The organism is Priestia iocasae, assembly GCF_016909075.1.
Taxonomy (GTDB): Bacteria; Bacillota; Bacilli; order Bacillales; family Bacillaceae_H; genus Priestia; species Priestia iocasae.
The window spans coordinates 461371-517668 of the sequence record NZ_JAFBFC010000001.1; the positions used below are offsets into that span (position 1 = coordinate 461371).

Here is a 56298-nt window from a genome sequence, read left to right on the forward strand (position 1 = left end):
GAAGTGACTACACTTATACCACATGCTTCACCTACAAAAGAAAAAGAAATACTCCATCTTCTAAATCAAATCGATACAAACGGAGAACAAACCTCTATAGGGCTACAACGCGTTCAAGTGTTAAATCAAGACTACGCTGAGCTATATTTACTGTGTCATGAACGATATTTAACAGAACTAGAACTTCTAGCATTAGATCGAACAGCAACCGCATTAGCACAACACTTTTTAAGAGATTTATATGTAGAAGAAAGAAGAAGGATAGCAGAAACAGAGTGGATGACAAAATGGCTAACAGGTGAACTATCGCATGAGAAGCTTATGCATTATCTTGAAGAAAGTATTCATCCAACGGCAATCGATGGTGGGGTTGTGGCAGTATGTAAATGGAGTTCAGATAGTGAACAACCTTCCTTTGATTTAACTTATTTTAAATTATTCATACGAAATTTATTTGAACAAGAAGGTTTTCACCTTTTTACAATTGAGAAACACAATTATATCGTACTGTTGTTGCTTAATAAAAGGTCCTATAAGACATGGAAAAAGAGAATAACAGATGGTATTTCAAGGTTAATGGATACAGATTATCAAAAGAAACGCAACTTTCCTATTCAATTAATAGGAATAGGCTCTTATTATCAAGATTTACGAGACATAGGTAAAAGTTATGAAAAAGCAATTGATACGATAAAAATTCAAGAAAAAATAGAGTCCAGCACAACCATTCATTTTTATGATGATCTTCATATGTTTAGGGTTATTTCTCTCGTTCAACAGCATAAAGATCTTCGTGATGTTGTCATGGAGTATTTAGAGCCAGTTATCAATTATGATAAAAAGTACAATGCGAAATTAATGGAAACCTTAAAAACGTACCTTGCATGTCAGGGTTCAAAGCAAGAAACGGCGAAAAAATTATTTATTGTTCGTCAAACGCTCTATCATCGCATTGAAAAACTAGAGAAGCTGCTAGGTTCAGACTTCATGCAACCAGAAAAGCGCATGGCGATTGAGTTTATGTTAATGACTTATGAATACTTGTTCACCGTTAACTCAACCAGTAAACTATCATATAAATTATAACGTTCAAGGGGATGAATGAAGAGTTCTTTAAAGACTTTGTTCATCCCCTTATGCATTATGTGGAATAATTCCTAATCGTTCTTTTACACAATGTCTAATGAAACAGATGCAGAAATACTAGATAATAAGATACAAAGAATCCAATTATTCTAAGGGGGTATCGTACATGTCAGTGGTAAATAAAGATACGTTATTATTAAAAAACTATATTAACGGGGAATGGGTAGATTCAAAAGGTAGTGAAAAGTTAGATGTGATTAATCCAGCTACAAAAGAGGTAATTGCAACTGTACCTGTTTCAACGAAAGAAGATGTTAATCAAGCGGTTCAAGCAGCTCAACAAGCATTTAATACGTGGAAGGATGTTCCGTCTCCAAAACGAGCAAGAGTTTTATTTAAATATCATTCATTATTAGTCGATCAGCATGAAGAATTAGCAAAACTTGTTGTGCAAGAAAATGGAAAAGCTTACAAAGAAGCCTATGGTGAAGTACAAAGAGGAATCGAATGTGTTGAATTTGCCTCAGGTGCCCCAACGTTACTAATGGGGGAAACCCTCGGTAATATTGCAGAAGAAATTGATTCTGAAATGTATCGATATCCACTAGGTGTTGTGGGAGGAATTACCCCGTTTAACTTTCCGATGATGGTTCCGCTTTGGATGTTTCCACTTGCGATTGTATGTGGGAATACATTTGTATTAAAGCCTTCAGAAAGAACGCCTTTATTAGCGAATCGCTTAGTAGAGTTATTTACACAAGCTGGAGCGCCAAAAGGTGTGTTGAATATTGTACATGGGGCCCATGATGTTGTAAATGGTTTAATTGAACATGATGATGTACGTGCTATTTCATTTGTTGGCTCTCAACCGGTTGCCAAATATGTATATGAACGCTCTGCTGTACAAGGCAAAAGAGTGCAAGCATTATCTGGTGCTAAAAATCACCATATTGTGATGCCTGATTGCGATGTAGAGAAAGCGGTTCAACATATTATTAGCTCAGCTTACGGAAGTGCAGGGCAACGTTGTATGGCTTGTAGCGCTGTTGTATTAGTAGGAGATAATGCTGATCAAGTGGCTTCTAAACTAAGGGAAAAAGCAGATGAGCTTATAATGGGCAATGGTTTAGATGATGAAGTGTTATTAACACCTGTTATTCGTCAGCAGCATCGTGATACAGTGCTTGGTTATATTCAGAAAGGCTTAGCAGAAGGAGCTAACCTTATTCGAGATGGGCGTAAGGAAATGGATGAGATGCCAGAGGGGAATTTTTTAGGTCCTACTATTTTTGATTATGTGACACCAACTATGACCATTGCAAAAGAAGAGATTTTCGCTCCAGTTTTAAGTTTGCTTCGTGCAGAAGATTTAGATGAAGCGTTAGAATACATTCGAAAATCAAGATTTGGAAATGGAGCAACGATTTATACAAAAGACGCTAAAGCAATTCGTCAATTCCGTGAAGAAGCCGATGCAGGCATGTTAGGTGTAAATGTTGGGGTTCCTGCAACGATGGCATTTTTCCCGTTTTCTGGTTGGAAAGATTCATTTTATGGTGATTTACATGTGAACGGAAAAGACGGACTGAATTTTTATACTCGTAAAAAAATGATTACATCTCGCTTTGATTTTTAACATATGTATCATACAAAAGCAAAGTTTGAATAAGGTAAATGATGAGTTTGTAGGAACGAGAAATGGAAAAGTCAACAATCCATGCTCGTTCCTTTCTTTGAAATACAAGTAGCAATTAACACATCTCTGTTGTCTTCTTCAATGATTGTGGTGAAGGTATGAGTAAGACACGATTGAAGTAATAGGAAGGGGATTGGATGGAATGGTACAAGTAGGAAAAAATCAAGAAGAGTTGCTACAAAAAGATGAGAAGTATGTGTGGCATTCAATGAAGCCATATACTCCACATGCGACAATGGTTGTTCAAGAAGCAAAAGGAGCTTGGATAACAGATCAAGAAGGAAATCGTTTCTTAGATGGAATGGCGGGGCTTTGGTGCGTGAATGTAGGATATGGGCGCGAAGAATTAGCGGAGGCAGCTTACGAACAATTGAAAAAGCTTGCTTATTTTCCTTTAACTCAAAGTCATACACCTGCTATTCAACTAGCAGAAAAGCTAAATCAAATGTTAGGCGATGACTATGTTATTTTCTTTTCCAATAGTGGATCAGAAGCGAATGAAGCGGCATTTAAAATTGCAAGGCAGTATCATCAACAAAAAGGGGACACACATCGCTATAAATTTATTTCACGTTATCGTGGATATCATGGAAACTCGATGGGCGCACTTTCAGCAACTGGCCAAGCGCAACGAAAATATAAATATGAGCCGTTAGCTCCAGGTTTTATCCATGTCTCCCCACCAGACTCATATCGTGCAACTGATGCGCCAAATTGTCCGCCGTCAGAACTTCACGCCGTTAAAGAAATAGATCGCACCATGACGTGGGAGCTGAGTGAAACCATTGCGGGAGTTATTATGGAGCCTATTATTACAGGTGGAGGAATTCTAATGCCACCTGATGGGTATATGAAAGCTGTGAAAGAGGTATGTGAGAAACATGGTGCCCTTTTAATAGTCGATGAAGTCATTTGTGGGTTTGGTCGTACAGGGGAGCCATTTGGATTTATGAATTATGGCGTTAAGCCAGATATCATTACAATGGCAAAAGGAATTACAAGTGCTTACTTACCTCTTTCTGCTACAGCGGTAAGAAGAGAAATTTATGAAGCGTTTAAAGGAACGAATGAATATGACTATCTACGTCATGTAAACACATTTGGAGGTAGTCCAGCTGCATGTGCCTTAGCTTTAAAGAATATTGAGATTATGGAGCAAGAACAATTATTTAAGCGTTCAAAAGAACTTGGTGCATACTTGCTTGGAGAGTTACAGCATCTGTTAAAGGATCATTCCCATGTAGGTGATATTCGTGGAAAAGGGTTGCTTATAGGAATTGAACTTGTGCAGGATAAGCAAACAAAAGAACCAATCGATGTTCAATATGTCAATAAAATCATTGCTGAATGTAAGAAAGAAGGACTAATTATTGGGAAAAACGGTGCAACAGTTGCGGGTTATAATAACGTATTAACTCTTTCACCGCCACTCACAATCGAAGAAGCTGACATTGACTTTATGATTAAGACACTGACAAATGCGTTAGCTTACGTAAAATAAGAGTCTTTGTGAATATGAAAAAAGCCTGTATAATGACTTATACAGGCTTTTTGTACGGAAAGAATAGGGAGGTTTTTCTTTGGAGTTACTATTTCTAGGAACTGGCGCGGGTATTCCTGCTAAACATCGAAACGTATCGTCCATTGCGATACAATTATTACAAGAGCGAGGAACAACGTGGCTAGTTGATTGTGGAGAAGCGACGCAACACCAAATTTTACATACATCTATTAAGCCTCGCCGAATTGAAAAGATTTTTATTACACATCTTCATGGTGACCACATTTACGGATTGCCTGGTTTACTTGGAAGTCGGTCGTTTCAAGATGGACAATCAGCTTTAACCGTATATGGACCAAGTGGTATCAAGGAGTTTATCTCTGTTACCTTATCGGTTAGTCAAACGCATGTACGTTACCCTTTAAAAATAGTTGAGGTAGAAGAAGGCATTATTTTTGAAGATGATACATTTAAAGTGGAGTGTCAATTACTAGAGCATGGTATTCCTTCTTATGGGTATCGAATCACGGAAAAGAGCTTACCCGGTATTCTATTAGTAGATAAGTTAAAAGAAGTTGGGATTAAGCCAGGCCCAATCTATCAGAAAATTAAACAAGGTGAACAAGTTGAATTAGAGAATGGAACAGTGATAAATGGAGCTGATTTTGTAGGCCCTCCCAAAAAAGGAAAAGTAATCGTTATTCTAGGAGATACACGAATATGTAAAAAGAGTATCGAACTTGCCTCCCATGCAGATGTGCTTGTTCATGAAGCGACATTTGCTGGTAATGATGAGCAGTTGGCTTATGATTATTTTCATTCGACAGCGAAGCAAGCAGCTGAAGTGGCTAAACGAGCGAACGTTAAGCAGCTTATTCTGACACATATTAGCTCTCGTTATCAAGCGGACAGCATTCAGTTGCTTGTTCATGAAGCGAAGGAAATATTCGAACAAACAGAAGTAGCAGAAGATTTGAAAATGATTCCAATTCCAAACTAAAAAAGCGAAGGCGATCTCAAAAGAGATCGCCTTCGCTTTTTTTTACATTACCAGCCACGTTCGTATTGTACGGGTGCTTGAATGTCTGTTCGTAAGTCTTTTGCTGCCGCTCGAGCCCAATAAGGGTCACGTAATAATTCCCGGCCGATAAATATTAAATCAGCGCGTTCGTTACGTAAAATCTCCTCGGCTTGTAGCCCACTTGTAATAAGTCCGACCGCTCCCGTCGCAATGTCTGCTTGCTGCTTAATCGTTTCAGCAAATTTAACTTGGTAGCCAGGATAGACGGGGATTTTAGCTGGAGCAACAGCTCCTGAACTAACATCAATTAAGTCCACACCATCTTGTTTCATCCAACGAGCAAATGTGACGTGGTCTTCCACATCTAACCCTTCTGGTAAATAATCAGAAGCTGATACACGAACAAGTAAAGGACCATCCCATACTTGCTTCACTTCTGTAATAATCTCGTGCAAGAAACGGTAGCGGTTTTCAGCCGAACCACCATATTCATCAGTACGCTTATTACTTACAGGAGAGAGAAACTCATTTATTAAGTAACCATGAGCACCATGAAGTTCGATTATGTCAAAGCCTGCTTTTTTAGCTCGACTTGCACCTTCTTTAAAGGCAACAATGGTTTCTTTAATTTCGTCAATTGACATTTCTTTTGGACGCTTCATGTTCTCGTCGAATGCAATGGCAGAAGGAGCAAAGATTTCTCCATCAACAGTTGCTTTTCGTCCAGCATGTGCGAGTTGGATAGCTGTTGTCGCACCATGTTCTTTTATTTGAGATACTAGAGCTTGTAACCCTTCAATATGACGATCATCCCAAATTCCTAAGTCGCGAGATGAAATACGCCCTTGAGGATGGACCGCTGTTGCTTCGAGCATGATCATTCCTACTTGGCCGACAGCACGGCTGACGTAATGAGTAAAATGCCAATTTTGTACATGGCCGTCTTCATTGTGAGAAGAATACATACACATTGGTGACATAACGATGCGGTTTTTAATCGTTATATTTTTAATTGTATAAGGTGAAAACAATTGAGTAGACAAGGTTATACAGCCTCCAATTATTTCGATTTTCTAAACAAATGAATTATAGCACTTTCTTTTCCTATATTTCATCTTTAAAGCTTAGGAGACATTGTTGTCTGGTTAATCGATTCCCCAAGTTCTTTCGATCGTTCAGTAGCTTGCTTAATACATTCAATCATTGCTTCTTGATAACGGTAGGCTGATAATGTTTTTAAACCAGCCTCGGTTGTACCACCTGGACTTGTCACTTCTTTGCGAAGAGTAGCAGGTGATTTAGAGGAATGTTTGAGCATTTCCGCAGAGCCAATCAGAGTTTGAAGGATTAAGTCTTTTGCTGTTTCTTGATTTAATCCAATGGTATGTGCAGCAGCTTCCATCGCTTCAACTAGATAATACACATACGCAGGCCCACTTCCTGATAAGCCTGTTACAGCATGTAAATCATCCTCTTTTACGATTGTTACAGTTCCGATAGAGCTAAATAACTGTTTACTTTCTTTAATATGATAGGTAGTAGCAAACTCACCTTTTGCGATAGCGGTGGCAGATAATCCAATTGAAGCAGAAGTGTTAGGCATTGCGCGCACAACGGCTACTTCTTTTTCAATTAACGTTTGTATACTTTCTGTTGAGACACCAGCTAACACCGACACAATAAATTGTTTGTCTTTTATAAATGGCTTAATGGATTGTACGCCTTCTACAACATCTTTTGGTTTCATTGCTAACACAATTAAATCGCAGTTTGTGACGATTTCTTGTTTATCACGTGTAACATTTACACCATACGTACTTTTAAAGTAGTTTAAGCGAGCATCATTCGAATGATTTGTCACATATATGTTTTGTTTACGTAGTTGTTTCTTTTCTACAAGTCCTGCAACCATGGCTTCAGCCATAGAGCCTGCACCAATAAAACCGATACTTGAGATACCGTTCATTTTAGGGTAGCCTCCTGTTCTAAATAAAATAAACAACAAAAAGACCTTTCGTCGCAAAGGACGGAAAGGTCTTAGAATCCGCGGTACCACCTTCGTTAGTATAAAAAATATACTCAACTCATATCCCGTAACGTGGGTAGACGTTTAGGTTTCCCTAAAAGCTCATGGGTAGGTTCAATTATTAAGAGGATGACAAAGTTTCTCAGCCTATGAACTTTGCTCTCTATGCATCATTAATCATTTACTAATCCCAATCAACGCCGATTTTATTTCTTGTCATTATGCAATGAAATAACTAGTCCTGTCAATATTTAGATGAAATTAATTTGAATAGCTTGAATGAGAAGACAAATCGTGTACACTTAAAGAAAGCGACTATGTTAACTAAAGGAGAATGAATGAATGGTCACTCAAATTCATAAAATTGTGCTTCCTACACCATTTGATGTTGGGGATGTGAATGTCTATCTTTTAGAAGGAGATAGCCTCACATTGGTAGATGCGGGTGTTAAGACAGAAGAAGCATGGAAGAAATTTAATGAAGAGTTAGGTAGAATTGGTTTTGCTGTATCAGATATCGAACAAGTTGTCTTAACACATCATCACCCTGATCATGTGGGATTATTAGACTACCTAGATAAAGATATTAAAGTAATTGGTCATCAACATAATGAAGTTTGGATTACCCAAGATAACGATTTCTTAAAGCACTACGAGGCGTTTTTTCTAGAATTCTTTACACAATCAGGTATAGACCCAGTATTTTTATCGTTTTTACCCAAATTGAAAAGTACATTAAAGTATTCTTGTCATCGATCATTAACGAGTACGGTAAAAGAGGGAGATTTCATCCAAGGTTTAACAGGGTGGAAAGTGTTAGAGACACCAGGTCATGCTCAAAGTCATATTGCTTTGTATCATGAGCAACAACAGTTATTAATTGGAGGCGATGTTCTAATTAGCCATATTTCATCCAATCCGCTTATTGAACCACCACAATCTAAATATGAAGAGAGAGCAAAATCACAAATTCAATATAATGATACGTTAAGACGATTGCTGACGTTTCCAATTAAACGTGTTTATACGGGACATGGAGAAGAAGTAGAAAATGCACATGATTTGATCCAAGAACGTTTAAATAAACAGCATGAACGTGCATATAAAGTGTTAAAATTGATAAAAGAGCAGCCAAGAACCGCTTTTCAAATTTGTACGAAGCTGTTTCCAAAGGTGTACGAGAAGCAACTTGGCTTAACGATGTCCGAAACAATTGGACAATTAGACTATCTGGAAAATTTAGGTGAAGTGAAAATTGATAGTAGCCAACAACATTGGGTTTATTACGCTTAATGCTAGCCGTCTCAAAAGGAAGAAATACCTTATCTTTTGAGACGTTTCTTATTTAAAAGAAACGACACGAAAGAAGAGAAAAGATGTTACAACAAAGGAATAAGGTTATGATAAAGAGAAACGTAATAGGTTAAATGGTATGAGGTGGTCATAGTGAGTATTCAATCATTAAAAAACAAAAACGTAGTCATTACCGGAGCATCGGGAGGATTAGGTGAAAAAATAGCGTATGAAGTAGCAAAGCGTGGTGGAAACGTCGTGTTAATTGCACGTACAGAAGAGAAGCTACGTGTGGTTGCAGCAAAAATTCAGCGTCAGTATAAAACAAGCTGCTATACATATGAATTAGATGTGAGTCACATTGAAAATGTTCAACGTACGTTCACGCAAATTAAAAAAAAAATTGGTTCGATTGATGTGCTAGTTAACAATGCAGGTTTTGGTATTTTTGAGTCAGTCGAAGATGCCAAAATGGAAGATATTGAAGCCATGTTTCAAGTAAATGTGCTAGGGTTAATTGCGTGTACGAAGATGGTATTACCAGACATGGTGAAACGAAATAAAGGCCAAATAATAAACATCGCTTCTCAAGCAGGAAAATTAGCTACTCCCAAATCAAGTGGCTATGCGGCAACGAAGCATGCAGTTTTAGGTTTTACCAATAGCTTAAGAATGGAACTTTCTAAAACAAATGTGTATGTCACAGCTGTCAATCCAGGTCCTATTCAAACGGATTTTTTTACCATCGCTGATACATCGGGAAATTACACAAAAAGTGTGGAAAAATTTATGTTAAATCCGGATGTAGTGGCTAAAAAAGTTGTTGATGCTATGATTAAGAAAAAAAGAGAAATTAATTTACCAGGTTGGATGGGGATGGGTTCTACACTTTATCAGCTTGCCCCACGATTAGTAGAAAAACTAGCTGGAAATGCTTTTCATCGAAAGTAAGAGAACGGAATGAAAATACTTTTCCTAATTCAACATACAAAAGAAGCTGAGCAAAACAGAGGCGAGCCTGCCCCTTTTTGTCTCAGCCTTTTTATTTACTAATTTGTTATCTGAAATAAAACTGCTTTTCTTCACCATATACTTCCATTATCGGTTAAGTAATCGTACACGACATCGTTAATAATTTCGTATAGATCGTTACTTGACTCAAGTTGTTTTTTTTCGATGACTTTATCGTAAAGGTGATGATGTTCAGAAGTAGTTAACGAAATAGATTCATGACCATAATGAGACAAGCAATTTAAAAGCATTTTTTGAATTAGTAATCGATCCATACATTCACCTCATTAAGGACCATTATACATGAGATGATAAGAATAAAATACGGTTATAGACGGTGTGGTGTGTTATATGATTACTCATCTAACACTTGTTTAGCGCGTACACAGGAATCAAACTTTCCTTTATGATTACCATCACAAAAAGGCATTTTCGTTGAAAGACCACATCGGCAAAGAGAGAAGGTTTGTTTTGTTTCAAATACATTTCCATCTGCATCAATTAACTCTACATCCCCTGTTACACGAAAAGATCCGTTATCGTTTACTTTAATTTGAACTTTTGACATACATGTTCCTCCTAAGTGGAAAATAATAGAATGTACTATCTATATTACGCATAGTGCTCTGGATTTTCAACTTGTCTTAAATATTCGTAAGAAAAGAAAAACTATACTATACTGTAAGGGAAGTGGAAAGGAAGGGACAAAGATGAAGATTACATTTACAGAAAAAGCGATTGAAAAAATGGAACAACTATTTCCTCAAAATGAAAATGAGTTAGTGAAACTTAAATATGATACTGATGGATGTGGGTGCGTGGTGAGTGGGGTAACAGCCTTGTGGATTATCGATGAAGCAGATGAAGGCGACGTTAAAATTGAAACAAATTTCCGCCCTGTATTTGTTGAAAAAAACAAACAAGTGTTTTTAGATGATAACATGACGATTGACTATGTAGAGACTGCCAATACATTTATGCTCAAATGCCCTAGTCAAATTTTAAATCCTCGCATGTCACTCATTAATAAAATAAGCTGAACTCCTAGGAGTTCAGCTTATTTTGTTGCAAGAATGCATCAACTACGTTCTCATATTCTTCTGGATTGTCTGCATAGGAGCGGGCATGAGTACCAAGTGGTGCTAGAAATAATTGTTTAGGCTCTTCTTTTTTATCATAAAGTTCTTTTGTCATGCGAGGTAAAATGTATGAATCTTCTTCACTATGAATAAATAGAATAGGCTCTTTAATTTGATCAATGATTTGAATAGGAGAGACATCTCTGAACGAATACCCATCTCTTACCTTTAAGAATAGGTTGGCAATCGGCATAACCAGCTGTTTTGGTAAGCGAAAATCCTCTTTCAATCGGTATGATAATTGTTCTTCAAAGTCAGAAAAAGGACAATCAGCAATATAAAATGTTGCCCCGTCTTCTACTAAACCTGCGTATAACAAGGTTGTGACTGCACCCATCGATTCACCATGTATCCCAAGTGTAATATCTTGTCCAAATTGCTCTTTTGTCCAATTGACAATCGTTTGTAAATCAAATTTTTCATAATGGCCGTAACTCGTTGTTTTTCCTTCTGATAAGCCATGACGACGATGGTCATACAAAATGATATTCCATCCACGGTTTAAAAAGAGGTTCATATATTTTACAGAATTGATGGAGTGCACCGTAACTCCATGACAAAAAATAATAAATCGTTTATCATCATTTTGCTTAATAACTGTACCAGACAACTGATAGCCAAAAGAAGATGGAATGGTAAATGATTGTTTTGGGAGATTATGATAAAGCTGTTCTTGATAAAATCCTTCTGATGTCTCTCGTTCAATCAATTCGTCATCTGTTTTTTTCTTAATATACATCAGTCGGTTTGTAAAAAAGATACCAACGGTTAAAATATAGCCAATGATGACACCAATTAATAAGAACCATTTTTTCATTGTCTTAACTCCTTGTGAAAAACGTGACATAATATGTAAAGATACTCATATTGTAGCATTTTTACATAAAAGAAGGAACTAAGTGATCGGCATCATCTAATTGAAAAATTGCTTAAAAATAGTGTTCTATTGCAAAGAAACAGGCTTTAAGGCAAAGTGCTTGCTGTCAATTTTACGGGATACATACGGAGCAATAAATGACACAGCTTCTAATAGCTTAGATGAATCAATATTTGTTTCAATTCCCATCTCATGTAACATAAACACGACGTCCTCTGTTGCGACATTTCCAGTGGCACCTTTTGCAAAAGGACATCCTCCAAGTCCACCAGCAGATGAATCAAATCGCGAAGTCCCAGCTTGTAAAGCAGCGTAAATATTTGCGATAGCCATTCCTCTTGTATCATGAAAATGAGCTGTTAATAAGACCTCAGGAAATAACTGATTTAGTTTTAAAAATAGTGAATACACGTCTTTGGGGTTAGCCATTCCAATCGTATCAGCGACACTAAGTTCATCAACGCCAGCTTCTACAAATTGCTTACAAAGAGCAATCGTATCTTCTTCCTTCATTTTTCCTTCATATGGGCAGTAAAAGGAGGTTGAAATGCAAGCACGAACAAACGTGTTTTCTTCTTTAAGATTTTGAATGATTGGAACAAGTTCTTGCATACTCTCTTTAGTCGTTTTGTTAATATTCTTTTTGTTAAAAGTGTTACTTACACCGACAAATACTGCAACTGCTTGACAATGTAACTCTTTTGCTAGTTCAACGCCTTTTTGATTCGGAGCTAATACGATGTTTCTGAGCGAGTCAGAGCAAGCAGAAACGACTTCTTTCGCATCTTTCATTTGTGGCACCCATTTTGGTGAAACGAAAGACGTAACCTCCATTTCAGTAAATCCTGCTTGTTTTAACAAGTTAATAAACGTAATTTTCGCTTCAGTTGGTACAAACTGCTTTTCATTTTGCAGACCATCGCGTGGTCCAACTTCAATAATGGTGACAGCTTTAGGTAAAGTCATAAATTCATTTCCTCCTCAACAAAAATGATAACGCTTACTTAATAACTAGTTTAATTTATAATTTTAGGAATTCAATAAAAAATATAAATTTTGACAAAATAAGAGGAATTTCTGATAAGTCGTCGAATAGGTATACTGACAGTTATCAAACAGTAAGGAGTTGTTTTACGACATGAGTCAAACAGATGTAGTTATTGTAAGTGCTGTGCGAACTGCAATCGGCAGCTTTGGGGGAAGTTTACAAAATGTTTCTGCAACAACTTTAGGAGGCACTGTAATTAAAGAGGCTTTAAACAAAGTAGGTCTAACAGGTGCTGAGGTAGACGAAGTAATAATGGGAAATGTCTTACAAGCAGGCTTAGGACAAAATCCAGCTCGTCAAGCGGCTCTTGCTGCAGGTGTACCTGAGACGGTTTCTTCTTTAACAATTAATAAAGTGTGTGGATCAGGACTAAAGGCGGTTCACTTAGCGACACAAGCGATCCTTGCTGGAGATGCTGATGTAATTGTAGCTGGTGGAATGGAAAATATGAGTCAAGCACCTTATTTATTACAAGGTGCCCGAAATGGCTATAAAATGGGTGATCAAAAAGTCGTTGATAGCATGATTAAAGATGGGCTATGGTGTGCGTTTAACGATTATCATATGGGTGTTACAGCTGAAAATTTATGTGAAAAATATAACATTTCAAGAGAAGAGCAAGACGAATTTGCTGCTTTAAGTCAGCAAAAAGCAGAGGCTGCAATTGAATCTAATCGATTTACAGATGAAATTGTACCAGTAGAAGTTCCAGGACGTAAAGGGCAGGTTACAATCGTTGCAAAAGATGAATTTCCTCGTTATGGTACAACTGCTGAAGGCTTAGGGAAACTACGTCCTGCATTTAAAAAAGATGGTTCTGTAACAGCGGGTAACGCTTCTGGTATTAATGATGGAGCTGCTGCTGTTGTCGTTATGAGCCGTAAGAAAGCAGAAGAATTAGGATTACAACCACTTGTAACAATTAAAGCAAATGCAAGTGCTGGTGTTGACCCAAGTATTATGGGAATTGGGCCTGTAAGTGCAGTGAAAAAAGCATTAGAAAAAGCAGCTGTTCAACTAGCGGATATGGACTTAGTAGAAGCGAATGAAGCCTTTGCTGCTCAATCGATTGCTGTGGATCGTGAGTTGCATTTTGATAAAGAAAAGCTGAATGTGAACGGTGGCGCTATTGCTCTAGGACATCCAATTGGAGCAAGCGGTACACGTGTATTAGTAACACTTATCCATGAGATGCAAAAACGTGATGCAAAACTTGGTCTAGCAACATTATGTATTGGTGGCGGACAAGGTGTAGCAACAATTGTTGAAAAAGCATAATCAATCATTATAAAAAATGAATGGTAATCTTCTGTAAAAAGAAGGTTACCATTCATTTATGAATATAAAGTGGAATATTGTATCTTAACGAATACTTTTAATTCCTAAAAGAAAGCGTTTTCAAAAGGAGTGGGACGATGAAACAAGTACATACATCTTTTATAGAAGCAGTAAAGGATATTCATGATGGCGCCACGATTATGGTGGGTGGATTTGGTCTGTGTGGAATTCCAGAGAATTTAATTTTGGCTCTTGTTGAAACAGGGGTAAAAGATTTGACGGTTATTTCAAATAACTGTGGAGTAGATGATTGGGGACTAGGTTTATTACTAAAAAATAAGCAGATTAAAAAAATGGTCGGTTCTTACGTAGGTGAGAATAAAGAATTTGAGCGACAAGTGCTTTCGGGAGAAATTGAAGTAGAGTTGTTACCTCAAGGAACACTTGCAGAAAAAATTCGCGCAGGTGGTGCTGGTATCCCAGCATTTTATACACCAGCTGGAGTGGGTACACCAGTTGCAATGGGGAAAGAGACGCGTGTATTCGATGGAAAGGAATATGTTCTTGAAGAGGCGCTAGTTGCAGATTTTAGCTTAGTCAGAGCTTGGAAAGCAGATCACATGGGGAATTTAATTTATAACAAAACAGCTCGAAACTTTAGTCCAATGATCGCTGCAGCTGGAAAAGTAACCATTGCAGAGGTGGAAGAATTATATGAAACAGGAGCACTAGATCCAAATATGATTCATACGCCAAGTGTATATGTGCAATCACTTATTGTTGGAAAGCAAGAAAAGCGTATTGAGCGTTTAACAGTTCAACAGTAACGGAAAGGGGAAGGTACACGATGATTAAAGACGGTGTGAAAGTAAGAGAGAAGATTGCAAAGCGTGCTGAAAGAGAAATTGAAAATGGCTTTTATGTTAATTTAGGGATTGGTATTCCTACTTTAGTAGCAAATTATATTTCAGGCGATAAAACAGTCGTCCTACAATCTGAGAATGGATTATTAGGAATTGGTCCATATCCAAAAGAAGAAAATGTAGATCCAGACTTAATCAACGCAGGTAAAGAAACGGTGACAGCTATTCCAGGTGCCGCTTATTTTGATAGCGCAGAGTCCTTTGGCATGATTCGTGGGGGGCATATTAATCTAGCTATTCTTGGAGGAATGGAAGTAGCAGAGAACGGTGATTTAGCTAACTGGATGATTCCAGGGAAAATGATTAAAGGAATGGGCGGGGCAATGGACCTTGTTCATGGAGCAAAGCGTATTATTGTTATTATGGAACATGTAAATAGAAAAGGTGAGCCTAAGATTTTAAAAGAATGTACGCTTCCATTGACAGGACAAGGAGTTGTAAATCGTATTATTACAGACCGTGCTGTCATCGATGTGACCGCAGAGGGGTTAAAACTAATTGAAGTAGCAACAGGATATACGATTGAAGAAGTAATCGCTTCAACAGAACCTAAGCTAATCGTTGACGACACCGTAAAAGTAGACGCGTACTAATTGTTAATTTCTTTCTGATTTGTCGTGCCTTATGATATACTATCTTAAACATCAATGGTGTGAGTGAGGGGTTATCATGGCAAAGCAAAAGAAAACAGAAGACAGATTAAGTTTAAAAGATCAGCTAGATACAAGCTTGCTTGAACAGCTGAAGCAAAAAAAGCAAGCATTACAAGCAAAAGAAGTAAAAAAGCAAGAAGAAGAACAGAAAAAGCGTGAAGAAGCACGTAAGAAGGCTGAGAAGAATAAGACCTTTGAACAGCTTCTAAGTGAAAGCGACTTGAACTGGAAACAATATAAATAAACTAATTAAAACCCCCTGTCTCTATGATTTCATCAAATTGATGAATAGAGTGACAGGGGGTTTTGTTGAATTGCGTCTATTAGCGATGACTAGTATAGGTTAGTGATTTAGATAATACCTGAATGGCCTTGTATTCTTCGTCTGTTAGTGTTGACTGATTAATAGCCTCAACATTTTCTTTGAGTTGTTGCATGCTACTTGCTCCTGCTATTACAGAAGCAACGACTGGAGAATGTAAGCAATAATGTAAGGCAGTTGCATTTAGTGATTCGTGTGTATGAAGGCGTTGAAGTTCTGGAAGTAACTGTGACAACTCGTTGCTTGAGTAATCTAAATAACCTTTCTCGTTAAATGACTCCTTGAACTTCTTCATACCTTTATTTGTTAACAATCCTTTTCCAACAGGTCCACGTGCTACAATGCTTATTTTATTTTCTTGAAGAAGAGGCATTACAGTTTCTTCAGGTCGGCGATCTAAAATGCTATATTGCATCATAACGCTCACAATAGAGGATTTTTCTACATATTCACGAATGACATTTGGTCGAATGGAAGAGATTCCATAATAGCGAATGACGCCTTCTTTCTTTAAATCTTCAAATGCTTCAATTGTCTCATCAATGTTATCTTCAATTGTACCTCCATGAAGTTGATACAAATCGATATAGTCTGTTTGAAGTCGCTGTAAGCTATCTTTGACGGCTTTTTTTATGTATGACTTTGAAGGGTCCCAACTCCATCCGTCTTTGTCTTTATTCCATTTGTTTCCTACTTTTGTAGCTAAAATTAAGTCGTTTCTTTTCTCTTTTATCGCTTTTCCAACAAACTCTTCATTTAATCCAAAATCATATAAATCAGCTGTATCTAAATAGTTAATTCCTTGATCAACTGCAGCATCAATGATAGTAGTAGCTTGATGCTCATCTTTCCCTAGAGACATACATCCTAATCCTAACTTGCTTACATATAAATCTGACGTTCCAAGTTGGCGTTTCTCCACTTTTCTCACTCCTAAAGCAATGATTTGTTTCATCTCTTTTATTGTAGCTTGAAGTGAACGAGGAACTCAAATTTCAGCGTTTAGCTAAAAAGAAAAGAGCTAACAATAAGCTGTTAGCTCTTTTCTTTTTGGTGAATATGCTCAATCCATTCATCCATATATTCAAAGTGTTGGCTATATTCTTTTAGCTTTTGGCGAATTTCCCATGCTTTTCCTATTAAAATAATTTGCTTTTCTTGTACATAAACTTTCATTTGTTCTACCCCCTAAACGTCGTATGATAGAATATATGTAGCAATGAAAAAAATAGAACGAGGTGTATAAAATGAAACATTTAATAGAAAAAACACTATCATCTAAGAGGATTTTTCAAGGACGTGTGATTGATCTCTACCATGAAGAAGTCGAGTTACCTAATGGAAAAACGAGTAAGCGAGAAATTGTCAAACACCCTGGTGCAGTAGCGGTAATTGCCATGACGGATGATCATAAAATGGTGATGGTCAAGCAATATCGGAAAGCAATGGATCGTATTCTCGTTGAAATTCCTGCAGGTAAGCTTGAACAAGGAGAAGAACCAATTGAGACAGCTAAAAGAGAGTTAGAAGAAGAGACAGGTTATACGTGTGACTCGTTACGTCACATTATTTCTTTCTACACGTCTCCTGGATTTGCTGATGAACTTGTACACCTTTACCTTGCGGAAGAACTGAAAGTAATGGAAACAAAAGCAGAATTAGATGAAGATGAGTTTGTTGACGTTTTACACCTTTCATTAGAAGAAGCATTAACCTATATTCAAACACAACAAATTTACGATGCAAAAACAGCTTATGCCGTACAATACTTACAATTGAGAAGTGCGATAGGAGAGTAGAACAACGCTTTCTCTATCATAAATTTTTGTTGCGGACTCATATATAAAACCTTCTATCATATACTCTACTAAGAGATTAATAGGAGGATACCTATGAAGAAGAGACCGTTTCAAAGAGCGTCTATTTCCCATTTTCGTGAGAATAGTTCTATTTATTTATTTGTTTTGATTTTGTTTTTAATGGGTGTTATTTTTGGTGCCATTGTTGTCAATAGTTTAAGCTTAGAGCAAAAGCAGGATTTGTATTTCTATTTGAATCGTTTCTTTGGACAGGTGCTAGCAGGAGAAGTAGCAAGTAGTTCTGAAATGTTTCAGCAAAGCTTTTTTCATAACCTAAAGTATTTAGGCTTTATCTGGTTGTTAGGTATCTCAATTATTGGTTTACCAGTTGTGCTCGTATTGTTGTTTTTAAAAGGAATGGTCATTGGATTTACTGTTGGTTTTTTGGTAAACCAAATGGGGCTACAAGGGTTTGCCGTTTCGTTCGTGTCCATCATGCCTCAAAATATCTTTTTGATTCCTGCGTTTATTGTTCTATCAACTGTGTCGGTGGCTTTTTCGTTAAAGTTAATCAGACAGCAATTTTTTAAAGGGATAAACGAGCCTGTTTCTTCAGCTTTTTTGCGTTATAGTATGACAATGGTTGCTGTGGTCATTCTCATCGCTTGTGCATCAACGATTGAAGCATATGTATCGCCTTTATTGATGAAAACCGTCATGACAGGTATTCAAAAATAATAATAATTATTAAATAATAATATTTATTTTTGTTTAATTGTAATGATTTTATTTTGACACTTCCCTTACATTTGATATAATAGGTAGGTAGTGGCGAGGGAGGGAATGTTGATGGAAAGTAGAGTTGAAAGAATAAAGCAGCAGTTGCACTCAGCCAGTTATAAATTAACACCTCAACGTGAGGCGACTGTGAGAGTACTCCTTGAACATGAAGAGGACCATTTGAGTGCTGAAGATGTTTATCTCCTCGTCAAGGAAAAATCCCCAGAAATTGGGCTTGCAACTGTATATCGAACGTTAGAATTGCTTACAGAATTAAAAGTTGTAGATAAAATTAACTTTGGTGATGGGGTATCACGCTATGATCTTCGTAAAGAAGGAGCAGCACATTTTCATCATCACTTAGTGTGTATTGAGTGTGGTTCGGTCGATGAAATTCAAGAAGATTTACTTGAAGACGTAGAAGAGATTGTGGAAAAGCAATGGAAATTTAAAATTAAAGATCATCGCTTGACATTCCATGGTATCTGTTATCGTTGCCATGATGATGATGATCAAAATAATGACGATGCAAATTAAAGCAAAACCTTTTCCATTGAGGAGAAGGTTTTCTTCATTTTTACATAATAAATAGAAAGCATTGTTCCTATGCCTATCCTTTATAAGATAGAAGTATCGAAAAGACATCTGTTTTTCAATCTTTTCATCTTTAGATTACCTGTAATAGCATGTATAAAACCTGTCCATGTTGGCATATCTTCTAATAAGTAATGACAATGGAGGATATAACATGAAATCATGGATGGAATTATTATATAATACTTGTAAAGTGTTTGTTCTATTTACAGGATTTACGGTACTGTTTTATTATGGAATGATTTGGGTTCATAAAGAATACGAGAGCTATCAAAGATATGAAGAACCTAAAGGGGCGGCCATAAAAGTGATGAGCATGCAAATTGACGAGGAGAAAACATGGTTGCAGCGACTATTAATGTTTTATCAAAATGGGGAGTAGAGTACATTGAAGGATCAAATTCAAGATTTTATCCATTACTTAGTAGTAGAGAGAGGATTGGCTAAAAATACGATAGATTCATATGAGCGAGACTTGAAAAAGTATGTACAATTTTTACAGAGCGTAGAGCAACTTCAAACGGTTAACGAGGTATCTCGAACACATATTGTATCGTTTTTACGTTATTTAAAGGACCAACAAAAATCGTCTAAAACAATTGCTAGACACATTGCTTCTATTCGTTCGTTTCATCAGTTTTTATTGAGGGAAAAAGTAGCTGAACAAGATCCAACCGTTCATATTGAAACTCCTCAATTAGAACGAAAGTTACCTAAAGTCTTATCAACAGAAGAAGTGGATGCATTACTTTCATCTTCCAACACTCGTACACCTCTAGGGATAAGAGACAAAGCGATGCTTGAAGTGTTATATGCAACAGGAATTCGCGTATCTGAATTAGTTAATCTGAATATATCAGACGTACATCTCACAATGGGCTTTATTCGTTGTCTAGGAAAGGGTAACAAAGAGCGAATTGTACCGATTGGACGGATGGCTACAGAGATGATTAGTACGTATTTAAATCAAGCTCGCCCAGCATTAACAAAACAGCGAAGTGTAGATGAATCTTTGTTTGTAAATCATCATGGAAAGCGACTGACACGCCAAGGCTTTTGGAAGATTTTGAAAAAACTTGCAAGAGAAGCACGAATTGAAAAAGAGTTAACTCCTCACACATTACGTCATTCTTTTGCTACACATTTATTAGAAAACGGTGCAGATTTGAGGGCGGTTCAAGAAATGCTAGGACACGCCGATATTTCTACTACTCAAATTTATACTCATGTAACAAAAACTCGGTTAAAAGATGTGTATAATCAATTTCATCCGAGAGCGTAATGATCATTTAGCCTACTTTTTAACGATTTCGTAGAGGAAGCTTAGTTGTCAATAGGCTTCATAAAGGCGAATAAAAAGGTAGGCTTTATGTATTTTTTGTAACCGCTTTTAAAAAGATGTACAAATGAATTGAAAACATTTATACTTAGGTTGTCAGACTTCTGACGTGTTAGAGTTTTGATTAAATGAATATGAAGTGGGAAAGTTACAACTAAAAGGTTTAAATAATGGAGGGAACACATAGATGTCTACTCATACATATAAGCGTATTTTTTTAATTGTGATGGATTCAGTTGGAATCGGTGAAGCGCCTGACGCTGCAAAGTTTAACGATGAAGGTGCTGATACATTAGGCCACATTGCTGAACATAGAGGTGGCTTACATATGCCAAATATGGCGAAGTTAGGATTAAGTAACATTCGAGAAATTAAAGGGATTGAAAAGGCAGAACAACCTTTAGGTTACTATACAAAAATGCAGGAAGTATCTGCTGGAAAAGATACAATGACAGGTCATTGGGAAATTATGGGGTTGAGAATTGATACACCTTTCAATGTTTTCCCAGACGGGTTTCCACCAGAGCTTATTTCACAATTAGAAGAAAAAACGGGACGTAAAATTATCGGTAATAAGCCAGCTTCAGGAACAGAGATTTTAGATGAGCTAGGCGAAGAGCACATGAAAACAGGTGACTTAATTGTTTACACATCTGCAGACTCTGTTCTTCAAATTGCTGCTCATGAAGACATTGTACCAATTGATGAGCTTTATAAAATCTGTGAAATTGCTCGAGAGTTGACACTCGATGACCCTTACATGATTGGACGTGTAATTGCTCGCCCATTTTTAGGTGAACCAGGCAACTTCCAACGCACATCTAATCGTCATGATTATGCGCTAAAACCATTCGGTCGTACAGTCATGAATGAATTAAAAGATAATAATCTTGATGTTATCTCAATTGGTAAAATTGCCGATATTTATGATGGCGAAGGAGTTACACAATCTTTAAGAACAAAGTCTAATATGGATGGAATGGACAAGTTAGTAGATACATTAAACATGGACTTTACAGGATTAAGCTTTGTTAATCTTGTTGATTTTGATGCGCTATTTGGACACCGTCGCGATCCACAAGGATATGGAGATGCACTAGAAGAATACGATGAAAGACTAACAGGAGCTTTAGAGTTATTAAAAGAAGATGATTTATTGATCATTACAGCTGATCATGGAAATGACCCTATTCACCATGGAACAGATCATACGAGAGAATACGTTCCATTATTAGTGTATAGCCCAAGTATGAAAGTAGGAAAAGAGTTACCAATTCGCGAAACGTTCGCTGATATTGGTGCCACAATAGCCGAAAACTTTAACGTTACACTACCAAAGCACGGAAAAAGTTTTTTAAAAGAATTAAATTAATAATTGAGGGAGAGATATAAATGGATCGTCAATTAATTGCAAAGTCAGCTCAATTTATTCAAGAAAAATATGAAACAACACCCAAAGTTGGATTAATTCTAGGATCAGGATTAGGTGTCTTAGCAGATGAAATTCAAGACGCTGTGAAAATTCCTTATAATGAAATTCCAGAATTCCCGATTTCAACTGTAGAAGGACATGCAGGACAGCTTGTACTTGGGACGATTCATAATGTTCCAGTTGTAGCGATGCAAGGTCGTTTTCATTTCTATGAGGGATACGGATTAGACAAAGTAACATTCCCTGTACGTGTAATGAAAGAGCTAGGAGTTCAAACGTTAATCGTAACGAATGCAGCGGGTGGAGTAAATGAATCCTATGAGCCAGGAGATTTAATGATCATTAGTGACCATATTAATAATTTTGGTACAAATCCATTAATTGGACCAAACGATTCTACTTTAGGTGTACGCTTCCCAGATATGTCAGAGGCTTACTGCAAAAATCTTCGTGCATTAGCAAAAGATGTAGCGAGTAAATTAACGATTCATGTACAAGAAGGTGTATATGTAGGAAATACAGGTCCAACATACGAAACACCTGCTGAAGTACGTATGTTACGTACATTAGGAGGAGATGCAGTTGGAATGTCAACAGTACCAGAAGTAATTGTAGCTCGTCATGCAGGTATGAAGGTATTAGGTATTTCTTGTATCTCTAATATGGCAGCGGGTATTCTTGATCAACCATTACATCACGATGAGGTAATTGAGACAACAGAAAAAGTAAAGCAGCAATTCTTATCCCTTGTAAAAGAGTTAGTAAAAGAAATTCCAAATCATTAATTAAAAGAGAAGGGGTTATCAATCATGAGAATGGTGGATTTAATTCAGAAGAAGCGAGATGGACAAGAGTTATCTACAGAAGAAATTCAAATGATTATTAAAGGTTTTACCGATGGTTCAATTCCAGATTATCAAATGAGTGCATTTGCAATGGCTACTTATTTTCAAGGAATGTCTGAACAAGAACGCGCTGATTTAACAATGGCGATGGTTGAATCTGGAGATGTAATTGACCTTTCAGAAATTGAAGGAGTGAAAGTAGATAAACATAGTACAGGTGGTGTTGGTGATACAACAACATTAGTGCTTGCTCCTCTCGTGGCAGCAGTAGGGGTTCCAGTTGCTAAGATGTCAGGTCGTGGTCTAGGTCATACAGGTGGTACAATTGACAAATTAGAGGCTGTTCCTGGATTTCATGTAGAAATTGATAAACAACAGTTTATTGATTTAGTGAATAAAAATAAAGTGGCTGTTATTGGTCAAACAGGTAACTTAACACCTGCTGATAAAAAGCTATATGCATTGCGTGATGTAACGGCAACAGTAAATAGCATTCCTCTTATTGCAAGCTCTATTATGAGTAAGAAGATTGCAGCAGGAGCAGATGCGATTGTATTAGATGTAAAAACAGGTGCTGGTGCATTTATGAAAGATTTAGACGATGCAAAAGAACTGGCACAAGCAATGGTAAACATCGGAAACAACGTTGGACGTGAAACAATGGCTGTCATTTCTGATATGAGTCAGCCGCTTGGATTCGCTATTGGAAATGCATTAGAGATTCAAGAAGCGATTGATACGTTAAAGGGTGAAGGACCGAAAGATTTAGAGGAGCTTTGTTTAGCACTAGGAAGCTACATGGTCTATCTTGCTAAGAAAGCAGATAGCCTAGAGCAAGCTCGTGAAATGTTAGAAGAAGTAATCAAAAATGGTAAAGCGCTTGAAGCATTAAAAGTATTTTTAAGTGCTCAAGGTGGAGACGGCTCTGTTGTTGATGACCCTTCTAAATTACCACAAGCAGAATATGTGATTGATCTTGAAGCAAAAGAAGATGGTTATGTATCTGAGATTATTGCCGATTCAATTGGAACAGCCGCAATGCTCTTAGGAGCAGGACGTGCAACAAAAGAGTCTGAAATTGACTTGGCAGTAGGTTTGATGTTGAGAAAGAAAATTGGTGACGCAGTAAAAGCTGGAGATGCACTTGTTACCATTTATAGTAATCAAGATCAGATTGAAGATGTAAAAGAAAAAATTTACAACAGCATTAAAATCTCGAAAGACAAAGTGGAAGCACCACCGCTTGTTTATGGGACAATCGAGAAATAAATATAGAAAAAAGCGCAAAGAGCTTACAGCTCTTTGCGCTTTTTATTTGATAAAAAATGTTTTCTGCTCTCAAGCACACTAGCTGCTTTTGTGCAAAGTGAATAGAAAGAAAGAGAAGAGGCATTATTTCGTATTGTCACAAAATAATGATTGTATAAATAATGACTTCATTGGAAAAAATAGGAGGTATAAAGAATGGAGGTTTGTGGAGATGAGACGATTTTTAATGATAATGGTACTCACGACTTTTTTATTTCCACTTATATCGCAACCTGTTTTAGCTAATGAAAAGTCTACATCAGAGTTAGCCGATAAAGCGAAATCTGCAGTTTTAGTTGAGCGAGATACCGGAGAAATATTATACGACAAGAATAGCAATGAGCAACTTCCTCCTGCTAGTATGACTAAAATTATGACAATGATTTTAATCATGGAAGCACTTGATACTGGAAAAATAACGATGACAGAAAAAGTTCGCACAAGTGAGTATGCGGCATCAATGGGTGGATCGCAAATTTTCCTTGAACCAGGCGAAGAAATGACCGTCAATGAAATGCTAAAAGGAATTGCAATTGGATCAGGGAATGATGCATCTGTTGCAATGGCCGAGCATATTGCAGGCTCAGAAGAAGCATTTGTCAAAATGATGAATGATAAGGTACAGGAGTTAGGATTAAAGAATACAAAGTTTCAAAATCCAACTGGATTACCAACAAGTAACCATTATAGCACTTCGTATGATATGGCTATGATGGCAAAAGAGTTATTAAAGTATGAAGATATTACAAATTACACAGGTAAATACGAAGATTATTTAAGAGAAAAAACAGATAAGAAGTTTTGGCTTGTTAATACAAATCGACTGGTAAAGTTTTACGATGGTGTAGATGGTGTGAAAACAGGTTATACATCAGAAGCAAAATATTGTTTAACTGCTACAGCGAAAAAAGGCAACATGCGTGTTATTGCAGTTGTGTTCGGAGCAGACACACCGAAAGATCGAAACTCACAAATTACAAAAATGCTTGATTATGCATTTAGTCAATATGAAACATCACCTGTTCATGAAAGAGATGCTGTAATTGCAAAAGCACAAGTAAATAAGGGGCATAAAAAAGAAGTAAATGTTGTGACATCTGAACCTATCTCTGTTCTGTTGAAAAAAGGTGCTTCAGCAAAAGAGATTACAACAGAAGTGAAATTAAAGAAAACCATTCATGCTCCTATTCAAAAAGGCGATGAGATTGGGACTATTGTTATTAAAAAGAAAAATGATGTGCTCAGTACGTCTCCACTTGTGGCTGGTGAAGAAATTAAAGAAGCGTCATGGTGGCAGTTATTTAAACGAAGCTTCTCTATCTTTACGCAGTCTTCATAATAGAACTGCTAAAATTGCCGAAATTCTACTAGTTTTGTCATCTAGAAGGAATCCATCTTTTAAATAGCGAAAGACTGACTATACGATTGCGAGGAGGGTTTGTACAGTGAGTCTTTCTGTTGATTTAGAATTAAAGCAAGATGTGTTGCTCGTACGTTTAGGTGGGGAATTAGATCATCATACAGCTGATCACCTAAGACAAAAGATTACAGAGGTATTAGAGCAAGGAAGCGTTCATCATATTTTATTAAATTTAGAAAATCTCACTTTTATGGATAGCTCGGGATTAGGAGTTATTCTAGGGCGTTATAAGCAAATTCGAAACAATGGCGGAGAAATGGTTGTGTGCTCAATTTCTCCATCAATTGAACGTTTATTTGATATGTCTGGTTTGTTCAAGATTATTAAATTGGAACTAGATGAGCAAAATGCATTGCAAAAATTGGGGGTGGCATAATGAAAAACGAAATGCACCTTCAATTTTCTGCGTTAAGTCAGAATGAATCATTCGCTCGTGTAACAGTTGCGGCATTTGTCACACAGCTTGATCCAACAATGGATGAAATTACTGAAATTAAAACAGTTGTATCAGAAGCTGTTACAAACGCCATTATTCATGGGTATGAAAGCAAATCTACAGGAACGGTCTATATATCGGTTTTCTTGCATGATGAAGGAATGGTAGAAATTACGATTAAAGACGAAGGTATTGGCATTGATGACGTAGATGAAGCAAAACAACCACTTTTTACAACAAAGCCAGACTTAGAGAGATCAGGAATGGGCTTTACCATTATGGAAAACTTTATGGATGAAATTCATGTAGAATCAAGTGTGTTAAATGGAACAACGGTTTATTTAAAAAAGCATTTAGCAAAAAGCAAAGCGCTTTGTAATTAAGGGAGACTTGCCTATGGATGTGGAGGTCAAACAAGATAAGAGTGAAAGCTATTTAAAAGATAATGAAGTGAAAGAGTTGATTAAGCGTAGTCAACAAGGTGATCAACAAGCGAGAGATACGATTGTGCAAAAAAATATGAGGCTCGTTTGGTCTGTTGTTCAACGATTTATTAATCGTGGATATGAACCAGACGACCTTTTCCAAATAGGATCAATTGGCTTGTTGAAATCTGTTGATAAATTTGATTTGTCTTATGACGTTAAATTTTCAACCTATGCTGTTCCAATGATTATTGGTGAAATTCAACGCTTCATTCGTGATGATGGAACCGTAAAGGTTAGCCGTTCTTTAAAAGAAATGAGCAATAAAATTCGAAAAGCAAAAGATGAACTTTCTAAAAGCTTAGGACGGGTACCTACGGTTGTTGAAGTAGCAGAATTCTTAGATTTATCGCCAGAAGAAGTGGTATTAGCGCAAGAAGCAAATCGAGCTCCCTCTTCAATTCATGAAACAGTTTACGAAAATGATGGTGATCCTATTACACTACTTGATCAAATTGCCGATCACCAAGAAACAAGATGGTTTGATAAAATTGCTTTAAAAGAAGCAATTGAGGGACTAGATGATCGCGAGCGTCTAATTGTCTATTTACGATATTATAAAGATCAAACTCAATCAGAAGTTGCATCCAGGTTAGGCATCTCACAAGTACAAGTGTCGAGGCTTGAAAAGAAAATTCTTAAACAAATGAAAGCTCGAATGGAAGGTTAACGCCAATAGTTATGTAGCCTAAAGGTGTTGCGAAGAACTAAAAAGTTCTTTGCGACACCTTTTTTGTATTTATGGAAATTAATGGTTGTTAACCTGTTGTATTAGATAATGGAAGGAAATACATACTACACCTACAAGGGTGATAACGATTTTTGAGGTGTGATGCTGATGGAACAAACGGTTTACTTAAGAATGAGACATCGTGTGCAAGTACATCCAAATGAAACTGTTGTAGTAGGTCAGATTGCAATGATTGTGGCAGACGAAGAAATAAAACAGCGAATTGAAGGTACTGTCATTCGTCGAGTAAACATGAGTGATAAAAACATTGTCATCATTGACTTAATGAAAGTAATTAATGAGCTAAATAGTCAATTTAAAAACCTTTCAATTCAAACAGTCGGCCCTTCGCAAACCATTATAGAAGTAGTCTATCGAAAAAGAAACTATTCTTTTCCTCTCTTTATTGCTGTATGGCTTTTACTATTTATAGGTGCTTCATTGGCTATTATGAATTTTCATGAAGATGTGAGTATGCGAGCAGTTCATCAAAAAATCTTTTATATGCTAACAGGAATACGCGATGAAAAGCCATTACTGTTACAAATTCCGTATTCTATAGGTTTAGGCTTAGGGATGGTGTTGTTTTTTAATCATTTATTTAGAAAAAGAATTAATGAAGAGCCAAGTCCTCTTGAAGTAGAAATGTTTAATTATCAACAAGATTTAGATCAATACGTAATTATGAACGAAAACAAAGAAAGCATGAAGCATATCGATGATCGCTAGTATATTACTCACGGCTTTGATTGGATTTGCAGGAGGGCTTGCAGTAGGTGGTGGCTTTGTCGCTTTTTTAACCGTGTTGGGTGTCATTCCTAGACTTATGCAGTTGACGAAAACAATGAAATATATTCAGGCCTATGAGTGGGCAGTAATTAGTGGTGCAGTCCTAGGAGGATGGGCAGCTCTTCATGATTACACATGGCGATTTCCGACTATTGTCATTATAGTGGTTGGATTAGCGAGTGGTACATTTATTGGAATGCTGGCTGCCGCTCTTACAGAAGTGCTTAATGTATTACCTATTTTAGCGAAAAGAATTGGGATTGCAGATAAAATTGTTATTTTGTTAATGGCAATCGTATTTGGAAAAATATTTGGTTCATTATTTCATTGGGTCTATTTTGTAGATCAGTGATAAGGAGGGCATGATTTATGCCGAAGCAGAAAAAGTTAAAAGATAATTATAAAGAAAATATTAAGCCATTTCAGCCTAAGCCCCCGTACGTATCAAACTGTATTAAGGCTTTTATTGTAGGAGGAATCATTTGTACCATTGGAGAAGCCATTCAAAATTTTTATATAACCTTTTTTGATTTTAGTGAGAAGAATGCAGGAAACCCTACTGTTGCGACGCTTATCTTACTTTCAGCCCTTCTAACAGGGATAGGCATATATGACAAGATAGGACAGTTTGCGGGCGCTGGTTCTGCTGTTCCGGTTACAGGATTTGCTAACTCTATGACAAGTGCAGCATTAGAACATAAAAGTGAAGGAATTGTGTTAGGGGTAGCTACAAACATGTTCAAGTTAGCAGGGAATGTGATTGTATTTGGAGTCGTTGCAGCTTACGTAGTTGGAATTATACGTTACACATTACATTTACTTTGGTAGTGAAAGGAAGGGTATAAATGCGAAAGGTTGGAAAGCAAACATGGGTATATGAAAATAATATTTACATTGCTTCAACAGGAACAGCTGTAGGACCAAAAGAAGCAGATGGGCCACTTGGTCATACATACGATATTACACATAAGGAACTGCACTGTGATGCTGAGAATTGGGAGCTTGCAGAAAGAAAATTGATGAATGAATCCATTGATACTTGTTTGAAAAAAGTCAATTTAACGTATGAAGACATTGACCTCTTCCTAGCTGGTGATTTATTAAATCAAAATGTCACAGCTAATTTTGTAGCGCGTCATCATCAAATTCCATTTCTATGTATGTTTGGTGCATGCTCGACATCAATGGAAACGCTAGCAACAAGTGCAGCCCTTGTTGATGCGGGGTTTGCTAATCACGTTTTAGCATCTGCTAGTAGTCACAACGCAACAGCTGAAAGGCAGTTTCGATATCCAACCGAGTACGGAGGGCAAAAGCCAGATACTGCTACTTCTACAATTACGGGAGCAGGAACAGCTTTAGTTTCAAAAAATAAAGGATTAGTCAAATTAACAGCTGCAACGATTGGCAAAGTTGCTGATTATGGAATTAAAGATCCATTTGATATGGGTTCAGCCATGGCTCCTGCAGCAGCAGATACCATTCAACAACACTTTGTTGACTTGAATAGACAGCCTTCTGATTATGATTTAATTCTTACAGGGGATTTATCTGGTGTAGGAAGTCCAATTTTAAAGCAGTTATTAAAAGATGAAGGTTATGATGTCTCCAATAATCATAATGATTGTGGATTAATGGTGTATCGTCCAGACCAAAATGTATTTGCGGGTGGAAGTGGCTGTGGATGCTCTGCGGTTGTGACATATGGTCATATTTTAAACGAGTTAATAGAAGGAAAGTTAAAGCGAGTCTTTGTTGTAGCAACAGGTGCACTGTTAAGTCCAACAATGATTCAGCAAAAAGAGTCGATTCCAACAATTGCTCATGGTGTAGTAATGGAGCATATAGGGGGAGGAATGTAAATGGACTATGTAATTGCTTTTGTCGTAGGGGGAGCTATTTGCATTGTTGGTCAGTTACTTTTAGACTTTGCTAAATTAACACCAGCTCACGTTATGAGCTCGTTTGTTGTGGCAGGTGCAATCCTTGATGGATTTGGGATTTACGATAAGTTTATTGAATTTGCAGGTGCAGGCGCAACCGTTCCCATTACAAGCTTTGGTCATTCTCTTTTACACGGAGCCATGTCTCAATCAGAAGAACATGGATTCATTGGAATTGCGATGGGGATTTTTGAATTAACCTCTGCCGGGATTTCATCTGCTATCTTGTTTGCCTTTATGGTTGCACTTATTTTTAAGCCGAAAGGATAAGTGAATGTATATGGAAAAAAGACGGGTCATTATCGTAACAGATGGGGATGAATATGCAAGGAAAGCAATTGAATATGTTGCTAAAAAAGTTGGAGGACGCTGTATCTCAAGATCTCAAGGTAACCCTACGAGACTAACAGGGGAGCAAATCTTGAATTTTATTTTAGAAACCCCACATGACCCCGTTTTTGTAATGTTTGATGATAGTGGCTTTTTAGGAGAAGGCCCTGGTGAACAAGCATTGATGTATGTAGCAAAACATCCTCAAATCTTTGTGCTAGGTGTCATTGCTGTAGCATCAAAGACACATCAAAATGAATGGACAAAAGTGGATGTGAGTATAGACCGCTTCGGTGAGCTAACGGAGCATGGTGTAGATAAAAGTGGTATTCAAGAGCTAGAAATTGGAAGAATAAATGGTGACACCGTTTATTGTTTAGATGAATTGGATGTCCCTGTTATTGTAGGTGTAGGTGATATTGGGAAAATGGCTCGTAAAGATCATCCGAAATACGGTTGTCCTATTACCGAAAAAGCAGCCCAACTTATTTTAGAAAGGAGTGGATTTTATGACGACAAATGAAAAAAAGAAAACAAATATCTTTCCGAAAATTAAGCAAAACGATGATTGGTTTATTGAAAATGCTAGTATGATTACAAGCTTTGATGTTGGAGTTAGAAAATTACTTATTTTAGATCGAGAAGTACATATGTACTACGTAACGGGCCTTTGTGATAGCGCATATATTATTGAGATCGCAAAAGTACTTGTTCAAATTAATGATAATGAAGTTGAAAAAGCAAAGTTAAAAAGCATTGTTGAAAATCGTTTAATTCACCAGCAAGTAAAGCCGCTTAAAACGCTTGATGAGGGAATGGATACAATTTTATCCGGCCTTATTTTCGTGATTGTAGATGGAGAAGAAGAAGGATTTGAAGTGGATGTCCGTATGTATCCTGGAAGACAGCCACAGGAAGCGGATACAGAAAAAGTTATTCGTGGGGCCCGAGATGGATATACGGAAAATATTATTATCAATACAGCTTTAACTCGTCGTCGAATTCGTGATGGAAGACTACGTTTTGAAATTCATAAAGTAGGAGAGCGCTCAAAGATGGATGTTGCGATCGGGTACATTGATGGTATTGCAGATCCAGGTCTTGTTGAGCTAGTAACGAATGAAATTACGTCTATTAAAATTGATGGACTTCCTATGGCTGATAAATCAATAGAAGAGTTTATGGTAAAGCAAGGATTTAACCCCTTTCCATTAGTGAGATACACAGAGCGTCCTGATACTGCAGCAACACACCTATTAGAAGGTCATGTTATCATTATTACGGATACATCACCAAGTGTCATTATTACACCAACGACATTCTTTCACCATGTACAACATGCAGAAGAGTATAGGCAAGCACCATCTATCGGGACATTCATTAGATGGATTCGCTTCTTGGGAATTATGGCATCAGTATTTTTGCTACCATTATGGTTGCTGTTTGTTTTAGAGCCACAGCTATTGCCTTCAAACCTTCAGTTTATTGGGCCAAATGAACAAACAAACATTCCAACAGTTGTTCAAATTTTCTTGGCAGATATAGGGATTGAGTTTTTAAGGATGGCCGCCATTCATACGCCAACCCCATTAGCTACAGCAATGGGTCTTATCGCCGCCGCGTTAATTGGCCAAATTGCAATTGATGTAGGATTGTTTGTTCCTGAAGTTATTTTGTACGTAGCCATTGCCGCCATTGGTTCATTTGCAACCCCAAGTTATGAATTAGCAATTGCGCATAAAATGGTTCGATTAATCTTACTAATTGGAGTGGCACTTTTCCACACGCCAGGTTTTATCATCATTATTACACTATACATTCTATTCTTAGCAAGAATAAAGTCGTTAAATACACCATATTTATGGCCGTTTATTCCATTTAATCCTAAAGCAATGTGGCAAATTCTTATTCGTACATCTGTTCCGGGATCAGCTTCTCGTCCAAGTATTGTTCACCCACAAAATAAAGAACGTCAGCCTGCAAAACAATGATGTAAGAATGTGGTTGCAACGCCTTAAGAGTTGTGATAGATTTGTTTTAATTAAGTAAAGTGATAAATTCTAGACAGTTATCAGCGATGAGCTGCTAGCTGTCTTTTTTACACCATTAAATAAAGGGAACGAGGTAGAACAATGTTTTTACATGGAACGAGTAGAGTAAATGACAAAGGGCATCTCGAAATCGGCAATGTCGATACGGTAGATTTGGCAAATGAATTTGGTACGCCCTTATATGTCTACGACGTGGAGCTAATTCGTCAACGTGCACGTGAGTTTAAAGAAGTATTTGATAAGCAAAATGTTAAAGCTCAAGTTGCTTATGCAAGCAAAGCTTTTTCTACTATTGCAATGGTGCAGCTTGTTCAAGATGAAGGCTTGTCATTAGATGTTGTATCAGGTGGGGAACTTTATACAGCTCTTTCAGCAGGTTTTCCAGTTGAGCGTATTCATTTTCACGGAAATAATAAAAGCCGCCACGAGTTAGAAATGGCCATTGAAGCCAACATTGGCTGTATCGTGGTTGATAATTTCTATGAGCTTCACTTACTAAATGAAATTAGTGAGTCATATAAAAAGGAAACTCCCATTTTACTTCGTTTAACACCTGGTATCGAAGCACATACACACGATTATATTTTAACAGGACAAGAAGATTCAAAATTTGGATTTGATTTACAAAATGGTCAAGCGGATAAAGCGGTTCAACAGGCATTAGATTTCGCAGGTTTGAATCTATTAGGTATCCACTGTCATATTGGATCTCAAATCTTTGAAACTACAGGTTTTGTTATGGCTACCCAGAAGTTGTTTGCAAAAATGAGTGAATGGAAAAAAGCATTGAATTATACACCAGAGGTGCTAAATCTAGGTGGCGGGTTTGGAATTCGCTATACAAGTGAAGATACACCTATTCCTGTTGGTCAATATGTAGAAGTTATTATTGATGAAGTGAAAAAGCAAGTTGCAGAGCTTGATGTAGAAATGCCAGAGATTTGGATTGAGCCAGGTCGTTCATTAGTAGGGGATGCTGGTACAACGCTTTATTCAATTGGGTCTCGAAAACATGTTCCGAATATTCGTGAATATATAGCGATAGATGGTGGAATGAACGATAATATACGCCCAGCTTTATATCAAGCAAAATATGAAGCTGCTTTAGCTAACCGACTAAATGATCAAGCTGATGAAGTGGTATCCATTGCCGGAAAGTGTTGTGAATCAGGTGACATGTTGATTTGGGATTTATCGTTGCCAACAGCCAAACCAGGAGATTTATTAGCGGTTTTCTGTACAGGAGCTTATGGATATTCAATGGCTAGTCATTATAATCGTTTGACAAAGCCGGCGGTCGTATTTGTTGAAGATGGAGAAGCTCAGCTAGTAGTTAAACGTGAAACGTATGAAGACATTATTAAAAATGATTTGCGTTACCAAATCCCTGTGAAAAAATAATAGATTCTTTTAGAAATATTCAAAACCATTCTTTTTCTATTTGAAGTAAAGAGGACCGTCCATGAAAACGCTCTGTATGATTCGTTTTTCATAACGGTCCTCTTTACGAGAGTGCATCTTCAAAGAGCCGTCATGTTCTTTGAAGATGCATTTTTTATTATGAGCCAAAGATTGAGCGAATGGCATCAAGTAAGCTTTGAAGGAAGTCTTTCAATTTTTGAAGAAAGGACTGTCCTTCTTCAGATTGAAGATAGGTTGCTACTTTATCTTTTGTAATAGCTAATTGATCTTTTACTTGATTCCAATCAATATTCATCGATTTTAACTTATTAAAGAAGTCAACAAGTGCATCTAATTCAGCATCTGTTAACGTAATGCCTAATTCTTTTGCGATACGCTCAATCAGAGCTCGTAAATCTTCTTCAGTTTGTGGTTCATTTTTTGCTATTTCTTCTTTGACACGTGTCATCAGTTCTGCTGCTTTTTCAGCACCAACTTTATCGCTGAGTTTAGCGGTTTGAACCATTTCTTCATTGGCTACTTTTTTTACATCTTCTGGAATTACTTGGTCGGTCTGAATTTCGTATGCTTTAATAATTCCCGTTAAAGCTGCTGTTCCTGATACAGGAACAGGAGATGTAATCTCAATTGCAGCATCTTTTACACCAGCGGTCATTAAAGCATTAATATACATGTCATCTGTAACCCACTGGATGTTATTTGTTGATACACTAACACCAGAATCCTTCGCACCTAACGTTACACTCGATGATGAAATAGCTCGAGTACCAATTTGTGCTTTTGGGATATATTCTCCTAAATAATCATGTTCCTCTTTATTTGAAACGGTAATAATTTGTGCTTCCTTAGGAGCATTTAGTTCATTTAATACTTTCTCTCTTTGCTCCGCGGTTAAATTTTCTCCTAGCGTAATAATGACATCTCCTTCAGCCGCATCAGCTAGACTGATAGTTGGGGAGATAATAAGAGTCAATATACTTAGCGCTAGAATGATAGATTTAAACTTAAATTTCATTGATGAATCCTCCTTTTACATGGACATCAAACGTATTATAGTACAATATTCCCTTTTAGCATAGGTTCATGTTGTCCATATGTATTAGACGAATAAGTGTAAAAAAAGTTTCAATAAAATTGTCAGATTGAATTTACAGTATCAGTTATAGTAGAATAAATGAAGTATTTTGTAATTTAGTACATACATTGGAGGTTATATTTTATGAAAAAAGCAAGTATTTTAATGGAAAATGGCGAAAAGATCTTAATTGATTTATATCAGAGTGAAGCACCTGGAACGGTTGAGAACTTTGAAAAGTTAGCAAACGAAGGTTTCTACAATGGATTAACTTTTCATCGTGTTATTCCTGGATTTGTATCGCAAGGTGGTTGCCCAAATGGAATGGGAACAGGCGGACCTGGTTACACAATTAAATGTGAAACAGAAGGAAACCCTCACAAGCATGTGGCAGGTTCTCTATCAATGGCTCATGCTGGAAAAGATACGGGTGGTAGCCAATTCTTTATCGTTCACGAGCCTCAGCCACATTTGAATGGTGTTCATACTGTATTTGGTCAAGTAACTGAAGGTATGGAAACAGTATTAAAAATGAGAAATGGCGATGTAATGAAAGAAGTTAAAGTTTGGGAAGAGTAATTAACGTATAAAAAGAAACGAAAAAATGTTTTTTCATCTTTTTTAGTTTCTTAACTGATAAGGCCCTGCCATACGAATCCAGCAAGATAAAAGGAGGAAGTGGACGGGCCTTTCAGCAACGTTTGTTTCCTTTTCTTGCTTTTTATTGATGAGACATCTCCTTTTCTATTACAGAAGGAGTAGAGGGGTGTTACTCTTGCAAAAAAGTAATTGGATTTTATTTTTTATTTTGTTAGGATTAAGTTTTATTTGGGGCTTCATTTATTGGATGTTTATTGCTTGAGTAAAGAGATGTATAGCTTTTAGTACATATGTTGATATTAAGAAACAAATTTTGTATGATGAATGTATTAAAAGTTACGTTAAGTTACTTCATGAAAAATAGCCGAATATAAATCACTTGAATTGTGGGAAAGTTTGTATAACAAGGGAGAAATTTATGCTTATACGCTACAAAAGAAATTATGAAAAGATTGCCATGGGCCTTCTTTCATTTATGCCGGACGAAAAAGATTTAAAAAAGCTGCAACAAACGATTAAAGAATATGAGCAAAATGATCACTGGCAATTGTATTTGTGGAAGCATGAAGAAGATATTATAGGAATTATAGGGATTACAGCTGTTGATAAAGCATTGGTAGAAATTCAACATGTGAGTGTAAATCCTTCACACCGTCATCAAGGGATTGGAAAGCTTATGGTTAAAGCTATTCGAGACATGTATAAAAATGCTGAAGTGCGTCCGAGTGAACTAGTAGCACCATTCTTTGAAAAATGTGAAGAAGATGAGAAATAAACAACAGGCTTGATGCTAAATTTTTTAGCAAAGCCTGTTGTTTTGTTTTTCCACTAATTTCATTTGTCGCTCGGCAACCACATCACTGCGATCTCTAAGAGTATGACGGTTAATGATAAAGGTGTTTGTTAGGTCTGAATTCGACCACCAAAGGATGTTTTTTTGTTTACTGCGATGCATACAAGAAGTTAAAAGATGCTGATCAGAAATCGGTAAAAATAAGCTCTCATACGGTTGTTCCTTTTTTATTGAAGATAAACGCTCCTTTAAAAGAAGGAATAATGCATCAGTATCAAGACCAAGCTTCGATAAATCTTCATGCTCTTGTTCTAGAATGAAGATAGCACTTTTAAGCATGCGATAAGCACCACGGTTATTTTTACGACGTTGGTGATATAAACTAACGGCTATTTGAATCAGACCTACCCAGATGCGCTTTCGCTTTTTCGCTTCATCTTCTTTCCAATGCTCTTCAAGTATTTCATGGCATTCAAAATAATCACGGTCTCCATGAAAGTGAACAAGGTAATCAATATAGGCTTGAGGATACATGTTTATCGTTCCTTTCTAACCTTAATGTTATATGTAGTCTATCATAAATGAGAAAAGTGTTCAGGTGTAACTGAACACTTTTAGTTATTATTAGTATAAGCATGCGCAACCGACAATAATGAGTAAAATAAATAATACAACGATTAACGCAAATCCATTACCATATCCACAAGCTTTATCACCCATAAAAAATCCTCCTTCAGATTACGGTTGTTTTTAATTACATTCTCATACTATGTCATACACCCGCTTTTGTTTGGGCGAATGCCCTCTTTTTCATGTTTTTTCCCTTAAATTATTATTGGACATGGTTACATAATGCTCTATACTAATGAAAGATATATAAATCCATTTAGAAAATTTGGCTTTATTTTCAAATGAGAGTGCTGAAGTTTTTGTTTAATATGAACAACAATAAAAATTGGAATTGTAAAGTGTTGGTGAGATAAACGTGGAATATAGTGTAAAAGTTGATGCTTTTGAAGGGCCTTTGGATCTTTTGTTACATTTAATTAATCGATTTGAAATTGATATATATGATATTCCTGTTGCTCAAATTACAGAGCAATATATGATGTACATTCATGCCATGACAGACCTTCAATTAGATGTCGCAAGTGAATATTTGGTAGTAGCTGCTACACTACTACAAATAAAGAGTAAAATGCTTCTACCAAAATACGAAGAAGAAGTGGTAGATGAATTTGATGAATTGCAAGATGAAGAAGATCCTCGTGAAGAGCTTATGAAGCAATTAATTGAATATCGAAAATTTAAAGAAGCTGCTCAAGAGCTAAAGCAATTAGAGGAAAATAGAAATCATGTTTATACAAAGTCGCCTACTGTATTAACATCTTTACGAAAAGAAGAACAGGAAAGTAAACAAGACTTAGATGTGACATTTTATGATATGTTGAGTGCTTTCCAAAAGTTAATGAAGCGAAAGCAACTTCAAAAACCAGTTCGAGCAAAAGTGAATCGACAAGATATCCCCATTGAAAAGCGCATGGATGAAATTATCTCAGAATTAAAATGTAATAAGGGAAGAAAGAACTTCTTTCAGTTATTCCCATATCATGAACGAGATCATATTGTTGTGACCTTCCTGGCGGTTTTGGAGTTAATGAAGGGCGATAAAATTATAGTTGAACAAAAAAGTAATTTTGAAGATTTATATGTATCCTATCAAGAAGAGAGTGAGTTGTCATGAGTAAGCGCAATTGGAAAGCAGTTATTGAAGGCCTCTTGTTTGTCGCAGGAGACGAAGGGCTTTCGATAAAGCAACTGAAGGATACGCTTGAGATAGATGAAGAAGAGATTCAAGCGACCTTACGTGAATTGCAAAGCATGTATGAGAATGAAGACAGAGGAGTAAATATTTCAGAAATAGCAAATGTGTATCAACTAACAACAAAGAAGGAAATCTCTGATTACGTGAAGAAATTAATGGATGAGCCTATTAATCAGTCATTATCTCAAGCTGCGCTTGAAACCTTAGCCATCGTGGCTTATCGCCAACCTATTACGAGAGCAGAAATTGAGGAGATTAGAGGTGTAAAAACGGAGCGTCCATTACAAACATTAGTCGGTAAAGCATTAGTGAAAGAAGTAGGAAGAGCCGAAGGTGCAGGACGAGCCATTTTGTACGGTACAACAAAAGAATTTCTCAATCACTTTGGATTAAAGACTATTGACGATTTACCGCCACTACCACAAGACTTAGCAGTTGAAAATAATGAACAAGAAGCGGATTTGTTTTTTCAAAACTTTCAAGCGTAAAAAATGAACGAATAAAGTCGCATTATAAAGAACAAACATGCTGGGGGGAATAAAAATGGGAAATACGATGGTTAAATCACAGTTAGAGTTAGTTGAGCAAAAGCTTTTAATTTCAAAAGAATCGTTAAATGCATTCTTAAATAACACAACTATTACATCATTACAGCATGAGCAAAAAGAAGACTTAGAAACATATAAACTACTGTTATCGAGTTTAAGAAGACTTGCTGTTTTTTGTGAAGAAGGACTAGATGCATGCCATGTTATTACTCATACGGAACCATTTCGCAAAGCTGCAGCTGAAAAAACTCTTTATCGTATTTACCATCAATGTATAGAAGAATTTTTTAATCCAAAGCATGATTTATGGTTTGAAGACAGTCGCTCTGCTTATACAGGACGTAACTCCATTAAATATCGTTTTGTACCACCGACGTCTATCTCAAAATTGATGGTTTCTTTAGAAAGTGATTTTCAGTTAATGCGCGAAGAACTGCAGTTTTATGAAACAGACTATATTACGAAAATGAAACAATCTCAGTAAAAAGATACATTTCTAAATAAATAGTTTACATAGAAAGCTGACACTTATTGTAGTGTCAGCTTTTTTTAGATAAATAAAGGTTTATTTTTAAAAGAAAGAGGGTAAACTAAAAAATTTCTTGCTTTTATCTTTATTTTAACTTTAAAGTAAAAAACAGGTATGTAATAGTCTTTATTTCCTAGTAAAGGGATATTTTCTCGCTTGATAAAAGAGATTGAGATAGGGCCGATGACCATTTGACTATTATCTATAAAAAATCAATTCATAACCTGCACTGACAAGCATAAACTTGTACAAACAGGCAAAGGGACGGGGATGAGATGAAATGAAACGTATGTATAAAATAATGGTTTACATAATTTTACTTAGTATGTGTTTCCATATAGCTCCTTATCAACCATCTGCAGAAAATAGTGTAAGTGCTCATAATGCAGTTTTAATTGAGCAGCATTCAGGACGAATTCTGTATGAAAAAGCGCCGCATGAAAAGCAAAGGATTGCTAGCATCACGAAAATAATGACGGCTATTCTAGCAATTGAGTCTGGAAAGATTGATCAGGTTGTCAAAGTGAGTCCAAATGCAATTGGTGTTGAAGGGTCTTCATTATATTTAGTTGATGGTGAAAAAATTAAGTTAAAAGACCTTGTCTATGGACTTATGCTTCGTTCAGGAAATGACTCAGCTGTAGCCATTGCTGAAGAGGTAGGTGGTAGCCTAGAGGGGTTTGTATATTTGATGAATCAAAAAGCCGAAGAATTAGGCATGGTCAATACACACTTTGCAAACCCGCATGGTTTGGATGATCATGAAGATCATTATTCGACGGCATATGATATGGCATTATTAACTCGTTATGCGATGCAAAATGAAATATATAAAGAAATCTCTGGCACAAAACTCTATCGAATGCCTCATCCTGAAGAGAAATGGGATCGGGTATGGAAAAACAAAAATAAATTACTAACCAATCTTTATCCTTATACAACAGGCGGAAAAACAGGATATACAAAAAGAGCAAAGAGGACACTTGTGACCACTGCTTCAAAAGATGGTTTAGACTTAATCGCCGTTACGTTAAACGCTCCAAGTGACTGGAACGATCATATCTCCATGTATGAATCTGCTTTTTCGTCTTATAAACTGACTAAAGTGATAAAAGAAGGAGAGTTTGAAGGGAGTAACGATCCATATTATAAACATAAATTGTATGTAAAGCGAGATGTATTGTATCCGTTGCAGGAAGATGAAAAGTCTAGTATTAAATTGGAGGCGAAGCTCTTAAAGCCTAGTGAAAATTGGGGAGACCATGCCTCCACTCCGAATATAGTGGGAAGAATAAATGTGTATCATAACGGTGAAGTCATTGATCATGTTTCTGTTTATTATAAAAAGGGTGCCGATGAAGGTGGCAACGGATTTTGGAATAAGATAAAAGGAATGATATTTTCATTCTTAGGGGTAAGGTCAAATGGTTAATATCATTTGGATGATGCTAACGATTATAGGGTTAGTATTTGCAGTTATCAACGGCCGAGTAGAAGAGGTAAATAAAGCTATTTTTCAAGGAGCAGGAGAAGCAGTAACAATTAGCATAGGTTTGATTAGCATCCTTGTCTTTTGGTTAGGGATTATGAACATTGCACAGCAAGCAGGTTTACTTGATAAACTAGCAAGATTATTTCGGCCAATTATTGCAAAGTTATTTCCAGATGTACCAAACGATCATCCGGCAATAGGATATATCTTATCAAATATGATGGCAAACTTGTTTGGGCTAGGAAACGCTGCAACCCCTTTAGGAATTAAAGCGATGGAGCAGTTAAAGAAATTAAATCATGACAAAGACGAAGCCAGCCGTTCTATGATTACTCTGTTAGCTATTAATACATCTAGCTTAACAATTATTCCAACGACTGTTATTGCTCTTAGAATTACGTATGATTCGGCTAATCCAGCAGAGATTGTTGGAACTACACTGTTGGCTACTATTTGTTCTACGCTTGGTGCCATTCTTTTTGATCGTTACTTTCATTATCGAAGAATGCAAAAAGGAGGGAAGCGTAGATGAGTGTTATTAACCAACTATCATTATTGTTAATTCCGCTCATAATAGGGGTTATTTTATTGTATGGAACATATAAAAAAGTACCCACATACGAATCGTTTGTCGAAGGCGGCAAAGAAGGGATCCACATTGCGATCTCCATTATTCCTTATTTAGTAGGAATGTTAGTTGCTATTGCTATTTTTCGAGCATCAGGTGCGCTTGAATTTTTTCTATCATTAATGCGTCCGGCATTAGAAGCCATTGGGGTACCAGCAGAAATTGTTCCATTAGCTCTTATTCGTCCTATATCAGGAACAGCGGCTTTAGGTATTACAACAGATTTAATTTCTACGTATGGTCCAGATTCTTTTATTGGGCGATTGGCCTCGACTATGCAAGGAAGTACAGATACGACTTTTTATATTTTAACGGTTTATTTTGGAGCAATTGGAATTAAAAAAATGGGAGATGCAGTAAAGGTGGGGCTTTTAGCTGACTTTGTTGGAGTAGTCGCCTCAATTGTTATTGTTACTCTTATTTTTGGTACAATGTGAAATTTACGGTTGAAAATAATTGAATATTCAATTTAAAGCATTACCTAAAAAGGTAATGCTTTTTTCATTTATGAGACACTTGTGTAATCGATAGTAAAGAAGTAAGATGTTACAAGAGGTGAAGTACAAATGGAACGATTACAAAAAGTAATTGCACACGCAGGAGTGGCATCAAGAAGAAAAGCAGAAGAATTAATTATGCAAGGTCGAGTAAGAGTAAATGGAACAGTAACAAAGGAACTTGGAACAAAAGTAGGGAACCAAGATAAAATTGAAGTGGACGGTGTGCCTCTTGAGCGTGAAGAACCGGTCTATTTCTTATTATATAAACCACGTGGTGTTATTTCGGCAGCTAATGATGAAAAAGGACGAAAAACAGTTGTTGATTTCTTTCCTCATACACCAGAACGAATTTATCCAATTGGTCGATTAGATTATGATACATCTGGACTTATCCTACTAACCAATGATGGAGAATTCGCCAATTTAGTCATGCATCCAAAGTATCAAATTGAGAAAACGTATGTTGCAAAAGTAAAAGGTATTCCTTTACGTGAAAAAATTAAGCAGCTTCAAAAAGGAATTGTCCTTGAAGATGGTAAGACAGCGCCAGCAAAAGTAAAAGTTTTATCTATTGATAAACGCAAACAAACAGCAATTGTTGAGTTAGTGATTCACGAAGGAAAGAACCGTCAAATACGTCGTATGTTAGAAGCGATTGGTCATCCTGTTGTGAAGCTGAAGCGCGAACGTTATGCCTTCCTTGATTTACGAGGTCTTAATGCAGGTGAAGCGCGCGAGCTATCATCACATGAAGTGAAACAATTATATTCAATGGCACAAACTGGTAAATGATACATTACCAGTTTGTGTCACATAACCTTCATAATATTTTCAACATTTGTATAGTAAAAAAATGATATAATTGGTACGAAAAAATTTTGAGAACGTTTTAGCGAGGTTGAAAATATGAAAAATAAGCGTTTGCTCATGAGAAGCGTCATTTTATCCGTACTATTAGCAGCGCTCGGCTACACGCTGTACGTCAATTTCTTTACTGATAAACAAAAAGTAGCTGATGGAGATCAAGCTCCAGATTTTGTACTAACAGACCTACAGGGACAACAACATCAGCTATCTGACTATAAGGGAAAAGGGGTCTTTTTAAACTTTTGGGGAACGTGGTGTAAGCCATGTGAAAGAGAAATGCCCGTCATGGAACAGCAGTATCACCTTTATAAAGATCAAGGTGTTGAAATATTAGCTGTTAATGTTGATGAAACGAATGTAGCTGTGCAGCAATTTGCTGATCGATATAAGTTATCGTTTCCCATCGTTATTGACCGTGGGTCACAAGTGTTACATGCCTATGGGGTAGGTCCATTGCCGACAACCTTTTTAATCGATCCAGATGGAAAAGTAGTAGACGTATTTATCGGAGGACTAGATGAAAAGAAGATTAACGAGTATATGGAAATGATCAAACCGTAGGGAGTTTTGGCAATGAAACAGGTAAAATGTGAATGTGGTCATGTAAATCCACACGGTACCATTTTATGTGAGTCGTGTGGAAAGCCCGTAGAAGATGTGTCGTCTAAAAATTTGTTAGACATGCGATATGAAGGAAGTGCAAGACGATCACAAACGTATAATAAAACAATTATTGATAAGATATGGAATTTCTTTTCGTCCGTAAAGGTAGGTGTATGGCTCATTGTCATTACACTTATTGCATCAGCATTAGGGACGATTTATCCACAAGAAATGTACATACCTCCTACAGTGTCTGCAAGTGAACACTATGCCAATGAGTATGGATGGACAGGTCAGCTTTACTATGAATTAGGATTTCATGATTTATATGGTTCTTGGTGGTACATGATATTAATTGCATCCATTGGGATTTCGCTTGTTATTTGTAGCTTAGATCGAGTTATCCCTCTACACCGAGCATTGAAACAACAAAACCCTAAAAAGCACCCCAATTTCTTAAAACGTCAACGTCTTGTCAGTATTACGAAGGATTGGACAGAGGACGATTATAACAAGGTGAAGGCTGCACTAAAAAAGAGGCGTTATCACATCTTTGAAGAAAACGGTAACATTCTTGCGGAAAAAGGTCGGTTCTCTAGATGGGGCCCTTATGTGAATCACATTGGTCTTATTATCTTTTTAATTGGTGCGATGTTGCGTTTTGTACCTGGTTTGTATGTTGATGAAGTGCTATGGCTTCGAGAAGGAGAAACGAAAGTCGTACCAGGAACAGATGGTCAATACTATCTGAAGAATGATCGGTTTGCCGTAGAAATGTATAATAAGAATGAATCAAAAGATGTGTTTCAAGATGCGATTGACCGAGTAGGGGACGGCTCCGTTGTGAAAAATTACCAAGCTGACGTAACACTTTACGAGCGCAAGGGTGAAATTGTACATGGGGCGGAACCAGAACTTGAAAAAATAAAAGATTACGAGATTCGAGTCAATCAACCTCTTAAACACGAAAAATATGCGTTATATCAAGTAGATTATAAATTGAATGAGTTTAGTGCGATGTCTTTTAATTTAGTTAATAAAGAGTCAAACGAATCATTTGGAAGCTTAAAGGTAGATTTGCACAATCCTCAAAAAAATTATGACCTAGGAAATGGATATCGAGTTGAGCTAGCAAGCTATTTTCCAGATTTTTATTTTGATAGTGACGGTAATCCAAATACGAAAACGAGAATACCTAACAATCCTGCGTTTGTTTTTAAAATGGTAAGTCCAACGAAGCCAGAAGGAGAAGTTGCTTTTGTTGCTATTCGTGAGAATCTTGAGCCGCTTGGTGATAATGAGTATAAAATGGCATTCGCAGGTGTCGAAACGAAGAATGTAACGGGATTAACGGTACGAAAGGACCTAACATTATGGATTTTAGGTGTTGGTGGTGCAATCTTTATGATTGGTGTTATTCAAGGAATGTATTGGAACCATCGTCGCTTGTGGATTCAACGAATTGACAATGAAATTTGGTTAGCAGGTCATACAAATAAAAACTGGTATGGATTAAGAAATGAGCTTAATAAAGCGTTGTCTGATACATCGTTTGTTGAGTTAGAAGATCAAGTTCAGCAAGAAAAGGAACATGTTAAGGAGGTTTAGTTGTGAATCTAGCTAGTTTAAGTAGTAATCTATTATATACAGCATTTATTGCTTACTTATTGGCAACATTCTTCTTTGGAGGGTCGATTCGTGATAAAAGAAGTACAAAGAAGACAAGCAAATGGGCTACTATAGGTATTTCTGTAACGATTGTTGGCTTTGTTGCACAGCTTGGCTATTTTATTACGAGATGGGTAGCGGCAGGACATGCTCCTGTTAGTAACTTATTTGAATTTACAACATTCTTTGGGATGATGCTTGTTGGTGCATTTATCGGAATTTATTTTATTTATAAACTCAGTGCGCTTGGCTTATTTGCATTGCCAGTTGCGCTATTAATTATTGCTTATGCAAGTATGTTCCCAAGGGATATTTCACCACTTATTCCGGCTCTACAAACTCATTGGCTCTATATCCATGTTATTACAACAGCCACTGGACAAGCTATCTTAGCTGTTAGTTTTATTGCGGCTCTTATTTACCTGATTAAATCGATTGACCAAACGAAAAAAGGAAGAAAAACGTTTTGGCTAGAATTTATCATATACAGCTTAGTTAGTACGTTAGCGTTTATCTTAGTCACAATGACATTCAATGCAATGAACTATGAAACTCAATTTAATTGGATTGATAAAAATGAGCAGCAAGCTGAAATGACATATGAGTTGCCACCTTTAGTAGGTCCACATCAAGGGGACGCTTTAACAGAAGGAGCTATGAATCCACTTATAGAGGTACCTGCTATTATTAATGCGCAGAAACTAAATACACTAGTATGGTCACTATCAGCTGGTATTCTTCTATATGGGATTTTACGACTTATTTTACGTCGTCGAATTGGCGCGGCACTCCAACCGTTAGTTCAAAAGGCTAATTTAGACTTAGTAGATGAAATTAGCTATCGTTCTGTAGCAATTGGCTTTCCTGTGTTCACGTTAGGTGGATTAATTTTTGCAATGATTTGGGCTCAGATTGCGTGGACGCGATTTTGGGGTTGGGATCCTAAAGAAGTATGGGCTCTTATCACATGGCTTTTCTATGCAGCATTTTTACACTTGCGCTTATCAAAAGGATGGCATGGTGAACGCTCTGCATGGTTAGCGGTAATTGGTTTTGCTATTATTATGTTTAATCTTGTTGTTGTAAACTTAGTTATTGCAGGCCTGCATTCTTATGCGTAAAAGTAACGTATGTTGATACAAGTAATAAAAACCTGCCTTATTCAATCCAGTAAAAGCAATGGATAGATTGGCAGGTTTTTTACTAAAAAGAAACTTGTGTACAGGCTGTTTCCTTATGAGACATGCTCTTTTATTTTTATGAAAATATCTATAAAATGTTAATTAGAGGCGTACTATCGTTAGGAGGATATAAAGATGCAAAATGAATCCAAGCTTTTAATTGTCGATGATGAAGAAAGAATCAGAAGGTTACTAAAGATGTATCTCGAGAAGGAAGGCTATATCATTGAAGAAGCTGAAAATGGTGATGAAGCGTTAGATAAAGCCTTAAATAACGATTATGACTTAATTTTATTAGACATTATGATGCCAGGGAAAGATGGCATTGAAGTGTGTAAGTACATTCGTGAAAAGAAAGCAACTCCTATTATTATGCTAACTGCAAAAGGAGAAGAAGCAAACCGCGTTCAAGGATTTGAAGTAGGAACAGATGACTATATCGTCAAGCCATTCAGCCCAAGGGAAGTTATTTTACGTGTGAAAGCTTTGTTACGTCGTTCGTCACCTACTAGTTACTTAACAACAGATACAAGTGTGAAGAATTTAATTGTGTTTCCCCATTTAGTAATTGACAATGATGCTCATCGGGTAACGGCTGATGGTGAAGAGGTAAGTTTGACTCCAAAAGAATATGAGCTTCTTTGTTTCTTAGCAAAAACCCCTGATAAAGTATACGATCGTGAGCAACTATTACGTGAAGTATGGCATTATGATTTCTTCGGTGATTTAAGAACGGTTGATACACATGTAAAGCGACTTCGTGAAAAGTTAAATCGTGTATCGCCTGCAGCTGCAAAAATGATTGTTACTGTATGGGGAGTAGGCTATAAATTTGAGATTGGAACTGCATAATGTTTTGGCGTAGCGTAGTTGGGAAGCTATGGTTTACCATTTTACTACTTGTATCCTTTGTGTTGTTTGTATTAACGATATTGCTTATGCAATTTTTTGAAACCTTTTATTTACAGGAATCCGAGAACCATTTAACAAAAACAGCTTCGAAAATCGCGACCATTATTGAAGGTACGGAGGACGAACAGTTAGTCCTATCTATTGCTCGAGAACTTGTTGATACGAGCGATATGCTTATCATTAAGGGAGAGGATTCATACTGGCACTCACCAAAAAATCATTGGTATGAGAAAGATACCATGATGACGTTAGTTCAAAAGGATGAAGAACTAAACAAAGTGTTGACGCAAGGAGAAGTCGTTAAAAAGCGTAATGATTTAAGTAGTGATACAAGTAGTAAAGATTCAATTATCTATATTGTAGGTGTACCGTTTAACTCTAGTGAGGGTAGAGGAGCTGTGTATATTTATCAGCCTTTATCAGAAATAGAAGAGCCTGCAAAGCATACAACTAAATTTATTTTTTTAGCTGCTGGAATCGCAATTATTTTAACTACTATTTTTGCATTTTTTCTATCAACAAGAATTACAGCTCCTTTACGTAAAATGAAGCAAGCAGCTTTTGAAGTAGCGAAAGGGAACTTTGATACGAAGGTACCTATTTTAACACATGATGAAATTGGGCAATTAGCAATTGCTTTTAATCAAATGGGAAGACAGTTGAAATTTAACATTAATGCACTTAGTCAAGAAAAAGAACAGCTTTCAAGCATCTTAAGCAGTATGGCAGATGGAGTTATTACGTTTAATCGAGATGGAACCATGTTAATTACAAATCCTCCTGCCGATCATTTCTTAAGAGCTTGGTATTATGAACAAGGAATGGATAATAAAAATGTAACGGAACTTCCGTCTAAAGTCTCTCATCTTTTCCAAGAAGTCGTGAAAAGTGAAGAGGAACAAAGTGCGGAATTGACAATCCAAGGAAGAACGTGGGTTATTTTAATGTCACCTCTTTATAACCAAACAAAAATTCGTGGAGCGGTTGCCGTATTACGAGATATGTCTGAGGAGCGGAAATTAGACAAACTCCGAAAAGATTTTATTGCAAATGTCTCGCACGAGCTTCGTACCCCCATCGCTATGTTACAAGGGTATAGTGAAGCCATCATTGACGATATTGCAAGCACTGATGAAGAGAAAAAGGAAATTGCAAAAGTCATTCACGACGAGTCATTAAGGATGGGAAGACTTGTTAATGAATTACTTGATTTAGCTCGTATGGAGGCTGGACACGTGCAACTGCATGTCGAGCATATAGAAATTATTGAGTTTACAGAAAGAGTATTACGTAAATTTCAGGGACTAGCGAAAGACAAGAACATTCATCTTCACTTAAATAATTCTTTACAGTCAAAGCAAGACATTTTAGTAGATCCTGATCGGATTGAACAAGTGTTAACCAACTTGATTGACAATGCCATCCGTCATACGAATGAGGGTGGGAAAGTTACGTTAGAATTAGAAAGTACAGAGCAAGAACTTCGTTTTGCTGTGAAAGATACAGGAGTTGGTATTCCTCAAGAAGACTTACCGTTTGTGTTCGAACGATTTTATAAAGCAGATAAAGCACGAACGAGAGGAAAGTCAGGAACAGGTCTTGGATTAGCCATTGCAAAAAATATTGTAGAAGCTCATGATGGATTTATAACGGTTCATAGCATTGTTGAAGAGGGGACTACCTTTTTTATTACATTACCTCGAAAACAGAGTAATCTTGACGAATAATCTTGTTTCATACGAAACGTCTAAGAAATAAAAATTCGGTGGGTATCTTATTTCCACCGAATTTTTGCTTTGTTGTGGATCGATGGATGCGACGAATCGCATCTTTTTAAACAAATAAAAGATTGATATGATGAAAGAATAAAATAGAGGTTCATGTAACGTTTTTGTTGTTACATACGACTATATATAGGAGTGGAGGGGAGTTTTTTGAATCCAGCTTTTGATCACCTGTATGAAGAATATCATCAAGATGTTTTTCAGTTTCTGGTGTATATGGTGCGAGATCGAAGTCAAGCAGAGGATCTTGTCCAAGAAGTATATATACGTGTGTTTAAGTCGTATGACCGTTTTGAGGGGAAAAGTCATGAAAAAACGTGGTTATTTTCAATTGCTCGAAATGTAGCAATTGATTTTTTAAGAAAGCAAACGAGTTGGAAAAAAAGAGTGATGAATATGTTTGATTGGACATCAAATCAGCTTGCAGATTATAAGCCACTACCGGAGGAAATCGCCATCCAAAGTGAACAGGTTGCAATGATGTATCAATGTTTAGATACGTGCACAGTTGATCAACGTTCTGTTATTATTCTACGTTACATTCAGTCGCTATCTATTCATGAAACGGCTACCATTTTAGGATGGACTGAAAGTAAAGTGAAAACGACTCAGCACCGTGCAATTCATGCTTTACGCAAAGAGATGGAGAACCTATCAAAAAAGGAGGGGGACAATAATGAGCCAAGAAAAATGGAACGAAAAACAAATTGAAGAAATCTTATCACAGATGCCAACGATTCAAGATGATCGAACGCCTCAACAGATATATCGCCTAATTGAACAACAGGTGTCAAAGCCCCAGAAAAAACCTTGGGTAATACCAAGTATCGCTTCAGTTGCAGCCTTGTTCATTATTGTGATTTTCTCTATGTCATTTATACAGCAACAAAAGATTCAGCATCAGTCGAGTGAGAGTGGAACCCATGATTTACAGCAAAAAGATGATGGTACACCATATGCAAAAAGCGAAGAAAATACAGAAGAGCAGGCACAACTTTTTGAAAGTAAGGAAGCGGAGCCTGAACTTACTGTTCAACCATCGTTGCAAAATGAACAGAAAAAATTTGTGACTATTGGTGTTCCTGATCCAGAAGCTCAAATTGTTGTTCCTTTAACATATTTAATTGATAAAAAAGCAGATGTTACAGTTGAAGATATAAAAAGTGTTTCAACTACCATTGACGAAAAGAAATTAGGGCTGTCAGATAATTTAGTAGAACAAATGGAATTATCGCAAGAGGGAAAACAAGCGAAGGTAACGGTTCCTGAAGGATATACAGCCAATTTTGGTAGCACAGGAGAAACAATCTTTCAATTGTCATTAGAAGAAACGTTTCGTTGGCTGTCTTATGATAAGGTAGAGCTTTATACAGAAGATACAAAAGGAGTGGAATTAGGTAACTTAGGTTATTACGTTGAAATCTCACCAGATTCAGCTAAACAAAAAGGGTATGTTACCTATCAGCCAAGTGAGTCTCATCCTATTTATCTTGTACCAACACCTACTCCATTTGAAACGATACCATCTGCAATAGAAGCAATGAAACAAGATGATGGGCCTCGTAGTTTAAAGGCTTCCATCCCTAAAGAAGTAAATGCCCCAAAAGTATCGATTGAAGAAAATACGGTTGTATATGAGTTTGATTCAACCGTCAATATCGATGATGTTCAGTCATTACGTTATATGCTCTACGCCTTAATGTTCACAGCCAAAGATTTCGGTTATAAAATGGTTAAATTTAAAGGCATTAACATACCTGAAGTAGGGGAATTGAAGGTAAATGAAATACAGCAGGCGCCAACTGCTCCTAATGTAGTCGACCCCTCTTAAATAAGATAAGAAAAAAAGGTCTATAAAAAATGGAAATTGCGTACAGTATATGTATGTATGAAACATACATAGGAGGATGTACGTAAATGCTTGATTTAGCTAGAAGAATTTTAGTTGTATTGATTATGGGACTATGCATTGGATTACTGTTCGTAAGTGGAAAAATGGCGAAAGCGGAAGAAGAGCAAAGTTGGTATTGGCCTGTAGAAGGGGTCATGACTGATGTATTCGGCTCAAGGAATGAAAAGCATTATGGTATTGATATTGCTGCGTCAGTTGGAACACCTGTCTACGCTGTAAGTAGTGGACGGGTGACACGCTCTTACTATTCTGACACGTATGGGCATGTTGTATTTCTTGAACAAGAAAATGGCTATGAAACCGTTTATGCGCATCTGCATAAGCGGTTAGTAGCAGAAGGTGAACGTGTACAAGCTTCTCAACAAATTGGAGAAGTTGGAAATACAGGAAGATCATCAGGAGCGCACCTGCATTTTGAAGTACATAAGGGAAAATGGAATATAGAGAAAAGCAATGCCATTAACCCATTAATAGTGCTAGACCATACAAAGCTTCACGCTTATTTGACCGAGGCTGTAACAGAAGCTGTTTTTAAGCAAGTTCATCAAAAGCAGATGTCATACGTTGTGACAGTACGTAAAGGAGATACATTGTGGAGTATTTCAAAAAAACACAACGTAACGGTAGAGGAGTTGCAACAGTGGAATGATGTTCAACCAAACCAGTTATATATAGGACAAGCTTTAAAAGTGAATAATGATTCATAAAATGGCAAATAACAAAACTTTCTTATTCCCTTTTAATTCGAGATAACGTATAATAAACTCATAATTAAATGATGATCTATCTTCGGGGCAGGGTGAAATTCCCGACCGGCGGTGATAAACAGCGATGTTTTAAGCCCGCGAGCCTATTGTAACGTTCAGTGACAATAAGCAGGATTTGGTGTGATTCCAAAGCCGACAGTACAGTCTGGATGGGAGAGGATGGAGGTTCAAGCGTTCAAAAAACATAAGTAAATGAACGTCTATTGAGCATGCCAGAATACTCTCTCTCAGCTTTTTTAGTGAGGGAGTTTTTTATTTAATTCTGCATGTCTCTTTGAATCTTTCTTCTTTGCAAGAGGTGGATCGAGAAGGAGAGAGGATTTTATGGAACAAAGAAAGAAAACTCAAAAGCTTGTTACACTTGGAATGTTAAGTAGTATCTCGTATGTATTAATGATGTTTAATTTTCCACTACCAGGTATCCCACCATTTTTGAAAATTGACTTTAGTGAGTTACCAGCACTAATAGCAGCGATTATTTATGGTCCAATTGCTGGCATTATAGTAGAAGGAATTAAAAATCTTTTACATTATATGATTCAAGGAAGTATGACGGGAGTACCTGTTGGACAGGTTGCAAATTTTGTGGCAGGATTATTATTTATCTTACCAGTATCCTACATGTTTAGAAAATATCGTGATACAAAAGGTGTAACGATTGGATTGATTGTAGGAACGATGGCAATGGCCATTCTAATGAGCGTACTCAACTATTACGTCTTGTTGCCAGCTTATACTATATTCTTACAAGCACCAGCATTATCAAGTGATGAAGCAAGGCAATTAATTATAACAGGAATTTTACCATTTAATTTTATAAAAGGGATTGTGACTGGAGCTATCTTTGTGTTTTTATTTACAAAAATGAGAACATGGATTGTAAAGCAAGCTACAGTCTAATATAAAAAAGTCCCTCCTAGTTTATAAACTAGGAGGGACTTTTCTGCATAGACTATTCAAATTTAAGTGCGTCACCATTAAATGGTTCGTCTGCAACTTTAATTGAATCTGTTGGACAACCTTCTTGAGCATCCATCATATCGTCAAGTAATACGTCAGGAATTTCAACAATACCTTCATTATCATCTAAAGTTACGAAAGCAATACCTTCATCATCATAATCATAAATATCTGGTGCAGCAGCTCCACATGCACCACATGCAATACAAGTTTCTTTATCAACAATTGTGTACTTTGGCATAACAAGACCTCCCGAAAAGTAATGAACTCACATTATTATTTCTGCTCTTTACAAACAGTTAACATTCTCATTATTTATTGTAAGGCTGTTTCTAAAACTTTTCAATAGAAAAGTCATTGAGAATACTTATCAGACAAGGGTTTCACTACTATTCATTCCCTATATAATTAGAACTAAACGACGGAAAGAAATGGAAACTATTATAAGTGAATGAGTTTTTGTTAAAATGAAACAGAGGAAGGTGAATCAAGGTGAGCTATATTGCAACAGTCGTTTTATATTGTATTGGAAAATTTAAAGGTGAGCGTACAGCATTTGGAATTTATCATTTGCTAGCGGGGAAGAAATCTGCCCAAACCATTCAAGATGGTAAGTTGTATCGCTTAGCATTTTTATTTCAAGCTTTTCCTTATTTGAAAAAACAAACATTTTCCTCTGAAGTGAAAAAACTTTTGGAAAACGAATTGATACAAGAAGTAGACGATCAAAAGTATGTGATGACAAAAGCAGGACAACAGCATTTAAATGAACAGCTTCAAGCATTGCCGATTCCATCCTCTTTAAATGGATGGGAATATACAAATGCAACATCTCTATTCTTTGATCGATTGACGCTTCTCATCCAAACCTTGTCTAATCTTCAATACTTTAATCGTAAATTTGTACCAGTAACGAAAAACGAAGAGACGATTAAATGGATGAAAGACTACCTTGTTGAGAGGCGCAGTAATCGAGCGGAGCTTGCTACACAACTATTTGAGGAAATAAAATGTTGTTTGAAAGAATGTTCAAAGCAAGATGCTGATTTATTCGTGCTACAATTAACAGGTTATGAGAGAATTGGTTTAACAAAACATCAAGTTTCTTATATGTATGAACTTGATGAGCATTATGTTCATCTGCGCCGGTTAGGGGTTGTTCATCATATGGTTCATTTAATAAATCACGATGCTTCATCTTTTCCGGTGCTTTCTGCATTATTGAAAGACCTTAATGTAAATGTGCCCATTACAGCTTCAACATTGCGTACGTATAAATTATTAAAGCGTAACTATTCAATAGAAGAAATTGCATCGATTCGCCGATTAAAGGTTAGCACTATTGAAGATCATATTGCAGAATTAGCTTTGTGTGTGCCAACATTTTTAATTGATAAATATGTGTCCGTTGAGTATCAACATAAAATTAAGCAAGCTGTTCAATTGCTTCAAACGAATAAACTTAAAGAGATAAAAGCACACGTAGGAGAAGACATTTCTTATTTTCAGATTCGAGTTGTGCTTGCAAAGTGGTTTACGTAATAATAGATAAGAATTGATTCGAAGATAAAAGTGGTGAGTTAGATGAATATAGATAAGGTTTTGCAAAGTGTGTTTGGATTTCAAGAATTTCGAACAGGTCAACGTGAAATTATTGAAGACATTTTACATAAAAAACATGTATTAGCTGTACTACCTACAGGCACCGGAAAATCATTATGTTATCAATTACCAGGTTATATAATCAATCAGCCTGTTTTAATTATTTCACCATTGCTTTCATTGATGGAAGATCAAGTACAACAATTAAAAGCTAATGGTGAAAAAAGAGTTGTAGCGTTAAATAGCTTTTTGTCAGAAGGAGAAAAGAGGAGAGCTCTAGAAAAAATAGAGTCTTATCGATTCATTTATGCATCACCGGAAATTTTACAAAACGGAAAAGTTGTTCAAGCATTAAAAAGAGCTAATATTGGATTGTTCGTGGTTGATGAAGCACATTGTATTTCGCAATGGGGTCATGACTTTCGATTAGATTATTTACGTTTAGGAGACGTATGGGAGCAAGTAGGACAACCGACAGCTTTAGCGCTTACAGCGACAGCAACAAAAGAGGTCATAGCTGATATTATTCATTACTTGAACTTAAATCATGTTACGAAGCACATATATTCAGTAGATCGACCTAATATTGCGATAAGTGTGAAGCGTGTAACAGAAATTGAAGAAAAAAAGCAGTCGGTGCTTGAATATGTTCGAACATTTGAGGGGCCAGGCATTATTTACTGTTCAAGTCGGTCATGGGCTGAGTCATTATCGCTGTTCTTAAAGACAAATCATCATGCCCGTGTGGAGTATTATCATGGTGGGATGGAGCAGTCACAGCGACTGTTAGTTCAACAGCAGTTTATTAATAATCAGCTTGATATTATTTGCTGTACGAGTGCATTTGGGATGGGTGTTAATAAAGAAAACATACGATTTGTCATTCATTTTCATCCTTCTTCACAATTAGAAGCTTATTTACAAGAAATCGGACGAGCAGGACGAGATGGTAAGGATAGTATAGCTGTTCTCCTTTATCACGAATCAGATGATGGTTTAGCTTCTTCACTCATGGAAATGGAATTGCCCTCGCCGGGTGTCATTCGACATGTATTATTAACCATTAAAGGATATGAAAATGTCCATGATATCAAGTCATTTGAACACCATATTCGTAATATGATGGGCATCGATGAAACTCATTGGCGGTTTATTCGTTATTACTTGCAAAAGGAGCAAATACTGACCGATGAAGGATTTAATCGACACTTTGATGTAGAAATGATGATGAAGGAAATTGTGCAAGCCACAAATGAGCGATTTCGTGACAAATCAAAAAAGTACGAAGCATTAAAACAATTTGTGTCAGCAACTAGTTGCCGAAGAGAACGATTATTAGCGTACTTTGATGACGAACTAGTAGATCGTCCAACTAATTGTTGTGATTGCTGTGGAATTGAATTTGAAGATTATCATTCTAAAAACAATGATTCATTAAAGAAATGGGTATTCCATGATTGGGAAAAGGAGTTAGCCCTAATACTTCGTCAAAGTGAGTGAATAGAATGGACATGTTTAAAAATCAGCAAAAAGTGATTGACAGTATGACAGATCGAGAATTATTACAGCAGCTTTATATTACGCAACTGCTTCTTTTAAGTATTGCACTAGGAATTGGTTTGTGGAAATATAACGCAATGACTGAATTTTTCTCCTACTGGAAACTTAATTTTATGGAAATTCTTTTGTACGGTGGAGGAAGTGCTAGTTTAGTTATAGTAGTTGATTTGGTTTTTATGAAGCTTTTACCTCCATCTATGTATGATGATGGTGGCATTAATAAAAGAATTTTTTCAAAACGCTCAATTCCCCATTTATTCTTTTTATGTTTCGTAATTGCGACTGCCGAAGAGCTTTTATTTAGAGGTGTGATTCAAGTTCATTTTGGGATTATATGGGCGAGTATTATCTTCGCCTTGATGCACATTCGTTATCTTAGTAAATGGTTTTTATTAGTGATGGTTGTGACCTTAAGCTTTTTTATCGGATGGCTATTTCACGTAACCAATAATTTATTTGTAACGATTTTTGCTCACTTTTTAATTGATTTTATTTTAGGATTACACATAAAGTTAACGGCGACGAAAGAAGCGTAAGGTTTTAGACGTATTATATTAGGAGGAAATACAATGTCGGTTCGTTTTCGTTATCAAGAAGACCAAGCTCATAAGCTGCGTCAGCAAGTAGATGAGGCATCTACTCCTCTTCCAAAAAAGAATATGCTGCCTTCTCGAAGTGAAATTCATCGGCAAAAAGATGAAAAGAAGAAACCAAAAGTAAAATTTAAACACCCACTTATCCGTTTATTAGTGTTTTCGTTTGTCCTATTACCCGTTATTGCCTATCTTGCATACAACTATTATGTAGAAAAAGAGCCAACCTCAAATCATGTTCCTCATAATGAAATATTTGAGGTGATTAAGGTTTCAGAAACACGTCTTGTACCAGGAGAGGGCGCACGAGATTAACTAACAT

At 36.6% G+C, this 56298-nt stretch carries 65 protein-coding genes, 1 riboswitch and 1 other annotated feature (1 of these 67 only partly in view); of the genes, 53 read left to right on the forward strand and 12 right to left on the reverse strand.

Annotation, left to right across the window (positions count from 1 at the left end):
- The 4 genes from JOC83_RS02300 to rnz all read left to right on the forward strand — a co-directional run.
- On the forward strand, positions 1-1086 hold the 3' portion of the coding sequence (locus tag JOC83_RS02300; RefSeq protein WP_205183160.1) for a PucR family transcriptional regulator. Its footprint begins 528 nt before the window's first position; only the last 1086 of its 1614 coding nucleotides appear in the window; its start codon lies beyond the left edge, outside the window; it ends in the stop codon at positions 1084-1086.
- Positions 1087-1252: 166 nt separating this feature from the next.
- On the forward strand, positions 1253-2722 hold the full coding sequence (locus JOC83_RS02305) for a CoA-acylating methylmalonate-semialdehyde dehydrogenase (RefSeq protein ID WP_205183163.1): 1470 nt from the start codon (positions 1253-1255) through the stop codon (positions 2720-2722).
- 202 nt (positions 2723-2924) lie between these two features.
- Positions 2925-4283, forward strand: coding sequence for an aspartate aminotransferase family protein (locus JOC83_RS02310; protein ID WP_205183165.1), 1359 nt, complete (start codon positions 2925-2927; stop codon positions 4281-4283).
- Between the two features lie 79 nt (positions 4284-4362).
- A complete protein-coding gene (gene rnz, locus JOC83_RS02315; protein WP_205183168.1) occupies positions 4363-5283 on the forward strand; it encodes a ribonuclease Z in 921 nt (306 codons plus the stop codon).
- 47 nt (positions 5284-5330) lie between these two features.
- Here the strand turns inward: rnz and namA are convergent, their stop codons facing one another.
- Both namA and proI read right to left on the reverse strand, forming a co-directional pair.
- A complete protein-coding gene (namA, locus tag JOC83_RS02320) occupies positions 5331-6347 on the reverse strand; it encodes an NADPH dehydrogenase NamA (protein ID WP_205183171.1) in 1017 nt (338 codons plus the stop codon).
- Between the two features lie 74 nt (positions 6348-6421).
- Positions 6422-7270: a pyrroline-5-carboxylate reductase ProI gene (proI, locus tag JOC83_RS02325; protein ID WP_205183174.1), complete on the reverse strand. Its 849-nt coding sequence runs from the start codon at positions 7268-7270 to the stop codon at positions 6422-6424.
- A gap of 53 nt (positions 7271-7323) precedes the next feature.
- Positions 7324-7537 (reverse strand) — a binding site (T-box leader).
- Between the two features lie 135 nt (positions 7538-7672).
- Here proI and JOC83_RS02330 point away from each other — a divergent pair.
- Positions 7673-8623 carry an MBL fold metallo-hydrolase gene (locus JOC83_RS02330; protein ID WP_205183177.1) on the forward strand — a complete coding sequence of 317 codons (951 nt, stop codon included), beginning with the start codon at positions 7673-7675 and terminating at the stop codon, positions 8621-8623.
- A 159-nt stretch (positions 8624-8782) separates the two neighbouring features.
- The gene (locus JOC83_RS02335) at positions 8783-9574 is read left to right on the forward strand and encodes an SDR family NAD(P)-dependent oxidoreductase (RefSeq protein ID WP_205184762.1); all 792 of its coding nucleotides are present in this window, start codon (positions 8783-8785) and stop codon (positions 9572-9574) included.
- A gap of 131 nt (positions 9575-9705) precedes the next feature.
- On the opposite strand, the gene JOC83_RS02340 is transcribed toward JOC83_RS02335, so the two are convergent.
- Both JOC83_RS02340 and JOC83_RS02345 read right to left on the reverse strand, forming a co-directional pair.
- Positions 9706-9909, reverse strand: a complete 204-nt coding sequence (locus tag JOC83_RS02340; RefSeq protein ID WP_205183180.1) for a YqzH family protein — start codon at positions 9907-9909, stop codon at positions 9706-9708.
- 80 nt (positions 9910-9989) lie between these two features.
- Complete coding sequence (locus JOC83_RS02345; protein ID WP_205183182.1) at positions 9990-10202, reverse strand: CDGSH iron-sulfur domain-containing protein; 213 nt, start codon at positions 10200-10202, stop codon at positions 9990-9992.
- A gap of 142 nt (positions 10203-10344) precedes the next feature.
- On the opposite strand from JOC83_RS02345, the gene JOC83_RS02350 reads away from it, so the two are divergent.
- Positions 10345-10674 carry an iron-sulfur cluster biosynthesis family protein gene (locus tag JOC83_RS02350; RefSeq protein ID WP_205183185.1) on the forward strand — a complete coding sequence of 110 codons (330 nt, stop codon included), beginning with the start codon at positions 10345-10347 and terminating at the stop codon, positions 10672-10674.
- Between the two features lie 4 nt (positions 10675-10678).
- Here the strand turns inward: JOC83_RS02350 and JOC83_RS02355 are convergent, their stop codons facing one another.
- On the reverse strand, positions 10679-11590 hold the full coding sequence (locus tag JOC83_RS02355; RefSeq protein ID WP_205183188.1) for an alpha/beta hydrolase: 912 nt from the start codon (positions 11588-11590) through the stop codon (positions 10679-10681).
- Positions 11591-11716: 126 nt separating this feature from the next.
- Entirely contained in the window at positions 11717-12616 is a 900-nt protein-coding gene (locus JOC83_RS02360) for a hydroxymethylglutaryl-CoA lyase (protein WP_205183191.1), read from the reverse strand.
- 172 nt (positions 12617-12788) lie between these two features.
- On the opposite strand from JOC83_RS02360, the gene JOC83_RS02365 reads away from it, so the two are divergent.
- From JOC83_RS02365 to JOC83_RS02380, 4 genes are all read left to right on the forward strand, one after another.
- Positions 12789-13976, forward strand: a complete 1188-nt coding sequence (locus JOC83_RS02365) for an acetyl-CoA C-acetyltransferase (protein ID WP_205183194.1) — start codon at positions 12789-12791, stop codon at positions 13974-13976.
- 137 nt (positions 13977-14113) lie between these two features.
- Positions 14114-14803, forward strand: coding sequence for a CoA transferase subunit A (locus JOC83_RS02370; RefSeq protein ID WP_205183197.1), 690 nt, complete (start codon positions 14114-14116; stop codon positions 14801-14803).
- A gap of 20 nt (positions 14804-14823) precedes the next feature.
- Positions 14824-15492 carry a CoA transferase subunit B gene (locus tag JOC83_RS02375; RefSeq protein WP_205183199.1) on the forward strand — a complete coding sequence of 223 codons (669 nt, stop codon included), beginning with the start codon at positions 14824-14826 and terminating at the stop codon, positions 15490-15492.
- A 76-nt stretch (positions 15493-15568) separates the two neighbouring features.
- Entirely contained in the window at positions 15569-15796 is a 228-nt protein-coding gene (locus tag JOC83_RS02380; RefSeq protein WP_205183202.1) for a YqkE family protein, read from the forward strand.
- Positions 15797-15875: 79 nt separating this feature from the next.
- On the opposite strand, the gene JOC83_RS02385 is transcribed toward JOC83_RS02380, so the two are convergent.
- Both JOC83_RS02385 and mciZ read right to left on the reverse strand, forming a co-directional pair.
- Positions 15876-16796: an aldo/keto reductase gene (locus JOC83_RS02385; protein WP_205183204.1), complete on the reverse strand. Its 921-nt coding sequence runs from the start codon at positions 16794-16796 to the stop codon at positions 15876-15878.
- Between the two features lie 113 nt (positions 16797-16909).
- Positions 16910-17050, reverse strand: a complete 141-nt coding sequence (gene mciZ, locus JOC83_RS02390; protein WP_205183206.1) for a Z-ring formation inhibitor MciZ — start codon at positions 17048-17050, stop codon at positions 16910-16912.
- A 71-nt stretch (positions 17051-17121) separates the two neighbouring features.
- Here mciZ and JOC83_RS02395 point away from each other — a divergent pair, with 71 nt between their 5' ends.
- The 20 genes from JOC83_RS02395 (at position 17122) to lysA (ending at position 33556) form a co-directional block, all read left to right on the forward strand.
- Complete coding sequence (locus tag JOC83_RS02395; RefSeq protein WP_205183208.1) at positions 17122-17673, forward strand: NUDIX hydrolase; 552 nt, start codon at positions 17122-17124, stop codon at positions 17671-17673.
- Between the two features lie 93 nt (positions 17674-17766).
- Positions 17767-18411, forward strand: coding sequence for a stage II sporulation protein M (spoIIM, locus tag JOC83_RS02400; RefSeq protein WP_205183210.1), 645 nt, complete (start codon positions 17767-17769; stop codon positions 18409-18411).
- A 111-nt stretch (positions 18412-18522) separates the two neighbouring features.
- Positions 18523-18990 carry a ferric iron uptake transcriptional regulator gene (gene fur / locus JOC83_RS02405; protein ID WP_205183212.1) on the forward strand — a complete coding sequence of 156 codons (468 nt, stop codon included), beginning with the start codon at positions 18523-18525 and terminating at the stop codon, positions 18988-18990.
- A gap of 211 nt (positions 18991-19201) precedes the next feature.
- Complete coding sequence (locus tag JOC83_RS02410) at positions 19202-19429, forward strand: YqzK family protein (RefSeq protein ID WP_205183214.1); 228 nt, start codon at positions 19202-19204, stop codon at positions 19427-19429.
- A gap of 6 nt (positions 19430-19435) precedes the next feature.
- A complete protein-coding gene (gene xerD / locus JOC83_RS02415; protein WP_205183216.1) occupies positions 19436-20329 on the forward strand; it encodes a site-specific tyrosine recombinase XerD in 894 nt (297 codons plus the stop codon).
- Between the two features lie 244 nt (positions 20330-20573).
- Complete coding sequence (gene deoB, locus JOC83_RS02420) at positions 20574-21758, forward strand: phosphopentomutase (protein WP_205183218.1); 1185 nt, start codon at positions 20574-20576, stop codon at positions 21756-21758.
- A gap of 20 nt (positions 21759-21778) precedes the next feature.
- The gene (locus JOC83_RS02425) at positions 21779-22603 is read left to right on the forward strand and encodes a purine-nucleoside phosphorylase (RefSeq protein ID WP_205183220.1); all 825 of its coding nucleotides are present in this window, start codon (positions 21779-21781) and stop codon (positions 22601-22603) included.
- A 24-nt stretch (positions 22604-22627) separates the two neighbouring features.
- Positions 22628-23932, forward strand: coding sequence for a pyrimidine-nucleoside phosphorylase (locus JOC83_RS02430; RefSeq protein ID WP_205183223.1), 1305 nt, complete (start codon positions 22628-22630; stop codon positions 23930-23932).
- Positions 23933-24143: 211 nt separating this feature from the next.
- A complete protein-coding gene (locus JOC83_RS02435; RefSeq protein ID WP_205183226.1) occupies positions 24144-25310 on the forward strand; it encodes a D-alanyl-D-alanine carboxypeptidase family protein in 1167 nt (388 codons plus the stop codon).
- Positions 25311-25416: 106 nt separating this feature from the next.
- The gene (gene spoIIAA / locus JOC83_RS02440; protein WP_205183229.1) at positions 25417-25767 is read left to right on the forward strand and encodes an anti-sigma F factor antagonist; all 351 of its coding nucleotides are present in this window, start codon (positions 25417-25419) and stop codon (positions 25765-25767) included.
- Positions 25767-26210, forward strand: a complete 444-nt coding sequence (gene spoIIAB, locus JOC83_RS02445; protein ID WP_205183231.1) for an anti-sigma F factor — start codon at positions 25767-25769, stop codon at positions 26208-26210. The genes spoIIAA and spoIIAB overlap by 1 nt, the downstream gene beginning before the upstream one ends.
- Positions 26211-26223: 13 nt before the next feature.
- Complete coding sequence (gene sigF, locus JOC83_RS02450; RefSeq protein WP_205183235.1) at positions 26224-26982, forward strand: RNA polymerase sporulation sigma factor SigF; 759 nt, start codon at positions 26224-26226, stop codon at positions 26980-26982.
- Positions 26983-27150: 168 nt separating this feature from the next.
- Positions 27151-27771, forward strand: coding sequence for a stage V sporulation protein AA (locus JOC83_RS02455; RefSeq protein ID WP_205183240.1), 621 nt, complete (start codon positions 27151-27153; stop codon positions 27769-27771).
- Positions 27761-28183 (forward strand): stage V sporulation protein AB, encoded by a 423-nt coding sequence (locus JOC83_RS02460; protein WP_205183243.1) that lies wholly within the window; start codon positions 27761-27763, stop codon positions 28181-28183. Before JOC83_RS02455 ends, JOC83_RS02460 begins: the two co-directional genes overlap by 11 nt.
- Positions 28184-28200: 17 nt before the next feature.
- The gene (spoVAC, locus tag JOC83_RS02465) at positions 28201-28659 is read left to right on the forward strand and encodes a stage V sporulation protein AC (RefSeq protein ID WP_205183246.1); all 459 of its coding nucleotides are present in this window, start codon (positions 28201-28203) and stop codon (positions 28657-28659) included.
- 17 nt (positions 28660-28676) lie between these two features.
- Complete coding sequence (gene spoVAD / locus JOC83_RS02470) at positions 28677-29693, forward strand: stage V sporulation protein AD (protein ID WP_205183248.1); 1017 nt, start codon at positions 28677-28679, stop codon at positions 29691-29693.
- Entirely contained in the window at positions 29694-30044 is a 351-nt protein-coding gene (gene spoVAE / locus JOC83_RS02475; RefSeq protein ID WP_205183251.1) for a stage V sporulation protein AE, read from the forward strand.
- 10 nt (positions 30045-30054) lie between these two features.
- On the forward strand, positions 30055-30627 hold the full coding sequence (gene spoVAEA / locus JOC83_RS02480; protein WP_205183254.1) for a stage V sporulation protein SpoVABEA: 573 nt from the start codon (positions 30055-30057) through the stop codon (positions 30625-30627).
- A complete protein-coding gene (locus tag JOC83_RS02485) occupies positions 30614-32095 on the forward strand; it encodes a spore germination protein (protein ID WP_205183256.1) in 1482 nt (493 codons plus the stop codon). Before spoVAEA ends, JOC83_RS02485 begins: the two co-directional genes overlap by 14 nt.
- Before the next feature lie 141 nt (positions 32096-32236).
- The gene (lysA, locus tag JOC83_RS02490; RefSeq protein ID WP_205183259.1) at positions 32237-33556 is read left to right on the forward strand and encodes a diaminopimelate decarboxylase; all 1320 of its coding nucleotides are present in this window, start codon (positions 32237-32239) and stop codon (positions 33554-33556) included.
- 157 nt (positions 33557-33713) lie between these two features.
- Here lysA and JOC83_RS02495 read toward each other — a convergent pair whose 3' ends face one another.
- Complete coding sequence (locus JOC83_RS02495) at positions 33714-34592, reverse strand: DUF1002 domain-containing protein (RefSeq protein WP_205183262.1); 879 nt, start codon at positions 34590-34592, stop codon at positions 33714-33716.
- 204 nt (positions 34593-34796) lie between these two features.
- Between JOC83_RS02495 and JOC83_RS02500 the strand changes: the two genes are divergently transcribed.
- Both JOC83_RS02500 and JOC83_RS02505 read left to right on the forward strand, forming a co-directional pair.
- On the forward strand, positions 34797-35231 hold the full coding sequence (locus tag JOC83_RS02500) for a peptidylprolyl isomerase (RefSeq protein WP_205183265.1): 435 nt from the start codon (positions 34797-34799) through the stop codon (positions 35229-35231).
- A 439-nt stretch (positions 35232-35670) separates the two neighbouring features.
- Complete coding sequence (locus tag JOC83_RS02505) at positions 35671-36027, forward strand: GNAT family N-acetyltransferase (protein WP_205183267.1); 357 nt, start codon at positions 35671-35673, stop codon at positions 36025-36027.
- A 24-nt stretch (positions 36028-36051) separates the two neighbouring features.
- On the opposite strand, the gene JOC83_RS02510 is transcribed toward JOC83_RS02505, so the two are convergent.
- Both JOC83_RS02510 and JOC83_RS02515 read right to left on the reverse strand, forming a co-directional pair.
- Positions 36052-36579, reverse strand: a complete 528-nt coding sequence (locus JOC83_RS02510; protein ID WP_205183269.1) for a DUF309 domain-containing protein — start codon at positions 36577-36579, stop codon at positions 36052-36054.
- Between the two features lie 90 nt (positions 36580-36669).
- Positions 36670-36765 (reverse strand): YjcZ family sporulation protein, encoded by a 96-nt coding sequence (locus tag JOC83_RS02515; protein WP_205183286.1) that lies wholly within the window; start codon positions 36763-36765, stop codon positions 36670-36672.
- 265 nt (positions 36766-37030) lie between these two features.
- On the opposite strand from JOC83_RS02515, the gene JOC83_RS02520 reads away from it, so the two are divergent.
- The 16 genes from JOC83_RS02520 (at position 37031) to JOC83_RS02595 (ending at position 52161) form a co-directional block, all read left to right on the forward strand.
- The gene (locus tag JOC83_RS02520; protein WP_205183288.1) at positions 37031-37789 is read left to right on the forward strand and encodes a segregation/condensation protein A; all 759 of its coding nucleotides are present in this window, start codon (positions 37031-37033) and stop codon (positions 37787-37789) included.
- On the forward strand, positions 37786-38358 hold the full coding sequence (gene scpB, locus JOC83_RS02525; RefSeq protein ID WP_205183290.1) for an SMC-Scp complex subunit ScpB: 573 nt from the start codon (positions 37786-37788) through the stop codon (positions 38356-38358). The genes JOC83_RS02520 and scpB overlap by 4 nt, the downstream gene beginning before the upstream one ends.
- Positions 38359-38413: 55 nt before the next feature.
- Positions 38414-38902, forward strand: coding sequence for a DUF3907 family protein (locus JOC83_RS02530; RefSeq protein ID WP_205183292.1), 489 nt, complete (start codon positions 38414-38416; stop codon positions 38900-38902).
- A gap of 325 nt (positions 38903-39227) precedes the next feature.
- Entirely contained in the window at positions 39228-40379 is a 1152-nt protein-coding gene (locus JOC83_RS02535; protein WP_205183294.1) for a D-alanyl-D-alanine carboxypeptidase family protein, read from the forward strand.
- Positions 40372-40971, forward strand: a complete 600-nt coding sequence (locus JOC83_RS02540; protein WP_205183296.1) for a nucleoside recognition domain-containing protein — start codon at positions 40372-40374, stop codon at positions 40969-40971. Before JOC83_RS02535 ends, JOC83_RS02540 begins: the two co-directional genes overlap by 8 nt.
- Positions 40968-41504 (forward strand): spore maturation protein, encoded by a 537-nt coding sequence (locus tag JOC83_RS02545; RefSeq protein WP_205183300.1) that lies wholly within the window; start codon positions 40968-40970, stop codon positions 41502-41504. Before JOC83_RS02540 ends, JOC83_RS02545 begins: the two co-directional genes overlap by 4 nt.
- A gap of 129 nt (positions 41505-41633) precedes the next feature.
- A complete protein-coding gene (locus JOC83_RS02550; protein ID WP_205183303.1) occupies positions 41634-42359 on the forward strand; it encodes a pseudouridine synthase in 726 nt (241 codons plus the stop codon).
- Positions 42360-42473: 114 nt separating this feature from the next.
- Positions 42474-42995 carry a thiol-disulfide oxidoreductase ResA gene (gene resA / locus JOC83_RS02555; RefSeq protein WP_205183306.1) on the forward strand — a complete coding sequence of 174 codons (522 nt, stop codon included), beginning with the start codon at positions 42474-42476 and terminating at the stop codon, positions 42993-42995.
- A gap of 12 nt (positions 42996-43007) precedes the next feature.
- Positions 43008-44645 carry a cytochrome c biogenesis protein ResB gene (gene resB / locus JOC83_RS02560; RefSeq protein ID WP_205183309.1) on the forward strand — a complete coding sequence of 546 codons (1638 nt, stop codon included), beginning with the start codon at positions 43008-43010 and terminating at the stop codon, positions 44643-44645.
- A gap of 2 nt (positions 44646-44647) precedes the next feature.
- A complete protein-coding gene (ccsB, locus tag JOC83_RS02565) occupies positions 44648-45826 on the forward strand; it encodes a c-type cytochrome biogenesis protein CcsB (protein WP_205183312.1) in 1179 nt (392 codons plus the stop codon).
- Between the two features lie 195 nt (positions 45827-46021).
- Positions 46022-46738, forward strand: a complete 717-nt coding sequence (locus tag JOC83_RS02570) for a response regulator transcription factor (protein ID WP_239583269.1) — start codon at positions 46022-46024, stop codon at positions 46736-46738.
- A complete protein-coding gene (locus tag JOC83_RS02575) occupies positions 46738-48525 on the forward strand; it encodes an ATP-binding protein (RefSeq protein WP_205183315.1) in 1788 nt (595 codons plus the stop codon). The genes JOC83_RS02570 and JOC83_RS02575 overlap by 1 nt, the downstream gene beginning before the upstream one ends.
- Positions 48526-48732: 207 nt before the next feature.
- Positions 48733-49293 carry an RNA polymerase sigma factor SigX gene (sigX, locus tag JOC83_RS02580; protein WP_205183318.1) on the forward strand — a complete coding sequence of 187 codons (561 nt, stop codon included), beginning with the start codon at positions 48733-48735 and terminating at the stop codon, positions 49291-49293.
- Complete coding sequence (locus JOC83_RS02585) at positions 49259-50413, forward strand: GerMN domain-containing protein (protein WP_205183321.1); 1155 nt, start codon at positions 49259-49261, stop codon at positions 50411-50413. The genes sigX and JOC83_RS02585 overlap by 35 nt, the downstream gene beginning before the upstream one ends.
- A gap of 86 nt (positions 50414-50499) precedes the next feature.
- Entirely contained in the window at positions 50500-51201 is a 702-nt protein-coding gene (locus JOC83_RS02590) for a peptidoglycan DD-metalloendopeptidase family protein (RefSeq protein WP_205183324.1), read from the forward strand.
- Positions 51202-51275: 74 nt separating this feature from the next.
- Positions 51276-51426: riboswitch (FMN riboswitch) on the forward strand.
- A gap of 159 nt (positions 51427-51585) precedes the next feature.
- Positions 51586-52161, forward strand: coding sequence for an ECF transporter S component (locus JOC83_RS02595; RefSeq protein WP_205183327.1), 576 nt, complete (start codon positions 51586-51588; stop codon positions 52159-52161).
- A gap of 52 nt (positions 52162-52213) precedes the next feature.
- Here the strand turns inward: JOC83_RS02595 and JOC83_RS02600 are convergent, their stop codons facing one another.
- A complete protein-coding gene (locus JOC83_RS02600; RefSeq protein WP_205183329.1) occupies positions 52214-52462 on the reverse strand; it encodes a ferredoxin in 249 nt (82 codons plus the stop codon).
- Positions 52463-52713: 251 nt separating this feature from the next.
- Here JOC83_RS02600 and JOC83_RS20245 point away from each other — a divergent pair, with 251 nt between their 5' ends.
- From JOC83_RS20245 to JOC83_RS02620, 4 genes are read left to right on the forward strand one after another with little or no spacing between them, the layout of a single operon-like run.
- A complete protein-coding gene (locus JOC83_RS20245) occupies positions 52714-53763 on the forward strand; it encodes a helix-turn-helix domain-containing protein (RefSeq protein WP_205183331.1) in 1050 nt (349 codons plus the stop codon).
- A gap of 42 nt (positions 53764-53805) precedes the next feature.
- Positions 53806-55323, forward strand: a complete 1518-nt coding sequence (locus JOC83_RS02610) for a RecQ family ATP-dependent DNA helicase (protein ID WP_205183333.1) — start codon at positions 53806-53808, stop codon at positions 55321-55323.
- An 11-nt stretch (positions 55324-55334) separates the two neighbouring features.
- Positions 55335-55919, forward strand: coding sequence for a CPBP family intramembrane glutamic endopeptidase (locus JOC83_RS02615; protein WP_205184769.1), 585 nt, complete (start codon positions 55335-55337; stop codon positions 55917-55919).
- Positions 55920-55952: 33 nt separating this feature from the next.
- Entirely contained in the window at positions 55953-56291 is a 339-nt protein-coding gene (locus JOC83_RS02620) for a hypothetical protein (RefSeq protein WP_205183335.1), read from the forward strand.
- Positions 56292-56298 lie beyond the last annotated feature (7 nt).

What these genes read in the sequence shown, in the direction of transcription:
- JOC83_RS02305 (WP_205183163.1), top strand. Translation starts at nt 1,253, where the DNA reads ATGTCAGTGGTAAATAAAGATACGTTATTATTAAAAAACTATATTAAC.
- JOC83_RS02310 (WP_205183165.1), top strand. Translation starts at nt 2,925, where the DNA reads ATGGTACAAGTAGGAAAAAATCAAGAAGAGTTGCTACAAAAAGATGAG.
- proI (WP_205183174.1), bottom strand. Translation starts at nt 7,270, where the DNA reads ATGAACGGTATCTCAAGTATCGGTTTTATTGGTGCAGGCTCTATGGCT.
- JOC83_RS02330 (WP_205183177.1), top strand. Translation starts at nt 7,673, where the DNA reads ATGGTCACTCAAATTCATAAAATTGTGCTTCCTACACCATTTGATGTT.
- JOC83_RS02340 (WP_205183180.1), bottom strand. Translation starts at nt 9,909, where the DNA reads ATGGATCGATTACTAATTCAAAAAATGCTTTTAAATTGCTTGTCTCAT.
- JOC83_RS02345 (WP_205183182.1), bottom strand. Translation starts at nt 10,202, where the DNA reads ATGTCAAAAGTTCAAATTAAAGTAAACGATAACGGATCTTTTCGTGTA.
- JOC83_RS02350 (WP_205183185.1), top strand. Translation starts at nt 10,345, where the DNA reads ATGAAGATTACATTTACAGAAAAAGCGATTGAAAAAATGGAACAACTA.
- JOC83_RS02355 (WP_205183188.1), bottom strand. Translation starts at nt 11,590, where the DNA reads ATGAAAAAATGGTTCTTATTAATTGGTGTCATCATTGGCTATATTTTA.
- JOC83_RS02360 (WP_205183191.1), bottom strand. Translation starts at nt 12,616, where the DNA reads ATGACTTTACCTAAAGCTGTCACCATTATTGAAGTTGGACCACGCGAT.
- JOC83_RS02365 (WP_205183194.1), top strand. Translation starts at nt 12,789, where the DNA reads ATGAGTCAAACAGATGTAGTTATTGTAAGTGCTGTGCGAACTGCAATC.
- JOC83_RS02370 (WP_205183197.1), top strand. Translation starts at nt 14,114, where the DNA reads ATGAAACAAGTACATACATCTTTTATAGAAGCAGTAAAGGATATTCAT.
- JOC83_RS02375 (WP_205183199.1), top strand. Translation starts at nt 14,824, where the DNA reads ATGATTAAAGACGGTGTGAAAGTAAGAGAGAAGATTGCAAAGCGTGCT.
- JOC83_RS02380 (WP_205183202.1), top strand. Translation starts at nt 15,569, where the DNA reads ATGGCAAAGCAAAAGAAAACAGAAGACAGATTAAGTTTAAAAGATCAG.
- mciZ (WP_205183206.1), bottom strand. Translation starts at nt 17,050, where the DNA reads ATGAAAGTTTATGTACAAGAAAAGCAAATTATTTTAATAGGAAAAGCA.
- JOC83_RS02395 (WP_205183208.1), top strand. Translation starts at nt 17,122, where the DNA reads ATGAAACATTTAATAGAAAAAACACTATCATCTAAGAGGATTTTTCAA.
- spoIIM (WP_205183210.1), top strand. Translation starts at nt 17,767, where the DNA reads ATGAAGAAGAGACCGTTTCAAAGAGCGTCTATTTCCCATTTTCGTGAG.
- fur (WP_205183212.1), top strand. Translation starts at nt 18,523, where the DNA reads ATGGAAAGTAGAGTTGAAAGAATAAAGCAGCAGTTGCACTCAGCCAGT.
- JOC83_RS02410 (WP_205183214.1), top strand. Translation starts at nt 19,202, where the DNA reads ATGAAATCATGGATGGAATTATTATATAATACTTGTAAAGTGTTTGTT.
- deoB (WP_205183218.1), top strand. Translation starts at nt 20,574, where the DNA reads ATGTCTACTCATACATATAAGCGTATTTTTTTAATTGTGATGGATTCA.
- JOC83_RS02425 (WP_205183220.1), top strand. Translation starts at nt 21,779, where the DNA reads ATGGATCGTCAATTAATTGCAAAGTCAGCTCAATTTATTCAAGAAAAA.
- JOC83_RS02430 (WP_205183223.1), top strand. Translation starts at nt 22,628, where the DNA reads ATGAGAATGGTGGATTTAATTCAGAAGAAGCGAGATGGACAAGAGTTA.
- JOC83_RS02435 (WP_205183226.1), top strand. Translation starts at nt 24,144, where the DNA reads ATGAGACGATTTTTAATGATAATGGTACTCACGACTTTTTTATTTCCA.
- spoIIAB (WP_205183231.1), top strand. Translation starts at nt 25,767, where the DNA reads ATGAAAAACGAAATGCACCTTCAATTTTCTGCGTTAAGTCAGAATGAA.
- sigF (WP_205183235.1), top strand. Translation starts at nt 26,224, where the DNA reads ATGGATGTGGAGGTCAAACAAGATAAGAGTGAAAGCTATTTAAAAGAT.
- JOC83_RS02455 (WP_205183240.1), top strand. Translation starts at nt 27,151, where the DNA reads ATGGAACAAACGGTTTACTTAAGAATGAGACATCGTGTGCAAGTACAT.
- JOC83_RS02460 (WP_205183243.1), top strand. Translation starts at nt 27,761, where the DNA reads ATGATCGCTAGTATATTACTCACGGCTTTGATTGGATTTGCAGGAGGG.
- spoVAC (WP_205183246.1), top strand. Translation starts at nt 28,201, where the DNA reads ATGCCGAAGCAGAAAAAGTTAAAAGATAATTATAAAGAAAATATTAAG.
- spoVAD (WP_205183248.1), top strand. Translation starts at nt 28,677, where the DNA reads ATGCGAAAGGTTGGAAAGCAAACATGGGTATATGAAAATAATATTTAC.
- spoVAE (WP_205183251.1), top strand. Translation starts at nt 29,694, where the DNA reads ATGGACTATGTAATTGCTTTTGTCGTAGGGGGAGCTATTTGCATTGTT.
- spoVAEA (WP_205183254.1), top strand. Translation starts at nt 30,055, where the DNA reads ATGGAAAAAAGACGGGTCATTATCGTAACAGATGGGGATGAATATGCA.
- JOC83_RS02485 (WP_205183256.1), top strand. Translation starts at nt 30,614, where the DNA reads ATGACGACAAATGAAAAAAAGAAAACAAATATCTTTCCGAAAATTAAG.
- lysA (WP_205183259.1), top strand. Translation starts at nt 32,237, where the DNA reads ATGTTTTTACATGGAACGAGTAGAGTAAATGACAAAGGGCATCTCGAA.
- JOC83_RS02495 (WP_205183262.1), bottom strand. Translation starts at nt 34,592, where the DNA reads ATGAAATTTAAGTTTAAATCTATCATTCTAGCGCTAAGTATATTGACT.
- JOC83_RS02500 (WP_205183265.1), top strand. Translation starts at nt 34,797, where the DNA reads ATGAAAAAAGCAAGTATTTTAATGGAAAATGGCGAAAAGATCTTAATT.
- JOC83_RS02505 (WP_205183267.1), top strand. Translation starts at nt 35,671, where the DNA reads ATGCTTATACGCTACAAAAGAAATTATGAAAAGATTGCCATGGGCCTT.
- JOC83_RS02510 (WP_205183269.1), bottom strand. Translation starts at nt 36,579, where the DNA reads ATGTATCCTCAAGCCTATATTGATTACCTTGTTCACTTTCATGGAGAC.
- JOC83_RS02515 (WP_205183286.1), bottom strand. Translation starts at nt 36,765, where the DNA reads ATGGGTGATAAAGCTTGTGGATATGGTAATGGATTTGCGTTAATCGTT.
- scpB (WP_205183290.1), top strand. Translation starts at nt 37,786, where the DNA reads ATGAGTAAGCGCAATTGGAAAGCAGTTATTGAAGGCCTCTTGTTTGTC.
- JOC83_RS02530 (WP_205183292.1), top strand. Translation starts at nt 38,414, where the DNA reads ATGGGAAATACGATGGTTAAATCACAGTTAGAGTTAGTTGAGCAAAAG.
- JOC83_RS02535 (WP_205183294.1), top strand. Translation starts at nt 39,228, where the DNA reads ATGAAACGTATGTATAAAATAATGGTTTACATAATTTTACTTAGTATG.
- JOC83_RS02540 (WP_205183296.1), top strand. Translation starts at nt 40,372, where the DNA reads ATGGTTAATATCATTTGGATGATGCTAACGATTATAGGGTTAGTATTT.
- JOC83_RS02545 (WP_205183300.1), top strand. Translation starts at nt 40,968, where the DNA reads ATGAGTGTTATTAACCAACTATCATTATTGTTAATTCCGCTCATAATA.
- JOC83_RS02550 (WP_205183303.1), top strand. Translation starts at nt 41,634, where the DNA reads ATGGAACGATTACAAAAAGTAATTGCACACGCAGGAGTGGCATCAAGA.
- resA (WP_205183306.1), top strand. Translation starts at nt 42,474, where the DNA reads ATGAAAAATAAGCGTTTGCTCATGAGAAGCGTCATTTTATCCGTACTA.
- resB (WP_205183309.1), top strand. Translation starts at nt 43,008, where the DNA reads ATGAAACAGGTAAAATGTGAATGTGGTCATGTAAATCCACACGGTACC.
- JOC83_RS02570 (WP_239583269.1), top strand. Translation starts at nt 46,022, where the DNA reads ATGCAAAATGAATCCAAGCTTTTAATTGTCGATGATGAAGAAAGAATC.
- JOC83_RS02575 (WP_205183315.1), top strand. Translation starts at nt 46,738, where the DNA reads ATGTTTTGGCGTAGCGTAGTTGGGAAGCTATGGTTTACCATTTTACTA.
- JOC83_RS02585 (WP_205183321.1), top strand. Translation starts at nt 49,259, where the DNA reads ATGAGCCAAGAAAAATGGAACGAAAAACAAATTGAAGAAATCTTATCA.
- JOC83_RS02590 (WP_205183324.1), top strand. Translation starts at nt 50,500, where the DNA reads ATGCTTGATTTAGCTAGAAGAATTTTAGTTGTATTGATTATGGGACTA.
- JOC83_RS02595 (WP_205183327.1), top strand. Translation starts at nt 51,586, where the DNA reads ATGGAACAAAGAAAGAAAACTCAAAAGCTTGTTACACTTGGAATGTTA.
- JOC83_RS02600 (WP_205183329.1), bottom strand. Translation starts at nt 52,462, where the DNA reads ATGCCAAAGTACACAATTGTTGATAAAGAAACTTGTATTGCATGTGGT.
- JOC83_RS02610 (WP_205183333.1), top strand. Translation starts at nt 53,806, where the DNA reads ATGAATATAGATAAGGTTTTGCAAAGTGTGTTTGGATTTCAAGAATTT.
- JOC83_RS02615 (WP_205184769.1), top strand. Translation starts at nt 55,335, where the DNA reads ATGTTTAAAAATCAGCAAAAAGTGATTGACAGTATGACAGATCGAGAA.
- JOC83_RS02620 (WP_205183335.1), top strand. Translation starts at nt 55,953, where the DNA reads ATGTCGGTTCGTTTTCGTTATCAAGAAGACCAAGCTCATAAGCTGCGT.